61 protein-coding genes (2 of these 61 running past the window's edge) are annotated in these 56681 nt (G+C 52.5%); 10 read left to right on the forward strand and 51 right to left on the reverse strand.

The genetic code is table 11. From position 1 onward, the window contains the following. Both EVJ20_RS08445 and EVJ20_RS08450 read left to right on the forward strand, forming a co-directional pair. Positions 1 to 1486, forward strand: partial view of a sensor histidine kinase gene (locus EVJ20_RS08445; RefSeq protein WP_131507904.1) — the 3' portion only. Its footprint begins 323 nt before the window's first position; 1486 of the gene's 1809 nt are visible here — the last part of the coding sequence; its start codon lies beyond the left edge, outside the window; the stop codon is at positions 1484 to 1486. Beyond that, positions 1467 to 2231: a response regulator gene (locus EVJ20_RS08450; RefSeq protein ID WP_131459004.1), complete on the forward strand. Its 765-nt coding sequence runs from the start codon at positions 1467 to 1469 to the stop codon at positions 2229 to 2231. The genes EVJ20_RS08445 and EVJ20_RS08450 overlap by 20 nt, the downstream gene beginning before the upstream one ends. Positions 2232 to 2263: 32 nt before the next feature. Here the strand turns inward: EVJ20_RS08450 and EVJ20_RS08455 are convergent, their stop codons facing one another. The 16 genes from EVJ20_RS08455 to EVJ20_RS08530 form a co-directional block, all read right to left on the reverse strand. After that, positions 2264 to 3025, reverse strand: coding sequence for an SDR family oxidoreductase (locus tag EVJ20_RS08455; protein WP_131507906.1), 762 nt, complete (start codon positions 3023 to 3025; stop codon positions 2264 to 2266). A 4-nt stretch (positions 3026 to 3029) separates the two neighbouring features. Beyond that, positions 3030 to 3461 carry a DUF4275 family protein gene (locus EVJ20_RS08460; RefSeq protein ID WP_161568105.1) on the reverse strand — a complete coding sequence of 144 codons (432 nt, stop codon included), beginning with the start codon at positions 3459 to 3461 and terminating at the stop codon, positions 3030 to 3032. 170 nt (positions 3462 to 3631) lie between these two features. Continuing rightward, positions 3632 to 4618, reverse strand: a complete 987-nt coding sequence (mreB, locus tag EVJ20_RS08465) for a rod shape-determining protein MreB (protein WP_131464582.1) — start codon at positions 4616 to 4618, stop codon at positions 3632 to 3634. A gap of 75 nt (positions 4619 to 4693) precedes the next feature. Beyond that, positions 4694 to 5995 carry a UDP-N-acetylglucosamine 1-carboxyvinyltransferase gene (gene murA, locus EVJ20_RS08470; protein WP_131464584.1) on the reverse strand — a complete coding sequence of 434 codons (1302 nt, stop codon included), beginning with the start codon at positions 5993 to 5995 and terminating at the stop codon, positions 4694 to 4696. Between the two features lie 212 nt (positions 5996 to 6207). Then, the gene (locus EVJ20_RS08475) at positions 6208 to 6453 is read right to left on the reverse strand and encodes a DUF1146 family protein (protein WP_131459001.1); all 246 of its coding nucleotides are present in this window, start codon (positions 6451 to 6453) and stop codon (positions 6208 to 6210) included. 204 nt (positions 6454 to 6657) lie between these two features. Then, complete coding sequence (locus EVJ20_RS08480; protein WP_070328174.1) at positions 6658 to 7848, reverse strand: EAL and HDOD domain-containing protein; 1191 nt, start codon at positions 7846 to 7848, stop codon at positions 6658 to 6660. A 191-nt stretch (positions 7849 to 8039) separates the two neighbouring features. After that, on the reverse strand, positions 8040 to 8450 hold the full coding sequence (locus EVJ20_RS08485; RefSeq protein ID WP_016510237.1) for a F0F1 ATP synthase subunit epsilon: 411 nt from the start codon (positions 8448 to 8450) through the stop codon (positions 8040 to 8042). Positions 8451 to 8478: 28 nt separating this feature from the next. Next, complete coding sequence (gene atpD / locus EVJ20_RS08490; protein ID WP_131464586.1) at positions 8479 to 9897, reverse strand: F0F1 ATP synthase subunit beta; 1419 nt, start codon at positions 9895 to 9897, stop codon at positions 8479 to 8481. Positions 9898 to 9931: 34 nt separating this feature from the next. Continuing rightward, positions 9932 to 10789: an ATP synthase F1 subunit gamma gene (gene atpG / locus EVJ20_RS08495; protein ID WP_131504937.1), complete on the reverse strand. Its 858-nt coding sequence runs from the start codon at positions 10787 to 10789 to the stop codon at positions 9932 to 9934. A 36-nt stretch (positions 10790 to 10825) separates the two neighbouring features. Beyond that, the gene (gene atpA, locus EVJ20_RS08500; RefSeq protein ID WP_016510234.1) at positions 10826 to 12334 is read right to left on the reverse strand and encodes a F0F1 ATP synthase subunit alpha; all 1509 of its coding nucleotides are present in this window, start codon (positions 12332 to 12334) and stop codon (positions 10826 to 10828) included. An 18-nt stretch (positions 12335 to 12352) separates the two neighbouring features. Further along, the gene (locus EVJ20_RS08505) at positions 12353 to 12886 is read right to left on the reverse strand and encodes a F0F1 ATP synthase subunit delta (protein ID WP_131457707.1); all 534 of its coding nucleotides are present in this window, start codon (positions 12884 to 12886) and stop codon (positions 12353 to 12355) included. Continuing rightward, entirely contained in the window at positions 12886 to 13413 is a 528-nt protein-coding gene (gene atpF / locus EVJ20_RS08510; protein ID WP_016510248.1) for a F0F1 ATP synthase subunit B, read from the reverse strand. The genes EVJ20_RS08505 and atpF overlap by 1 nt, the downstream gene beginning before the upstream one ends. Before the next feature lie 71 nt (positions 13414 to 13484). Beyond that, entirely contained in the window at positions 13485 to 13697 is a 213-nt protein-coding gene (gene atpE, locus EVJ20_RS08515) for a F0F1 ATP synthase subunit C (RefSeq protein ID WP_035386543.1), read from the reverse strand. A gap of 81 nt (positions 13698 to 13778) precedes the next feature. Then, the gene (gene atpB, locus EVJ20_RS08520; protein WP_016510243.1) at positions 13779 to 14516 is read right to left on the reverse strand and encodes a F0F1 ATP synthase subunit A; all 738 of its coding nucleotides are present in this window, start codon (positions 14514 to 14516) and stop codon (positions 13779 to 13781) included. Continuing rightward, positions 14516 to 14944, reverse strand: a complete 429-nt coding sequence (locus EVJ20_RS08525; RefSeq protein WP_070328179.1) for an ATP synthase subunit I — start codon at positions 14942 to 14944, stop codon at positions 14516 to 14518. The genes atpB and EVJ20_RS08525 overlap by 1 nt, the downstream gene beginning before the upstream one ends. Then, positions 14941 to 15168, reverse strand: a complete 228-nt coding sequence (locus EVJ20_RS08530; RefSeq protein ID WP_071398354.1) for a hypothetical protein — start codon at positions 15166 to 15168, stop codon at positions 14941 to 14943. The genes EVJ20_RS08525 and EVJ20_RS08530 overlap by 4 nt, the downstream gene beginning before the upstream one ends. 756 nt (positions 15169 to 15924) lie before the next feature. Between EVJ20_RS08530 and EVJ20_RS08535 the strand changes: the two genes are divergently transcribed. Both EVJ20_RS08535 and EVJ20_RS08540 read left to right on the forward strand, forming a co-directional pair. Next, entirely contained in the window at positions 15925 to 17049 is a 1125-nt protein-coding gene (locus EVJ20_RS08535; protein ID WP_070328182.1) for an ABC transporter ATP-binding protein, read from the forward strand. Then, positions 17046 to 18632, forward strand: coding sequence for an ABC transporter permease/substrate-binding protein (locus tag EVJ20_RS08540; RefSeq protein WP_131464590.1), 1587 nt, complete (start codon positions 17046 to 17048; stop codon positions 18630 to 18632). The genes EVJ20_RS08535 and EVJ20_RS08540 overlap by 4 nt, the downstream gene beginning before the upstream one ends. A gap of 91 nt (positions 18633 to 18723) precedes the next feature. Here the strand turns inward: EVJ20_RS08540 and EVJ20_RS08545 are convergent, their stop codons facing one another. The 10 genes from EVJ20_RS08545 to glyA all read right to left on the reverse strand — a co-directional run bounded on the left by EVJ20_RS08545 (position 18724) and on the right by glyA (position 29360). Then, complete coding sequence (locus tag EVJ20_RS08545) at positions 18724 to 19875, reverse strand: diguanylate cyclase domain-containing protein (protein WP_236636334.1); 1152 nt, start codon at positions 19873 to 19875, stop codon at positions 18724 to 18726. 149 nt (positions 19876 to 20024) lie between these two features. Then, positions 20025 to 20654, reverse strand: a complete 630-nt coding sequence (gene upp, locus EVJ20_RS08550; RefSeq protein WP_035386536.1) for a uracil phosphoribosyltransferase — start codon at positions 20652 to 20654, stop codon at positions 20025 to 20027. A gap of 142 nt (positions 20655 to 20796) precedes the next feature. Next, the gene (locus tag EVJ20_RS08555) at positions 20797 to 22215 is read right to left on the reverse strand and encodes an endo alpha-1,4 polygalactosaminidase (protein ID WP_161568106.1); all 1419 of its coding nucleotides are present in this window, start codon (positions 22213 to 22215) and stop codon (positions 20797 to 20799) included. A gap of 357 nt (positions 22216 to 22572) precedes the next feature. Next, positions 22573 to 23814 (reverse strand): hypothetical protein, encoded by a 1242-nt coding sequence (locus EVJ20_RS08560; protein ID WP_131507912.1) that lies wholly within the window; start codon positions 23812 to 23814, stop codon positions 22573 to 22575. A 154-nt stretch (positions 23815 to 23968) separates the two neighbouring features. Next, a complete protein-coding gene (locus tag EVJ20_RS08565) occupies positions 23969 to 24685 on the reverse strand; it encodes a hypothetical protein (RefSeq protein WP_236636336.1) in 717 nt (238 codons plus the stop codon). A gap of 116 nt (positions 24686 to 24801) precedes the next feature. After that, complete coding sequence (locus tag EVJ20_RS08570; protein ID WP_131507916.1) at positions 24802 to 26040, reverse strand: sensor histidine kinase; 1239 nt, start codon at positions 26038 to 26040, stop codon at positions 24802 to 24804. 2 nt (positions 26041 to 26042) lie between these two features. Continuing rightward, positions 26043 to 26720: a response regulator transcription factor gene (locus tag EVJ20_RS08575; protein ID WP_070328189.1), complete on the reverse strand. Its 678-nt coding sequence runs from the start codon at positions 26718 to 26720 to the stop codon at positions 26043 to 26045. Positions 26721 to 26792: 72 nt separating this feature from the next. Continuing rightward, positions 26793 to 27062, reverse strand: a complete 270-nt coding sequence (locus EVJ20_RS08580) for a hypothetical protein (RefSeq protein WP_131464600.1) — start codon at positions 27060 to 27062, stop codon at positions 26793 to 26795. 108 nt (positions 27063 to 27170) lie between these two features. Beyond that, on the reverse strand, positions 27171 to 28103 hold the full coding sequence (locus EVJ20_RS08585; protein ID WP_131507918.1) for a hypothetical protein: 933 nt from the start codon (positions 28101 to 28103) through the stop codon (positions 27171 to 27173). A 3-nt stretch (positions 28104 to 28106) separates the two neighbouring features. Then, on the reverse strand, positions 28107 to 29360 hold the full coding sequence (glyA, locus tag EVJ20_RS08590; RefSeq protein ID WP_070328192.1) for a serine hydroxymethyltransferase: 1254 nt from the start codon (positions 29358 to 29360) through the stop codon (positions 28107 to 28109). A gap of 130 nt (positions 29361 to 29490) precedes the next feature. Here glyA and EVJ20_RS08595 point away from each other — a divergent pair, with 130 nt between their 5' ends. Beyond that, positions 29491 to 30276 carry an alpha/beta hydrolase gene (locus EVJ20_RS08595; protein ID WP_131464604.1) on the forward strand — a complete coding sequence of 262 codons (786 nt, stop codon included), beginning with the start codon at positions 29491 to 29493 and terminating at the stop codon, positions 30274 to 30276. Positions 30277 to 30314: 38 nt separating this feature from the next. Here the strand turns inward: EVJ20_RS08595 and EVJ20_RS08600 are convergent, their stop codons facing one another. The 10 genes from EVJ20_RS08600 to rho form a co-directional block, all read right to left on the reverse strand. Next, complete coding sequence (locus EVJ20_RS08600; protein WP_370252014.1) at positions 30315 to 30857, reverse strand: TIGR01440 family protein; 543 nt, start codon at positions 30855 to 30857, stop codon at positions 30315 to 30317. Continuing rightward, positions 30854 to 31294, reverse strand: coding sequence for a ribose 5-phosphate isomerase B (gene rpiB / locus EVJ20_RS08605; protein ID WP_070328195.1), 441 nt, complete (start codon positions 31292 to 31294; stop codon positions 30854 to 30856). Before rpiB ends, EVJ20_RS08600 begins: the two co-directional genes overlap by 4 nt. A gap of 4 nt (positions 31295 to 31298) precedes the next feature. After that, the gene (locus tag EVJ20_RS08610; RefSeq protein ID WP_083274052.1) at positions 31299 to 31799 is read right to left on the reverse strand and encodes a low molecular weight protein arginine phosphatase; all 501 of its coding nucleotides are present in this window, start codon (positions 31797 to 31799) and stop codon (positions 31299 to 31301) included. 21 nt (positions 31800 to 31820) lie between these two features. Next, entirely contained in the window at positions 31821 to 32831 is a 1011-nt protein-coding gene (locus EVJ20_RS08615; RefSeq protein WP_131464606.1) for an L-threonylcarbamoyladenylate synthase, read from the reverse strand. Next, positions 32797 to 33669 carry a peptide chain release factor N(5)-glutamine methyltransferase gene (prmC, locus tag EVJ20_RS08620; protein WP_131464953.1) on the reverse strand — a complete coding sequence of 291 codons (873 nt, stop codon included), beginning with the start codon at positions 33667 to 33669 and terminating at the stop codon, positions 32797 to 32799. The genes EVJ20_RS08615 and prmC overlap by 35 nt, the downstream gene beginning before the upstream one ends. Beyond that, positions 33669 to 34739, reverse strand: a complete 1071-nt coding sequence (gene prfA, locus EVJ20_RS08625; RefSeq protein ID WP_070328198.1) for a peptide chain release factor 1 — start codon at positions 34737 to 34739, stop codon at positions 33669 to 33671. The genes prmC and prfA overlap by 1 nt, the downstream gene beginning before the upstream one ends. A gap of 112 nt (positions 34740 to 34851) precedes the next feature. Next, positions 34852 to 35463 carry a thymidine kinase gene (locus EVJ20_RS08630; RefSeq protein WP_070328199.1) on the reverse strand — a complete coding sequence of 204 codons (612 nt, stop codon included), beginning with the start codon at positions 35461 to 35463 and terminating at the stop codon, positions 34852 to 34854. A gap of 116 nt (positions 35464 to 35579) precedes the next feature. After that, positions 35580 to 36806, reverse strand: a complete 1227-nt coding sequence (locus tag EVJ20_RS08635; protein WP_131464608.1) for a cation:proton antiporter — start codon at positions 36804 to 36806, stop codon at positions 35580 to 35582. Positions 36807 to 36905: 99 nt separating this feature from the next. Further along, positions 36906 to 37148: a type B 50S ribosomal protein L31 gene (locus EVJ20_RS08640; protein ID WP_021066109.1), complete on the reverse strand. Its 243-nt coding sequence runs from the start codon at positions 37146 to 37148 to the stop codon at positions 36906 to 36908. A gap of 82 nt (positions 37149 to 37230) precedes the next feature. Beyond that, complete coding sequence (gene rho, locus EVJ20_RS08645) at positions 37231 to 38571, reverse strand: transcription termination factor Rho (RefSeq protein WP_070328201.1); 1341 nt, start codon at positions 38569 to 38571, stop codon at positions 37231 to 37233. Between the two features lie 378 nt (positions 38572 to 38949). On the opposite strand from rho, the gene EVJ20_RS08650 reads away from it, so the two are divergent. Next, positions 38950 to 39645: a C40 family peptidase gene (locus EVJ20_RS08650; RefSeq protein WP_070328202.1), complete on the forward strand. Its 696-nt coding sequence runs from the start codon at positions 38950 to 38952 to the stop codon at positions 39643 to 39645. 47 nt (positions 39646 to 39692) lie between these two features. Here the strand turns inward: EVJ20_RS08650 and EVJ20_RS08655 are convergent, their stop codons facing one another. From EVJ20_RS08655 to EVJ20_RS08695, 9 genes are all read right to left on the reverse strand, one after another. Next, a complete protein-coding gene (locus EVJ20_RS08655; RefSeq protein ID WP_070328203.1) occupies positions 39693 to 40178 on the reverse strand; it encodes a DUF421 domain-containing protein in 486 nt (161 codons plus the stop codon). A 56-nt stretch (positions 40179 to 40234) separates the two neighbouring features. Continuing rightward, complete coding sequence (locus tag EVJ20_RS08660; RefSeq protein ID WP_070328204.1) at positions 40235 to 41005, reverse strand: ABC transporter permease; 771 nt, start codon at positions 41003 to 41005, stop codon at positions 40235 to 40237. Beyond that, complete coding sequence (locus tag EVJ20_RS08665; RefSeq protein ID WP_070328205.1) at positions 40995 to 41921, reverse strand: ATP-binding cassette domain-containing protein; 927 nt, start codon at positions 41919 to 41921, stop codon at positions 40995 to 40997. Before EVJ20_RS08665 ends, EVJ20_RS08660 begins: the two co-directional genes overlap by 11 nt. Before the next feature lie 100 nt (positions 41922 to 42021). Further along, positions 42022 to 42990 (reverse strand): class II fructose-bisphosphatase, encoded by a 969-nt coding sequence (gene glpX / locus EVJ20_RS08670; protein ID WP_070328206.1) that lies wholly within the window; start codon positions 42988 to 42990, stop codon positions 42022 to 42024. Between the two features lie 17 nt (positions 42991 to 43007). After that, complete coding sequence (gene murA / locus EVJ20_RS08675; protein ID WP_070328207.1) at positions 43008 to 44261, reverse strand: UDP-N-acetylglucosamine 1-carboxyvinyltransferase; 1254 nt, start codon at positions 44259 to 44261, stop codon at positions 43008 to 43010. Positions 44262 to 44287: 26 nt separating this feature from the next. Continuing rightward, positions 44288 to 44938 (reverse strand): fructose-6-phosphate aldolase, encoded by a 651-nt coding sequence (gene fsa, locus EVJ20_RS08680; protein WP_070328208.1) that lies wholly within the window; start codon positions 44936 to 44938, stop codon positions 44288 to 44290. Between the two features lie 218 nt (positions 44939 to 45156). Continuing rightward, the gene (fba, locus tag EVJ20_RS08685; RefSeq protein WP_131464610.1) at positions 45157 to 46011 is read right to left on the reverse strand and encodes a class II fructose-1,6-bisphosphate aldolase; all 855 of its coding nucleotides are present in this window, start codon (positions 46009 to 46011) and stop codon (positions 45157 to 45159) included. A gap of 155 nt (positions 46012 to 46166) precedes the next feature. After that, positions 46167 to 46529, reverse strand: coding sequence for a response regulator (locus tag EVJ20_RS08690; protein ID WP_070328210.1), 363 nt, complete (start codon positions 46527 to 46529; stop codon positions 46167 to 46169). Between the two features lie 107 nt (positions 46530 to 46636). After that, entirely contained in the window at positions 46637 to 46981 is a 345-nt protein-coding gene (locus EVJ20_RS08695; RefSeq protein ID WP_161567013.1) for a YxeA family protein, read from the reverse strand. A gap of 111 nt (positions 46982 to 47092) precedes the next feature. On the opposite strand from EVJ20_RS08695, the gene EVJ20_RS08700 reads away from it, so the two are divergent. Further along, complete coding sequence (locus tag EVJ20_RS08700) at positions 47093 to 47545, forward strand: hypothetical protein (RefSeq protein WP_131507920.1); 453 nt, start codon at positions 47093 to 47095, stop codon at positions 47543 to 47545. Between the two features lie 44 nt (positions 47546 to 47589). Here EVJ20_RS08700 and EVJ20_RS08705 read toward each other — a convergent pair whose 3' ends face one another. Next, a complete protein-coding gene (locus tag EVJ20_RS08705) occupies positions 47590 to 49245 on the reverse strand; it encodes a glycerol-3-phosphate dehydrogenase/oxidase (RefSeq protein WP_070328213.1) in 1656 nt (551 codons plus the stop codon). A 257-nt stretch (positions 49246 to 49502) separates the two neighbouring features. Between EVJ20_RS08705 and EVJ20_RS08710 the strand changes: the two genes are divergently transcribed. From EVJ20_RS08710 to EVJ20_RS08720, 3 genes are all read left to right on the forward strand, one after another. After that, complete coding sequence (locus tag EVJ20_RS08710; protein WP_070328214.1) at positions 49503 to 50618, forward strand: NADH-dependent flavin oxidoreductase; 1116 nt, start codon at positions 49503 to 49505, stop codon at positions 50616 to 50618. 264 nt (positions 50619 to 50882) lie between these two features. Then, positions 50883 to 51095 (forward strand): hypothetical protein, encoded by a 213-nt coding sequence (locus EVJ20_RS08715; RefSeq protein ID WP_070328215.1) that lies wholly within the window; start codon positions 50883 to 50885, stop codon positions 51093 to 51095. Between the two features lie 39 nt (positions 51096 to 51134). Continuing rightward, a complete protein-coding gene (locus tag EVJ20_RS08720; protein ID WP_070328216.1) occupies positions 51135 to 51902 on the forward strand; it encodes a helix-turn-helix transcriptional regulator in 768 nt (255 codons plus the stop codon). On the opposite strand, the gene EVJ20_RS08725 is transcribed toward EVJ20_RS08720, so the two are convergent. The 5 genes from EVJ20_RS08725 to EVJ20_RS08745 form a co-directional block, all read right to left on the reverse strand. After that, the gene (locus EVJ20_RS08725) at positions 51894 to 52448 is read right to left on the reverse strand and encodes a GNAT family N-acetyltransferase (protein WP_131464618.1); all 555 of its coding nucleotides are present in this window, start codon (positions 52446 to 52448) and stop codon (positions 51894 to 51896) included. The two genes, EVJ20_RS08720 and EVJ20_RS08725, sit on opposite strands and share 9 nt — an antisense overlap. Before the next feature lie 42 nt (positions 52449 to 52490). Continuing rightward, complete coding sequence (locus EVJ20_RS08730; RefSeq protein ID WP_236633442.1) at positions 52491 to 53306, reverse strand: TVP38/TMEM64 family protein; 816 nt, start codon at positions 53304 to 53306, stop codon at positions 52491 to 52493. Positions 53307 to 53457: 151 nt separating this feature from the next. Beyond that, positions 53458 to 55053, reverse strand: a complete 1596-nt coding sequence (locus tag EVJ20_RS08735) for a CTP synthase (protein ID WP_070328303.1) — start codon at positions 55051 to 55053, stop codon at positions 53458 to 53460. A gap of 235 nt (positions 55054 to 55288) precedes the next feature. Then, complete coding sequence (gene rpoE / locus EVJ20_RS08740; RefSeq protein WP_070328219.1) at positions 55289 to 55768, reverse strand: DNA-directed RNA polymerase subunit delta; 480 nt, start codon at positions 55766 to 55768, stop codon at positions 55289 to 55291. Between the two features lie 89 nt (positions 55769 to 55857). After that, positions 55858 to 56681 carry the 3' portion of a hypothetical protein gene (locus EVJ20_RS08745; RefSeq protein ID WP_131490245.1) on the reverse strand. The gene runs 487 nt beyond the window's last position, so the window shows 824 of its 1311 coding nt (coding positions 488-1311); its start codon lies beyond the right edge, outside the window; its stop codon occupies positions 55858 to 55860.

A 56681-nucleotide genomic window follows, 5' to 3' on the forward strand; every position in this document is an offset into this window, starting at 1 on the left:
TATCCGTCTCGCAATCGATGGTGAAGCGGTATCTCCCGTCTATTCGTCGACACCCGATTCACGGCATGCCTATCTCGTCTTACTCGATACGCACACGCCCGATTTTCGCTTGACGATGCAAGTGACCAGATCGGATGAACGCACAACCGGCATCCAAGACAGTCTGCTCATCGGTCCGACGAGCAGTATCATGGCCCTCCAAAATAAATTTTTCACCTACGATTTTATTATTATTTTGATTTCACTTTTAATTTTTTCATTCTATGCGATTGTCTTTATGTTCCACCGGAAAGAGTCACTCTATCTATATGGTGCCGCCTTCTTCTTCTTGATCGGCTTGTCGCTGTTGACACGTGATCAAATGATCATATTCGAATTCATCCCGGCCATGACCTACGTCGTTGCCCATAAGTTCAGTATGATCACAGGACTCCTTAGCTTGACCATGCTGATCGGATTCGCACTCCGGCTCGAGCAAGTCCCGTTCAGCCGTTTCCTCTCCATCGCATCTTACCCACTCTACGCGTTCAGCTTGATCGCACTCATCATTCCGTACAGTGTACACGCGACGTTTGATTATGTTGCCTGGGTTTATGTACTCGTAATCGCCTTGTTTTGGACAGGACTCAATATCCATTGGCTATTCGAACGAAAAGACGATAGGTATCCGTTTGAATTTCTAATCTTTACGCTCGCGTTGGTCATCGGCTATATCGGCCAACTCATCTACGTGTTCATCACGCATCCGAACCAAGTGTTGTATTCGAACGTCCTGTCGCTCATCTACTTTTTACTCATGTTCATGTTGCTACCGGTTCATTTATCGACCGACAAAAAACAGAAGCGGGAAGTGCAGACGTTCGCCACACAAAGCGAGATCTCATTCTTCAACTCTCAAATCAAACCGCACTTTTTGTATAACACGTTCGGGAACGTGATCGCACTCTGCTACACGGCACCGAATGAAGCCGCACGCCTCCTTGGTCACTTGAGCACGTATGTCCGCTTCATTTTCGAGAACGGACGCACAGAGACAGATATTTCACTCCGGCAAGAACTCGCGGTGATCGATTCTTATTTGATGATCGAGCAGACGCGGTTCGACGGCGCCTTCACCATCATCAAAGAGATTGACGAGACCGTTCTCGACGCCCTCATTCCTCCACTCTTGATCCAACCGCTCGTTGAGAACGCGGTCCAGCATGGGTTGATGAAACAAGACGGCGTCAAACGTCTCATGCTATCCGTCCAAGACGCCGGCGATATGATCGATATCCGTATCGCGGATAACGGAGTCGGCTTTGACCCGAAGACAGTGCTTCACGAATTGAGCGGTATCGGCATCCCGAACGTCAAGAGCCGAATCGGTTACCTTCCTGACGCCACGTTTAAATTGAATTCTGAACACGGGGTCGGCACGAACGTGCACATTCGGCTTCCGAAACGAGAGAGGATGACAGTAACACATGCGGACGATCCTAATTGAAGACGAGCCCCATATTTTGAGGATGATGGAACGATTCATCCAAGCAGAACCGAATTTGAAATGGATGGGCTCGTTCCACGACCCCGTCCAAGCACTCGAATTTTTAACGACGCAAGAAGTCGATCTCGTCTTTCTTGACGTCGAAATGCCAAAGATGAACGGAATCGACCTCGCCAAGCGCCTGCCTGAGACGACACAAGTCGTTTTCACGACGGCACACAGCCAATACGCGGTCGAGGCGTTCGGGTTACAGGCGACCCACTATCTCCTCAAACCGATCACCGAAGAAATGATTCACGACCTCGTCCCGCTCGTCTCGAAACGGTATACAGAAACGCTTCAGCCCAAGCATCATCGGACGTGTACGATCCAATGTTTCAACAATTTCTCCGTCAAGACGCATGAAGGCGACCTCGTCAAATGGCCGACCCAAAAGACCGAAGAACTTTTCGCCTACTTGATTTACCATCGCGACAAGGTCGTCAATAAATGGCTCATCGCCGAGACGCTCTATCCCGATATCGATGATCCGCAACGGGCACTCCATAACGTCTATAACCTCATCTATCGCTTAAAGAAGACGCTTGCTGATTTCGACTTGAACATAACGGTCCAAACAATCAACAATGGCTACTCGCTTCATTTAGAGGACGTTTGTTCATGTGACTACCACGACTGGTTGAACACTGGTCAGACGGAAGCAAACACTCGCCTGTTCGTCGACAAAGATTACAAGTGGCACTAAAAAACTTCTTCCCGCTCGCGGAAGAAGTTTTTTTATCGTCCGATGAATCCGCCATCGACATGCAGATGCTGACCGTTGACCCACATTCCGCCATGTCCCATGAGAAATGAGACGTAGCGAGCCGTGTCTTCCGGTGTGCCGACCCGACCGTGCGGGAACAACGGCAGGAGTTCGTCACGTAACGCGGCGTCGATCCAACCCGAGTCGGTCGGACCCGGGTCGAGCGCGTTGACCGAGATGCCGTACTGGCCGACCCCGTTCGCAAGTGCCGGCGTGATGGCGATGAGCGCCCCTTTCGACGCGATGTAGGCCAGGTTCGATTCATCCGCCCCACCAGACACTAAAAACAGGATGCGTCCGTCCGTATGTCCCGCTCTCCGATACCGTTCGACGAATTCGAACGTCAAACCGAGCGTCCCTTCGTTATTGACTTGATAGTGGCGCCTTAGCGTCTCTATCGTGAACGTATCGACGCTCACGTGTCGCTCATACGTCGCGTTGTTGATGAGACGGCTCGGTACGCCGAGTGCTCGTTCAACGCGATCGAGAAGACCCGCTTCGCCCCCTGAAGCCAAATCATACGCCTCGTGCGCGACACGGGCCCCGAGACGCGTCAATTCGTCGACAAAGCGTGCGATGAAGCCCTGGTCTTCCCCGACTCCTTCCGTGCCGTCAAACGGGCTCCAGTGCGTCAAATACAGATCATGGCCTGTCGTGGCAAGCTGTCGGGCGATTGCCGCACCGATCCCTTGGCCGCGGCTGACGCCGGTGATGAGCGTAAGTGGTCGTGTCATTCAGTTATCCCCGTTTCATTGTTGATTTGATTAGAAAATATGGTCCCCAGTCTGCTTCGTGCGGGATGACGTATGTCCATGTATAGGCCGGGTCGACGATATACACGTCCGCATAGTCACCTGCCGCGACCGTCAAATCTTTCCGCACGAACGTTTGTGCTTGACTCAACTCGAGCTCGAGCACATCGTTGGAGTGTTCAAAAAACAAGAGGCACTTCCATTTCGCGGTATGGCGCAAGGCGACATCTGCCTCTTTTCCAACGAGACAGCCATCCATCTCTTCGACGAGATACTCCCAAAGATACGGTCGGTATTGACTCCGCTCTTCAATCAATACGAAACAATTCTTCCATTCTTCTCGTGCTTGTTCCCCTCGATTTTCGTACTCTGTGACCACAACCCCCTTAGCGGTCAGTCGCTCAATCAATGGATTCATCTTCGTTCCCCCCGGTCTCCTCCTCAGTTTATCCATTTTAAGGACAAGAGACCAACTTCTCCTTGCAAATCGAAGCGATGCCCTCAGTAAAAAAAAGAGAGGTACGACGCCCTTAAAAGACGTCGTACCTCTCTATTTCTAGATTTTACAATTTGAACTGAGTGGTTCGCTTATTTCAATCGATCTAAGTTCTCGAGCATGATGCCCGTACCGTGCGCGACGCTGAGCGTCGGCTCGTCGGCGATCATGACTGGCAAACCGACTCGTTCAGCAACGAGCTGGTCGATGCCGTGAAGGAGCGATCCACCACCTGTCATGATGATGCCGCGGTCGATGATGTCGGCCGCGAGTTCTGGCGGCGTCTGCTCGAGGACGCGCTTCGTCGCTTCGACGATCTCGTTCGCCGACTCAGCCATCGCTTCACGGAGTTCTTCTGACGTGATCGTTACTGTACGCGGAAGCCCACGCACCATGTCTCGGCCTCGGATATCCATCGTCTCGTTGCGCCCACCCGGGAATACGGTCGCGATCTCTTTTTTGATCTGTTCGGCCGTACGCTCACCGATGATGAGCTTGTGCTTGTCTTTGATGGCACGGAGAATGTCCGTATCGAACCGGTCTCCGGCAATCTTGATCGTTTCACCGCAGACGATGTCGCCCATCGAGAGGATAGCGACGTCGGTCGTCCCGCCCCCGATATCGACGATCATATGTCCAGCTGGCTTCCAGATGTCCATGCCCGAGCCGACGGCCGCTGCTTTTGGTTCCACGGCGAGGAAGACTTCTTTGGCGCCAGCTTTCTCAGCGGCCTCACGAATGGCTTTCGCCTCGACCGGTGTCACGTTGGCCGGTGTACAGATCAGCATCCGGATGCCACCGAAGAAGCCACGGACTTGAATCTTCTCGACGAAGTGGCGAAGCATCGCTTCTGTCGTCGCGAAGTCGGCGATGACCCCGTCACGGAGTGGACGGATGGCAACGATGTCGCCAGGCGTACGCCCGACCATCTGATACGCTTCCGAACCAACGGCGAGTACTTTCCCTGTCGAACGCTTGATGGCCACGACTGAAGGCTCGTCGAGGACGATGCCTCGGCCTTTCACGTGGATGACGACGTTTGCTGTTCCTAAATCAATCCCGATATCTTTTGAAAACATGGTGTGTAGGTTCCTCCGTTCGTTACTTCATTGAAAAGAGCGAGAAGAATCTCCTCGCTCCTATGAGTCTATTAATTAGTTGTTGACCAGTTCTTCAGCGATTTCGACAGTTCCTTCAATTCGCTCGATGTCGGCACCGAGTGCTTTAAGTTTCTTGTGGAAATCGACGTATCCGCGGTCGATATGGTATAAGTCACCGACACGAGTCTCCTCGTCGGCGATGAGTCCTGCGAGGACGAGCGCTGCCCCGGCACGAAGGTCTGTCGAAACGACTTCGGCACCTTGGAGGCGGACGCCACCTTTAATGATTGCTGAACGACCTTCAATCTTAATATCCGCGTTCATGCGACGGAATTCTTCGACATGCATGAAGCGGTTTTCAAACACAGTCTCCGTAATAACTGACGTGCCACCCGCTTTTAAGACGAGGGCCATCATTTGTGCTTGCATATCTGTCGGGAAACCAGGGTGTGGCATCGTCTTCAAGTCGATTGGTTTCAATACTTCTGGTCCAATGACACGCATACCTTCCGTCGTTTCTTCGAACTTGACGCCCATCTCTTCCATCTTCGAGATAAGTGGACGTAGATGTTCGCGCTCAGCTCCGATGACTTCAATATCGCTGGCTGTGATCGCAGCAGCGACGAGGAACGTGCCGGCTTCGATACGGTCCGGGATGATCGAATGCTCAGCACCATGCAACTTGTCTACGCCTTCGATGCGGATCGTTTCCGTTCCAGCACCGCGGACGTGAGCGCCCATACCGTTCAAGAAGTTCGCGAGGTCGACGATTTCCGGTTCTTTCGCAACGTTCTCGATAACAGTCGTTCCTTCAGCGAGAACCGCCGCCATCATGATGTTTTCTGTCGCACCGACCGATGGGAAGTCAAGATAGATCTTCGCACCTTTCAAGCGACCTTCAACTGATGCTTCGACGAAACCGTTGCCGATCACTGTCTTCGCGCCCATTGCTTCAAATCCTTTTAAATGGAGGTCGATCGGACGTGATCCAATCGAACATCCGCCTGGCATTGCGACACGCGCATGGCCAAGACGAGCAAGGAGAGGACCCATGACAAGGATCGAGGCACGCATTTTGCGAACGTACTCAAGCGGTGCCTCGTCTTTGATTGTGCCCGAGGCATCGACAGTGACTTCGTTGTTTGCTTCATCGAACGCGACCTCTGCACCGAGATGGCGAAGCACTTTATTAATCGTGTAAACATCAGCAAGACGTGGCACGTTTTGAAGTACCGATTTTCCTTCGCCTGCTAAAAGAGTGGCAACCAATGTTTTCAGTACGGCGTTTTTAGCTCCTTCAACACGCACAATACCTGACAATTTACGTCCTCCACGGACTACAATCAAATCCTTCATATCTCTCTTTGTCCTCCAGCTTCGTTGTTTTTTTATTTTATGCGTCGATATCCGTTTCCGGATGTGGTTATGTCGATTACTATGATGTTTTTTTAACGTGACGCCTCATCAGAAAAAAATAAAAATAAAATCATAATCTGTCCTGATGATTGGTCGTCATGTCAGACGAGTTTATCCTACATGATATACATATAGGAGTCGTTACAACAGGATTACAGTTTGTTAATGATTTGGAAAATCGACTGTAATGGTACGAGCGCCTGAGCCAATCGGATATACTCCAAAAAGAACTGGGCGATCAGAGAACCGAAGACGACGGCCACGAGGACACGCAAGACAGCGGCTTGCGGACTTCTCACTTGGTTGAGCACGCTCTCCCACTTAACTGGCATGAGTGCCCACCAAGCGACGTAGATCGCTACGACATAGATGACGAGCGATAAGACGGTGTTTAACATCCTCGATTCCCCTCTTTTCGAAATTTTGTACCATTTTTAATCATAGCACGTTGCGACAGAGAAAAAAAGACTTAGCATGATGATGATCAATCGAATCGTCTCATCCTATCAGCTCACTCTCTTTACATAAACCGCATATAAAAGGGACGTCATCGGCGCATAGCCTTTACTACAGTAATTGACGTCCCACCAAATTTTCAAACATTATTCCTTTTTTTCGTCCTGTGCGAGCGCCCAGCGGATCGCTTCGATATAGTAACGAGACCAATCTAGAGCCGTCTCGTCGACTGGCACAGTTAACTGCTCATATGCCTTCACCGATTCGAGCAGTTCATGCAACTTGTTCGGCTTACCGAGAAGTGCCTCTTTGACAACCGGTTCGACTGGGAGCTCGGCGATCAGCGTTTGCATCGTCTCGTCCAAAATGACGTCGAGTGAAGAGAAAATCCCGGTGATGAACGCATCAAACGGAGCTACCCCCGGAATTGTCTCATCGGCAATCAACTCCATCATCTTCCCACGGATAACGCTTTGCTTGATCAATTCTTTCGATTCAGACGTCTGCATCTCCCGAAGCAACATCAAATACGACCAACGCCGCATCTCGTCAAGTCCGATGCGGGCAACGGCTTGTTCGATCGATTGAATCGTCGTACGGCCCTTTTGATAGACCGTGTTCACCGACCGGAGCATCTTGTAGGACAGATCGACACTTCGTTCAATTTGCCCGGCGATGCGGCGGAAGTTCGGTTCTGGTTTATCAAGCTCCTTCAGCACCTCGACGAGCGTATTACGGAGCGGATGGACTTCCGCCCCATGAATGACTGTCGGACGACTGAAGAAATAACCTTGGAACATTTTATAGCCAAGCTCTTTCGCGATATCATATTCAAGCTTCGTCTCTATCTTTTCCGCAAGAAATTCGATCCGGTGTCCGAGCGCATCGATCAAGCGTTTCTGTTGATCGACCGGTGTCGCCTGATAATCGATTTTAATAATATCCGCAAGCCCGATCAACGGGCGGTATTTCTCTTCGAAGACGAAATCGTCTAAGGCGATCGTATAACCTTTCCGCCGAAGTGATCGCAGGGCGGCAAGTACTTTCTCGGTCGGTTCGACGTGTTCAAGCACTTCGATGACGAGAGATTGCCGCGGCAATAATGAAGGCACTTCCCCTTCGATCAAGTTCTGTGGAAAGTTGATGAACGCCCGCGTCCCTTCGGTCAATTCTCGAAAATTAAAGACGAGGTAGGCGTTATGGATCACGTCGGCGGTCGCAAGCGCATCGTCGACGTGTTCGAACATATTTTTCTCGCTGCGGCGATACAACAGTTCGTAGCCGCAGACACGTAGTTTCTGGTCAAAGATCGGTTGACGCGCAACGTAAACTTTCATCCATTTATCTCCTTTTTGATAGTTCCCACCTATATTATCGGACGACCCGTTCCTGCATTCCACTATTTGGACACAAAAAAACATGGTTCTTTCCACCTACATATAATGAAGGAAGCTGGTTCAAACGTCTGGTTCAAAAAGGATAAGACCAGAAAAAATCCTCTCCCACTAAACGTGAGAGAGGATGCTCGTCATTCTTTAATATCGCGAATGCTCAAGCGGTTGACCGCTTTCTTGAGCGCTAACTCCGCACGTCGGAATTCAGTATCCGAAATCTTCGAATCTTGAAGGCGACGTTCAGCGCGGAATTTCGCCGCAGAGGCGCGGTCGTAGTCGATCTTATCCGCCATTTCGGCCGTTTCAGCTAAGATCGTCACCATATCGGGACGAACTTCCATGAAACCGCCGCTGAGTGCGATCAGCGTGCGTCCACCATCTTCGTGGCGCAGTTTAAGGACCGAGACGTCGAGTGGCGTCACCATCGGGATGTGTTTCGGTAAGATACCGAGTTCACCTGTCACCGATTTGGCGACGACCATTCGTGCCTCGCCCTCGTAAGCTGCACCATCCGGGGTGACGACGTTGACGTGAAGAGTATTCATCGTCTAGTTTCCCCCTTCCGTGTAGGTCTTAGACCAACGTCTTCGCTTTTTCGATGACGTCTTCGATTGGACCAACGAGACGGAATGCGTCTTCCGGGAGATCATCGTGTTTACCATCGAGGATCTCTTTAAAGCCACGGACTGTCTCTTTAACTGGTACGTACGAACCTTGTTGGCCAGTGAACTGCTCAGCCACGTGGAAGTTTTGTGACAAGAAGAACTGAATCCGACGGGCACGGTGAACCGTGAGCTTATCGTCTTCAGACAACTCGTCCATACCGAGGATCGCGATGATATCTTGAAGCTCTTTGTAACGCTGAAGCGTCTGCTGGACGTTACGCGCGATTTCATAGTGCTCAGGTCCGACGATGTCAGGCGAGAGGGCACGTGAAGTCGATGCGAGCGGGTCAACGGCTGGGTAGATACCCATCTCCGAGAGACGACGCTCAAGGTTGGTCGTTGCATCAAGGTGGGCGAACGTTGTCGCTGGAGCCGGGTCAGTATAGTCATCGGCTGGTACGTAAACCGCTTGGATCGATGTGACCGATCCTTTAGCTGTCGACGTGATCCGCTCTTGAAGCATACCCATTTCCGTCGCGAGTGTCGGTTGGTAACCTACGGCAGATGGCATCCGACCGAGAAGGGCCGATACTTCAGAACCTGCCTGTGTGAAACGGAAGATGTTATCGACGAAGAGAAGAACGTCTTGTCCTTGCTCATCGCGGAAGTATTCTGCCATCGTGAGACCCGTCAAGGCAACGCGTAGACGCGCGCCCGGCGGCTCGTTCATCTGACCGAATACCATCGCTGTCTGCTTGATAACGCCTGATTCCGTCATCTCGTGGAACAAGTCATTTCCTTCACGCGTACGCTCGCCGACTCCTGCGAATACAGAAATCCCGCTGTGCTCTTGCGCGATGTTGTTGATGAGTTCCTGGATGAGGACAGTTTTACCTACACCGGCACCACCGAAGAGGCCGATTTTACCACCTTTGATGTACGGTGCGAGAAGGTCGACGACTTTGATCCCTGTTTCCAAGATCTCAACATTTGTCGACAATTCATCAAACGTAGGTGCGAGACGGTGAATCGGTGCCCGACGTACAGTCGGTGAAACTTCTTTATCGTCGATTGGGTTACCGAGTACGTTGAAGACACGACCGAGCGTCTCTTCTCCGACTGGTACTGAAATCGGTGAACCTAAGTCAAGTACTTCCATGCCGCGGCGAACGCCGTCCGTTGAGTCCATCGCAATCGTACGGACCGTGTCATCCCCAAGGTGAATCGCCACCTCGAGCGTCAAGTCGACACTGACATCTTGCGCCGTCTCTGCCACGTACGTGACTTTGAGGGCGTTGTAGATGTTCGGTAAGTGGTTCTCGAACTTAACGTCGATAACTGGGCCCATGACTGCGACTACGCGGCCTTTTATGCCGTATTCGTTCATCGTGTTAGCCTCCTACAATCTAGAGGGCGTGCGCTTATTCAAGCGCAGCCGCACCTCCGACAATCTCTGTGATTTCTTGTGTGATCGCCGCTTGGCGCGCGCGGTTGAACTTGAGCTTGAGTCCGCGGATGAGATCATCCGCATTGTCTGTCGCGTTCGCCATCGCCGTCATCCGAGCCGCGTGCTCCGATACTTTCGCATCGAGAAGCGCGCCATAGATGAGCCCTTCCGCGTATCGCGGGAGGAGCGCTGCTAAGATCGTTTCTTCTTCTGGTTCGTATTCATACATCACATTAGATGCGGTCTGTTCGATATCCCCAAGCGGAAGCAATCGATCCATCTTCACTTCTTGGCTGATGACAGAGATGAACGAGTTGAAGCAGAGCTTCAATTCATCGATCTCGCCTTCACTGAACGCGCCGACCGTCTGTTTGACGATCTCCGCGACTTCAACGAATGTTGGCTGGTCGTTAAGTCCTGTCATCGCACTGTACACCGGAATGTTACGTGTCTTGAAGAACTGAACGCCGACCTTCCCGATCACGTACAGACGGTACTCGTCTGTCGAATCGTGTTTGGCTTTCAACTCGCGGTACACGTCGCGAAGGACGCTGGCGTTGTATCCACCAGCAAGTCCGCGGTCCGACGTGATGACGATGTAGCCGGTCCGTTTGACGGGACGGACTTGAAGCATCGGGTGTGTTGCGCCTGAAGTACCGCCGGCAATCGACGAGATGACTTCTTGCAACTTGGTCATGTACGGCTTGAAGTTGGCGTTGCTCCCTTGAGCGCGGTTCAACTTCGAGGCCGACACCATGTTCATCGCTTTCGTGATTTGCTTCGTGCTTTGGGTCGAGGTGATCCGCATCTGGATCTCACGTAATGATGCCATTTCGATTCACCACCTTAATAGACGCTCGTCACCGGATTAAACCGATGGCGAGAATGTCTTTTTGAATTCCGCAATTGCATCGACCATCGCCTCGTCAGCAGGAAGGTTTCCTGTTTGACGGATTTCACGGCAAAGGTCCGCACGGTTTTGGTCGAGCCATGCGTTCATGTCTTTTTCGAAACGACGGATGTCTTCGACTGGGACGTCATCGAGATGACCTTTCGTGAGAGCGTAGATGATGAACACTTGCTTGTCGACCGAGAGCGGTGCGTTCAATTCTTGCTTCAAGACTTCAACCGTCCGTTGTCCACGGTTCAACTTCGCTTGTGTCGCTTTATCGAGGTCTGACCCGAACTGGGCGAACGCCTCGAGCTCACGGTATGACGCGAGGTCAAGACGGAGCGTACCGGCAACTTTCTTCATCGCTTTCACTTGAGCCGCACCACCTACACGCGATACCGAGAGACCGGCGTTGATCGCGGGACGTACCCCTGAGAAGAAGAGGTCTGACTGAAGGAAGATTTGACCGTCTGTGATCGAGATAACGTTCGTCGGGATGTAAGCCGAGATATCCGACGCTTGTGTCTCGATGAACGGAAGAGCTGTCAGCGAGCCGCCACCGAGTTCGTCGTTCAACTTCGCCGCACGCTCAAGAAGGCGTGAGTGGAGGTAGAAGACGTCACCTGGGTAGGCTTCGCGGCCTGGAGGACGACGGAGAAGAAGCGAGAGCTCACGATAAGCTGCCGCTTGTTTCGAGAGATCATCATACACGACGAGGACGTGTTGTCCGCGGTCCATGAAGTACTCACCCATCGATACCCCTGCAAACGGCGCGAGGTAAAGAAGTGGGGCTGGCTGTGAAGCCGAAGCCGAAACGATGATTGTGTAATCGAGGGCACCATTTTTACGGAGCGTCTCAACTACGCCACGGACAGTTGATTCTTTCTGACCGATTGCGACGTAGATACAAACCATGTTTTCTTCTTTTTGGTTGATGATCGCATCGATTGCGACCGACGTCTTACCAGTTTGACGGTCACCGATGATGAGCTCACGCTGACCGCGACCGATTGGTACGAGGGCGTCAATCGCCTTGATCCCAGTTTGGAGCGGTTCGTGAACTGACTTACGGGCCATAACGCCGTAAGCTTTACGTTCGATCGGGTTGTATGTGTCCGTCACGATCGGTCCAAGACCGTCGATTGGTTGTCCGAGCGGGTTGACGACGCGTCCGAGGAGCGCATCACCGACTGGTACTTCCATGATGCGGCCCGTACGTTTAACCGAGTCGCCTTCTTTGATACCTTTGTAGTCGCCGAGGATGATAATCCCGACGTTGCCTTCTTCTAAGTTTTGCGCCAAGCCCATTATGCCGTTTGAGAACTCTACGAGTTCTCCTGCCATAACGTTATCGAGTCCGAATGCACGAGCGATACCGTCACCTACTTGAATGACTGTACCTGTCTCACTAACTTCGATTTCAGAACCGTACGAAGCGATTCGCTCTTTTAGCAGGGCGCTGATTTCTTCAGCTTTGATCGTCATTGAATTCACCCCTATTTCTTACGCATTCAACAATTCACGCTCAAGGCGTGTTAGTTTAGTTTCGATTGTGTCATCATACGTCGTGTAACCGATCTGGACACGAAGTCCACCGATAACCTGTTCATCGACGACGTTCTTCAATTGAAGCGTCTTGTTCATCTTCTGACCGAAGACGAGTTCGACTTCTTTCAACTCTGCTGCCGACAACGGGTAAGCACTTGTGACGAACCCTTCAGCGATGCCGCGGAAGTCGTTGATGTAATCTAAGACGTAACGCGGCAGCCCGCGAACTTCGCTCGCACGGTCGTTCTCGACCATGACGAGAAGTGTGTTAAGCACGATATCTGTCATATCACCAAAGCTGTGTGTTAAAAGCTGTACAAGCTCGCTGTCGCTGACTGCTGGATTCGTTAAAATGTCCATCAATTCAGGCGTCGCGTGGAGCACTTCATCGAGCAGACGCACTTCCGCTTCGACTTGGTCGAGCGTGCCTTGTTCCCGCGCTAAGTCGAAGAGCGCTTTGGCATAGCGTTTTGCTAACGATGTGTTCATCAGTTAGCACCTTTCGCTTTAGACAGGAAGTCTGTGACGAGGGCACGTTGTTTCACTTCGTCGCCCTTAAGGTCTGACTGAAGGACGTGGCGTGCTGCCGAGAGCGCCTGTGTGACGACTTCGGTTTGAAGCGACTGTTTCGCGAGCTCGCGCTCACGCTCGATCGCTTTTCCAGCCTCGATCTTGATTTTTTCGGCTTCCAAACGCGCCTGCTCCACCAAGCGTGCTTGTTCGGCTTCAGCTTGACGACGGCTTGAGTCAAGCATCTCTTTTGATTCTGTACGTGCGGCGCTTAAAGCGTCACGTTGTTCGACGACATATGTCTCCGCGTCTTTGCGGCTCTTTTCAGCAAGCTCGATTTCGTTCGCTACATACTCTTCACGCTGTCTCATCATTCCAAGGAGTGGTCCCCAAGCAAATTTCTTCAACAGGGCCAAGAGTACGAGGAATGTGAAAAGTGTAAAGATCATATCCAGGATGCGGAGGCCTTCGCCACCGGCACCAGCTGCAATCATCATCGTATCCATGCATACCCTCCTCTTGACTAAATAAGTGAGGGAGGCTTGCTCCCTCGTTTGTTGTTCTCGTTAACTCGTAATCAAGAGTTGAGGAGAAGGAAACCGACAGCCACACCGATGATCGGGAGGGCCTCAACCAAACCGATACCGATGAACATCGTTTGACGAAGTTCGTTTTTAAGTTCTGGCTGACGTGCTTGTCCTTGTACTGTTCCGTATACGATGAGACCGTTACCGATACCAGCCGCGAGTGCTCCGAGACCGATAACGATTGCTGTTGCGAGAAGATTCATTTGTTCCATTGTGTATGTTCCTCCTAAAAGTAAGTAAATAGTTTTTTTGTTCAACGCTTTGGCGAGGCCAGCTTATCCGAATCAATGCTCGGCTGAAGCTTTATGCCCGATGTACACCATTGCAAGCGTCAGGAAAATGTAGGATTGGATAACCCCGATAAAGATTGAGAAACCTTGCCATAAAATCATCGGCAGGATTGCGAACACAGCACCAAGCGGGTTAAGTGCCCCTTGTGCGGTAATTGCGAGTCCCAAGATGATGGTAATCATGATTTCACCGGCAAAGATGTTACCGTAAAGACGCAGACCGAGCGTCAAGGTGTTCGCGAACTCCTCGATAAGCTTGATCGGCAATAAGAACCAGACCGGCTTCACGAATTCCGCCGAATAGTGCTTGAAACCGTGTAGCTTCACGCCGTAATAGTGTGACATTGCAACGACGAGTGTCGACAACGCCAATGTGACGTAAGGATCGGCCGTCGGTGAGTTGAACCATAGATAGTGACCGGAAATGACGTTGAACGGCAGACCCATCAAGTTCGAAATCAGAATGAACAAAATCAACGTCATCCCAAACCCGATAAAGCGGCCTCCTGTCTTCCAATCCATCGCACTCGAGATGATCCCGCGTACGAATTCCGCGAAGAATTCCATCAAGTTCTGCTTACCTGTCGGCTTCATGGCCAAGCGTCGTGTTCCCCAAACGGCGAACGCAAAGACGAGCAGTGATGCGATTAGCACCGTAATGACGTTCGTCCAGCTCCCATATAACGTATAGTCTCCAAGTTGTAGAGAATATGTGGGAAACTCATGACCCATTAGTATTCACCTCTTTTCCTGCTGAGCTGGGCAAGTGTGAACTCGCCAAATTGTATGATGTGGCCGGCGATTAGACCAGTTACCACCGCAATCAGCGATACTCGATCCTCATAGAAGAGACCGACTATCACGGCTAACGCACCGACTGCCATTCTTGAAACAGTCCCGTGCGATTTCGGGCGTCGCCCATGTTCGATCACGTCAAACATCCGAATGACGCTGCGATTCTGCATATGTAGAATGATCAGACTGGCGACCCCACCCAGGAACAAGCCGAGAAATACCGGTTTGTACACAGGGACGATGAGCGCTCCGACGAGGAGAATGGCGAACCATCCGACAAACCACTTCGTATAGCGTTTCATCAACTCTTGTTGTGCTTTTCTGTCTGCTTGCACTTGTTGTAGTTCCGTTTGTTCTAGCTTCATTCGTCCTCTCCTGTCATTAAACTTCGAAGGGTGAGTACGAGCGCGGTGATCCCGATAAACATTCCGAGAAACACCGACACATTCCAACCAAACGTGCCCCAAAATTCACGTCTCGCCCCATATTGGCCGACGAGATAACCGATGACGATCGGTCCGGCGAGCGCGGTCGAGATTTGTGAGGCGAGCGAGGCGTAGGATAGGTAACGATTGTCTTTTTTCGTCATCCTAGTCCCCCTTTCTAACTGGCAGCCAGCACTTCATCTTCTTCGATTCACACTCGCGTGACCATCAAAAGTCACACAAGTTCAGAGTAATGGAAATAGCATAAGAAGTCAATTGATTTCACAATTATAAAAGCGCTTTAAACCAAGTCGTATCAAGGCTTTTACGCACTTCACAAACTAAATTAAAATCACTAAATTTTAAAGAAGTGTGAAGAAACGGTGAAATAAAAATGTTGACTTTATAATATTTCACAAACCGAATCAGATGAGGAATAGTTCAGTTATACATCCGCGTATTGGAAAATACAACGTAAACCGCCCCACGTTCACAAAAGGTTTTAAAACGGACGCTGATTTCGCATTGAAATCGTTTTCATTATCCTGTATCAGTATACCGATTATCTTTTTGCCGTGTCGAGCGATTCTGACAAATTTGTAGTGACGAATCTCACATCATCATTTCTAAGCATGAATCGGCTGAAAACCCAACGCCATCAAGCCGGAACCGATGCCAACCTTTGTGGGAAGTCTGCAATTAAGATGTAAGCGTCCTCTATATTTGTGTCTATTTTGTGACTTTAAAACTGATAATCGCGTCTCTCTTGCCATGAGCGGCTCTTCGCACTGTTTAAACAGCAAGTAATAATCCCCCCTTTTACAACCTGTTAAACACTTTTTTCGAAAATAATGTTTACAATCCTTCGACAACGGGCAAATAAGGTTATGTGAAAATAATTTTTGAAAAGAGTTGAGTCAATGATTGAGTTTAAAAATGTAGAGAAGACCTTCAAAAGTACGACTGTACTGAAGGAAATGAACTTGACGATTAACAAAGGCGAACTCGTCGTCTTTATCGGCCCGTCCGGCTGCGGTAAGACGACGTCGCTTAAAATGATCAACCGTTTGATCGAACCGACGTCCGGGACGATCATCGTCAACGGTCAAGACACACGTAAGATGGATCCAATCGAACTGAGACGCCAAATGGGTTACGTCATTCAACAGACTGGCCTCTTCCCTCATATGACGATCCGCGAGAATATCCAATTGATCGCCGGTCTCGAAGGACACGCCGAACAGGATATGGACGCCCGGACCGAGCACTTGCTCCGCATGGTCGGCCTCGATCCGGATCAATTCATCGATCGCTATCCGAGTGAACTGAGCGGCGGTCAACAGCAGCGCATCGGCTTCGCCCGCGCCCTCATGAACGACCCGGAAGTCATCTTGATGGACGAGCCGTTCAGCGCCCTTGATCCTGTGACACGGAACGACCTCCAAGAAGAACTGTTCAACCTGCAAGAGGAAGTCAAGAAAACGATTGTATTCGTCACCCACGATATGGATGAGGCGATCAAGCTGGCTGATCGTATTTGTATCATGCGTGACGGGGAAATCGTTCAGTTCGATACACCGGAACAGATTCTCCGTAACCCGCAGGACGAGTACGTCGAAGCGTTCATCGGTAAAAATCGAATTTGGAACAGCCCTGAATACATTAAAGCGAAAGATATCATGATCACGGACCCTGTCTCGATCAGCGGCAAACGCACGGTGTTGCAAGCGATTGAAATCATGCGTTCACGCAAAGTCGACAGTCTCCTGATCACGGACCGCGATCGCGTCCTTCAAGGACTCATCAAATTGAAAGACGTCCACGGGATCCAAGATAAGACGAGACGACTCGAGGAAGTCATGAACGTGAACTACGCTTTCGTCTCGAGCGAGGACTCGCTCCTCGATATTTTAGACGTCATGAACACGAGCGACCAAGGCTATCTGCCGGTCGTGACCGGACCTATCCTTAACGGACTCATCACACGCAGCAGTTTGCTTTCCGTCCTCAGTGAGCAATTCATGCAAGAGGAGGAAACAATATGAATACGATTCAATCTTTTTTCAATTACGTCGCGGGCAACACCGACCAAATCGGTACGCTCTTGCTTGAACACTTGCAACTGACCGTCTTCGCCGTCTCGCTCGCAGTACTGATCGGTGTCCCGCTCGGTATTTTGATTCTCCGGATGCCACGCCTCGCCAAACCGATCCTCGGTCTGACGAGCGTCGTTCAGGCTGTGCCAAGTCTTGCCTTGCTCGGTTTCCTCATCCCGTTCATCGGAATCGGTTCGACACCGGCCATCATCATGGTCGTCCTGTATTCACTGCTTCCGATCGTGAAGAACACGTACACGGGTCTGTCGAGCATTCCAGGTGACACGCTCGAATCCGCTAAAGGGATCGGCCTCACCGATCGCCAAATTTTAAGCAAGATCCAATTGCCGCTCGCCTTGCCGATCATCATGGCCGGGATTCGCATATCAGCCGTCACAGCTGTCGGTCTCATGACGATTTCAGCGTTCGTCGGAGCAGGTGGTCTCGGTTACCTCGTCTTCGCCGGTATCCAGACAGTCGACAACAACCAGATTTTAGCAGGTGCGATTCCGGCCGGTCTACTCGCACTCTTGATCGACTTCATCGTCAGCCGTATCGAGTATAAAGTCGCTCCGAACGGGATCGTCCTCGCTGACGGACGGATGAAGAAGAAAAAACACCGTCCCGCTAGAAAAGTGGCGAAACCGCTCATCGTGATCGCGACAGCGTTCGCCTTGCTCCTCGCCGGTTCGATCTACGCCTTTACCCGTGAAGACGATACGATCGTCATCGGTTCGAAAAACTATACGGAGCAAGCGATCCTCGGGAACATGGTTGCCGATTTGATCGAAGACAAGACCGACCTCGAGGTGAAGCGTCAACTTAACCTCGGCGGTACGCAAGTCGCGTTCAGCGCACTCCGGACCGGTGAAATCGATGCCTATGTCGAGTACACAGGCACACTCTTCGTCGACGTCTTGAAGCAAGAAGTCGATAACGACCCGGACGCTGTCTACGAACAAGTCCGGTCGCAAATGCAAGAGCGGTTCGATATCCGGACACTCGATCCGATTGGATTTAACAATACGTTCGCCATCGCCGTCAAACAAGAAGACGCCGACAAGTATAACTTGAAGACCGTCTCTGACCTTGCCGCGGTGAGTGATGAGCTCGTCTTCGGCCCGACAATCGAATTCTCGAACCGGGAAGACGGCTATCTCGGCTTGAAAGAAGTGTATCCGTTCAACTTCGCAGACGTGAAACCGGTCGATGGCGGCCTTCGTTACACGGCGCTCATGAACGGCGAGAGCCAGGCAATCGATGGTTTCTCAACCGATGGCCTATTGAAGCGGTTCGAACTCGTCGTCCTCGAAGACGATCAACAGTTCTTCCCGCCTTACTACGCCGTCCCGATCGTCAATGAAGAGACGCTCACCGAGCATCCTGAGCTCGCAGACGTGTTGAACTTGCTCAACGGCAAAATCACGGACGAAATCATGCAAGAGTTGAACTACCTCGCCGACGTCGAAAAACAACGTCCCGAGAAAGTGGCTCACGACTTCCTCGTCTCTGAAGGTTTGATCGAAGAATAAAGACAGAAATCCCGCCCCTTGAAAAGGGCGGGATTTTGTCTGTCCGTTTGTTGACCACGTTGGTCGTTTTCGGCGCCTCGAATCGAACGACCTACATCGCTTTCCCCATCGAAACGCGGTTGCGTCCGCTTTGCTTCGCCTGATAGAGCGCTCGGTCAGCCGCTTCGATCAAATCAGACTTCTCGACGTCTAGTCCGGGGATGTGTTCTGCGACACCGATGCTGACGCTCACTTTGCGGAGCGGCTGATACGCTTCATGCAAAATGTTCAGCTTAAGAACCGCTTGGCGAATCCGTTCAGCGACTTCTTTTGACTGACGGGCATGGTGCGGCCGAAGTAACACCGCGAACTCCTCGCCGCCATAGCGGGCGACCATGCCATCTTCCCCGACCGCTTTATAAACGGCGTGTGCGACCCGTTCGAGACAGGCGTCCCCCGCCAAATGACCGTACGTATCGTTATACAGTTTGAACGCATCGATGTCGAGCAGGAGGAGCGCGACATCCGTACTTGATTCTTCCGTCTCATCCCAAAGTCGCTCGAGCTTTTCATCGAAGGCACGGCGATTCCAAACGCCGGTCAAAGCGTCATGAAGCGACCGATGGATCAGCGCCTGCTTGCTGCGCTCGAGCCGGAACGTGTGCACGAATGCGAGCAACAAGAGGATGGCGATCGCGACGACGATGACGATCACCCACGTCGCCGAATTCGAGGCACTGACACTTCGCTGTGACGCCTCTTGAATGATTTTGTCGATGTCCTCCCGGATGTCGGCGTCAACGTCTCGAAATTGATTGATGTAATCAATCCCACTATAGCGCCGCGCATTCGCTTCCACAATTTTGCCCGCATCGACGAGGGCAAGCTGTGACTCATAAAACATCTCCATCTCATTGATGAGCGGAAGCGCCTCTCCTTGAATGATTTCCTGCATAATCGGATGACGATGGTCAAGCTCGTGGATGACTTGGATCGTCTCAGCAAGAGCATACTTCGTCTCATTATATTGTCGGAGCGACAACATATCTTGATTATATGTATAGCCACGGACCGATAACTCTTGATCGAGCAGGAGCGCGAACAGTTCAGACGCCGCGTTCGCGATCGGAATCGCCTCTTCGACGATACGCTCGTTCTGCCGTTCGATGTTTTGGAAGGCGCTGTAGCTCCATAGACTCGTCAAAAACAGCGCTAATAACGCAATCAACAGATAGGCTTGCAAAAGTGACAGTTTTGGCCTCATGGTCGTTCTCTTCCTCATTTCAACAGATGACATTCGCTTCTGTCTTCACTATCGGTTGTTGCTTCGGTTTTCTCAACTATTATGGATTGGTTTTGACAGATTGAGTGCACAAAAAAGGAGGATCCGACTGGAGCCTCCTTTCGTTTTGCTTATTTTGTTCCGAACAAACGGTCACCTGCGTCACCGAGTCCTGGCACGATGTAGCCATGTTCGTTCAACTTCTCGTCGAGTGCGGCGAGATAGATTTCAACGTCTGGGTGCTCGGCTTGAACGCGTTCGACGCCTTCTGGCGCTGCGCAGAGACAAGCAAGCTTGATCGACTTCGCGCCGTGTTTTTTAAGGGCTGCGATCGCATCAGCTGCAGATCCGCCGGTCGCAAGCATCGGGTCGACGACGATGAAGTCACGCTCGGTAATATCTGTCGGCAACTTGAGATAGTATTCGTGCGGCTCGAGCGTCTCCGGGTCACGGTAAAGACCGATGTGACCGACTTTGACGTTCGGCATCATTTTGAGGAAGCCATCCACCATGCCGAGGCCTGCCCGTAAAATTGGGACGATTCCCAATTTCTTGCCGGCAATCATCTTTTGTGTCGATACCGAGACCGGTGTCTCAATCTCCACATCAGTAAGCGGAAGGTCGCGTGTAATTTCATATGCCATGAGTGAAGAAACCTCTTCTACGAGTTCGCGGAACTGCTTCGTCCCCGTCTCTACTTTGCGCATAATCGTCATCTTGTGCTGAATCAATGGGTGATCATAAACGTGTACTTTTCCCATTTTGCTTCACTCCTCTCTAAATCTCTCTCGAGCATTGTACCCCAACTTCTCGTAGAAAGGTAGGGTCAACTTCCGTTTTTGAAGAGGTCAGACGAAACCCCAAGGGCCAGTTTGACACCTTGGGGTTGATCTACCTTCTAGATTAGAATTTGAAGAAGTTTAAAAAGCCGGCTGTCTTGTGCTTGGCTTTTGCACACATGTTGCCTTTGGCTTTTTCGTGCTCCACGAACTTGGCATGCTTAGCAGCATGTTTTTTCGCGTGCTTCTTCGCTTTCTTTTTGTCTTTTTTCAGTTCTTTTTCTGTTTTCTGCTTCGGCTCAGCTTGCTTCGAATCTTTTTGCTCGACTGGCTTCGTTGTCGTGCTCGTCGATGCAGTAGGCTTCGTCGGCGCTGTTGTCGGTTTTGACGCAGTCGACGTCTCTGTCGCCGGTTTTGTTGCTACCGGTTTTGGCGCAGTCGATGTTTCCGTCGTCGGTTTCGTCGCTACCGGCTTTGTTGCTGTTGACGTTTCCGTCGCTGGTTTCGTCGCTTCCGGCTTTGGTGCAGTCGATGTTTCCGTCGCTGGCTTCGTTGCTTCCGGTTTTGGTGCAGTCGATGTTTCCGTCGCTGGTTTCGTCGCTTCCGGCTTTGGTGCAGTCGATGTTTCCGTCGCTGGCTTCGTTGCTTCCGGTTTTGGTGCAGTCGATGTTTCCGTCGCTGGCTTCGTCGCTTCCGGTTTTGTTGCTGTTGACGTCTCTGTCGTTGGTGCTACCACGACAGGTGCCGGAGTCGGTGCCATATCTTTCGTCCGTGTCACAAGACCTGCGTTCCAGTTCACATAAGCGTCTGCTTCGTGGAAGTGGATAAACTTCGAGTCAGCGGCAAGCTTGTGGCTCTCCGCACTTTGACGCGTCGAGATCGTGAGCGTTTTGACCGAATGTTTCGTGTCGACTGCTTGAAGTTTTTTGATCATGTTTTGTGACCAGGCGTCGCTTTTGATCGTGTCGGCGTTGAAGCTCTCCCACATGATGCCATCGACGTAAGGTGCTGTCGACGTTTCGAGTGTGTCAAAGCCCCAGTTTTGGACCATAGCGATGTTGCCGTAACGGGCACGCGCTTCTTTCAAGAAGTTGACGAGACCGTCACGTTGCTGCTTGAGCACGGTCGGGTTGTTCAAATGTTCGTTGTCGATATCGCCGACCGTATCCATGAACACGCCATCGATCCCTTTAGCGATGACTTGGTTTTGGATTTCCGTGAGCAAGAGCCCTTGGAAGTGCGGTGAAGCGATGTTCGTCAAGTAAGAATCCCATTCCGGGTAGTGGACACGTTGTCCGTTGCGCGTGAAGAAATCACCTGACTGAAGTTTTGACATGAGACCGGTGTTCCACGTCGCGACTTCCATAACACTAATATAACCGAGTACTTTCGTACCGCGTGACTTGATCTGTTCAACTTGAGCTTTTGTATAATGAAGCGGCTCGATGATGACGAGATCATAGTTTTGCATATCTTTGATGATCGTTTCGGTCGGATGACCATAATACACTTGATAGTTCTTCACACCGTCGAGTGGGTTCATCGTTTGCGCTCCCGTTTTTGACATGTTCAGACTAACAATTAACAACACTACCGTTAGAGACATAATAATCTTTTTCAATTTCAATACCTATTCCTCTCCTGATGACTGACAAAACTTGGTGACGGACAATGATGGTTGAATTGAGATGTGTCTCTCCGTTCCCCCTTTTCTTCATAAAATTGATGACGAGAAGGTTAGTGCTGTGTGTTTTATAGATGTATCGGATTCATGTATGTAATGTTGAACCTTCGCAAAAAAAATTATAGGATAGTTTTCCAGCAAAATATAGTGTCAATTTAACGACAAAAAAACCGCTTCATGACATAGTCTTGTCATAAAGCGGGTAGTATATCTAGTTCAGCTATTATATCGAATCGATCGATTCAACAATTCCTCGAGCCGCATCAGGTCGATTGCGTACGTTTGTTTCGTCGTCAGGTCGACGAGGTAGATCCGTTGATCCCCAGGTTCGACCCAAACCTCGAAATGTTGCTCTTGTAAGTGTTCGTACAAGGAGAGTATCCCGTGTTGGACGGCTGCTTCTGACTTGTTTCCGCCTGTCACATGCGTCAGGAGTTTGAACAGCTCTTGCGTATTCGGTCCATCTAGATATGACGTCTTCCCCTTCGTCTCGTACGTGGCGAGCTTCGTCTTCACCGAACGAGCGGACGAACTCATCAGCTTCGTGGTCATCGGCCGTCTGACACTGCCCCAAACTTCGATGACCGCATCATATCGTTTAGACAATGTGAGCGAGGTGGCGTCGCTTACGTCTCCAATCGGCTGTTCAGCAAGCACGACTCGTTTCAACAGTTGGCGTTTTGAATGATCGAGCGTGAACACATCAGTTGTCGAATCGGTATATACATACTTTCCGGTGAAGGCGCTTGGAAGAACGGTGCGTTCCCATGACGATTCCGTACCCATCTGTAGCGCTACCCTGCCATCCGCTAACTTCGTGAGGAAAGCGTATCCGTCATTCTTTCCGCTCTTGAATACGAACAGCCCCGGTTCAATCGTCCGGTCGAGCGTCCGGCCGTTCCGCATCACCTCATACGTCACGTACAACGAACCGCTGTCCGGCGTCTGGTAGCGGAATGTCGATCCCGGGACGATTGTTTCATGCGCTTGATTCACCCGGAACAAGTTGACGATTTTTGCGACATCGGGTTCCGGATAAAACGAGACCGCCTCTCCGACGTCGGTCTCGACTAGTTCACTCGAGATGAGCGACTCGAATTCGTTGACGGGGTCAATCCGGAACGTCCGCTCGATTTGTTCGTGGCTGTTCGCACAAGACAAATAACGGTCGTCACCGCTCACCCAATACTTAATCGTCTGACTGCCGAGCTCTGCATACAGCGGATGGCGAAACGTCACTTCAGCCACCTCGCCCCGGCGTGACGGGAGCCGTTCCGTCGTTTGTTGTCGACAATAAGCGAGCAGTCGCTTCTCTGTTTCCGGTAAAATATGTTCCTGCTCATCCTGATTCGTCACGTACGCTTCGAGCGGGCGTAACGCGAGGGCGTTAATCTCTTCTTTCGAACCACAACCGCTGAGGCAACAGAGGGCGAGCAGGGCAGTCCAACTCAGTCTCATCACTCGTCTCCCCTCTCCCTACATCGTCGTTATATGTATTATGTTATGTTGGCATAAATTCCCTCTCCATCATATCATAAGATACGAATCGATTATGTTTGCAGAAATATTACGAATCAAAAACGGGTGCCTCCAGCGGGCACCCGTTCGTTCATCAATTGTCATCATCTTGGTCGTCATCTTGATCATCTTGATTGTCATCCCGACCGTCATCACTATCATCGCTAGCGTCATCGCGATCATCTGCGCTGCTAGGGTCATCATCACGTTCGATCTCTTTGACTTGCTCTTGCATGTTCAATTCAAGTTTGACGCGATCACCGGCTGTTGGCATCTCATCATCGATTTCATAGCGAGCGGCGAGTGGGTACGTCACTTGCTTCCCGTCACGCTCAATGACGACGTCTCGATCCGAGAGGCTGACGAAACTACCGTAAATGTCGAAGTCGTCGCTCTCCCGGTCGACTTCTTTCACTTCATTGTTTTGATTGAACTCGAGTTTGACACGGTCACCGGCTTTCGGGGTGTCGTCATCGATCTCGTGGCGGGAAGCAAGTGGGTACGTCGATTCTTTTCCGCTAAAGCTGATCGTCACGTCCTGATCTGACAAGCTGACGAGCGTCCCGTATAGTTCATAGTCGTCATCGTCGACCGAACGGACGGGCACGTCACTTGAAGATGCGTTCGATTCGGAAGTAGCGGCAGCTTCCTTCGCAGCGTCGTCTTTCGCGTCGTCGGTTCCACTATTGGCACTATCGATGGCGCGTGGGATGATGACCGTATCCGTCTTGTCGTTCGCGACATACAATCCGATCCCTGCGACAGCGAGTACGGCCAGGCCGACCCCTAAAATCCACCCAAGTAATTTCATGATGTTTCCTCCTCGTTCCATGTGCTGTTCCTTCTCTACACCTTCATCATAGAACGTTGACGTTAGAGCACCACGAGGATTTCATTAGAAAATGATGAGTGCCTGAGAAACTTTCCTCATTTGGTGACGAAGAATATGCTCCCGTCCGGCGCGTTCGCGTAACTCCCAACCTTCCAACCGTTCAAGTCGGCGACTTCTTTGGCGATGGCAAGCCCGAGACCGCTGCCGCTCCGGTCGCGCGCTTCATCAAGCCGATAGAACCGGTCGAACAACCGCGCACGCGCCTCCTCGGTCAGAGTTGTCCCATGGTCACGCACCTCAATCCGATTTGATGTCATCGTTACGCTCGTGTCGGTCGCGTACTTCAAGCTGTTATCGATGAAGATGACAATCAATCGCTGCAACGAGTCACGATGTCCAGCCCAACTCCCTGCCGCGTCGATCGGGACGTGTTTTCCGTGCGACCGTTCGAACCGTTCTTCAAGTTGGAGCGCGAGATCGCTCAAATCGATCTGTTCGACTTCGATGTCCTCTAAAGCGGCGAAGCGACTCAGTTCAAGCATCGGTTCAATCAAGTCCTCCCGCATCTGTCTCGACTCGGTCAAAATATGATCAATCGCCTCGTCGCGTACGACGGGGTCATGTTGACCCCAACGTCTGAGCAACTTGGCGTACCCTTCAATAACGGTGAGCGGGGTTTTGAGTTCATGTGAAACATCCGCGACGAAACGGCGTTGTTGCTCCATCGACCCTTCGACACGGGCAATCATCTGATTGAACCCTGTCGCGAGCGTCGACACCTCATCTTGATTCGGACCGACGTCAATCGTCTCGAGGGTCCCTGATTCCGTGATCCGGCCCATCGTCGACTCGAGCCGCCGGAGCGGATCGAGTCCTTGGCGCACAATCCATAAACTTCCGACGAACGTCATCGCCACCGCGATCAAGAAAATGACGAGGAAGATCGTCGCGAGCGTCTGTAACGTCTCACTTACCGCCGCGTCTTGAAAGGCAAAACCGAGACCGTTCGACGTGGCGATGACGAACCAGTCATCAATCAGTGCCGGCTCTCCAAAATTGACGGGAAAACTCAAACCGTCTGCCGCCTGTCCGCCGATGATGCCCCAATCGCCATTGCTCTGCCGCTCGAGGACGACACTGTCCTCATGCAGTGACAGCACGGCCTGACGGTTCCGCTCATCCTCTTCGAGCAGACTGAGCGCTTGACGGAGCACGTCATAGCGAGCGTCGACGATTTGCTGGCGCGAGACGATCCAGGCGACCCCGAACGACGTGATGAGTAAAAACAGCATGAACCCGGCCATCGCGAGGGCGATTTTCGTCCGTAATTTCATACTCACTCACCACGCTTCAGCATATAGCCGACGCCTCGTACCGTCTGAATCCAAGAACCTCCGAGTTTCTTCCGTAAGTAACGCACGTATACGTCGACGACGTTCGTGTCCCCATAATAGTCGAAACCCCAGACGTGCTCGACGAGTTGGTCGCGCGTGAGCACGCGTTCCGGATGCTCGAGCAAATAGACGATCAAATCGAATTCACGACGAGTCAACTCGACTTTCTGTCCCTCGCACGTCACCTCATGCCGGTTAACGTCGACCGTGAGTCCCTCATAGGACAAAACACGTTCAGTCGCATCGACATGGACGTGCTGGCGCATCCGCAAAAATGCACGGATCCGGGCAAGCAGTTCCTCCATCTCGAACGGCTTTGTGATGTAATCATCCGCCCCAAGGTCGAGCCCGCTCACTTTATCGTACCGGTCGCCCCGCGCCGTCACCATCAAGACCGGGAGCAACGGTTGTTCTTCCTTCACCCGACGGACGACCTCGAGCCCGCTCATTTGTGGAAGCATCACGTCTAAAAGCATCAAGTCGATCCCCCCGGCGAGCGCTCGTTCAAGCCCGCTACGTCCGTCGTGGGTGACCTCGACTTGATAGCCGGCGTGCATCAGTTCAAGTTCAAGCAGTCTGGCAATTTTGGCATCGTCTTCTACGACGAGGATTGTCGGCATATAGTTCATCCTTTCTTGAAAAAAAGCGCCGAGCAGTCCGCCCGACGCATCCTTATTCTGTTCCCGGATTCATCAGTCGAAAAACGGACGAACCGCTTCTGGAATCGCCTGTTCGACGCGAAGCTCTATCGAGTCGCTGAAGCGTTCAAACGAGGATTCGATTCCCTCCGCTTGGAACGACACGTCAGTCCCGAATTGAACGATTTGATCGAGCCAGGCGTTCCCGGTCAGCGTGAAAATCAAAAATCCTGCCACTCCGGCTGCCATCAATGTGAGCGCGAGCGCCCCGATGATTGCGCCTTTCATGAATCGGGCGACTTTACCTGTTGTACTGCGTTGCATGTGCCTCTCCCCCTACTTCTTTTTCTTTACTGTACGGGAGCGGGTTGAGAAACGTTGGTGAACCAGATTAGAATTTGATGAGAAAAAGGTTGCGGCATGGCCGCAACCTCATTCGTCTTCTAGTACCGATTTCGCAATCGGTGCCCAATATGTGCCTTCCATCGCGGCGACTTCGGCGAGCGTCGTCCGGTACGCTTCGTCCCCGGCCTTCTTCTCAGCGATACCCTTCATCCACAGGACGTCTGTCTTGTAGCCCGATTCCGGGTACGTTTCGACGTACGCCGCATAGTCCGACACTTCTGCTTCTCCGAGCTTGTTGTCGACGAGGAGGCGATAGAAGCCGACGGCCTGTTCTTGCCCGGCTTTCGGCGTACCTTCGAGGAGGGCGTCCGCCTCTTTATAGCGCTTGTCTTGAACGAGCGTCTCGACATCCGCAAGCGGAATGACTTGTTGTGTCGCCGACGCTTCCTCTTCGACCGGCGCTTCTTCCGTCTGCAACGCCTCGTTCGCTTCCTCGAGACGGGCGACTTCTTGCTCGAGCTCTTCTAGCCGTTTGGCGAGCGCCTCGTCCTCGGTCACCGTCTCGACCCGTGGCGCGTCTTCAGTCACCGGTACGGCGGGTGGAGTCGCTTCAGGCCAAAATGCGAGGGCGACAAGCGCCAACGCGACGACAGCCGGTAGTCCGAGCCACTTCTTGTCCCATTTAAAGGCGGTACGCCATGGCGAGAGGTCCGCATGCTGCATGACGGCTGGCGACAACGAACGAAAGCGGCGCTTGGCCGCCTTCTTTCCGTTCGCTTTCATTTCGAGAGCGAGTCCGAGCCGATGGAACGCCGCCGGCACTTTCATCCCGAGAAGCGGCACAATCCGTTCACTCGCCTCGACGTAATAGCCGTGGTCAAGGAGGGTCATCACGACGCCAAACTCGTTCGCAACGAGACGGAACGTCGGGTCATGCTCTCCTTTTCGGATGAGCCATTCCGTCATATCGATGAGCGGCAGTTCTGCAAGTTCCCGTTCTGCTAGTGTCCGTGCGTCCATTCGTCAGCCTCGTTCAGGATAGAGCGAGAATTTCGCCGTCAAGGCACGTACGTCTTCGTGTGCCTCGGCGAGCACTGCTTCATCTTCATGGTTTGTCAGGACACGACCGATCAGGCGGGCGACTTCACGCATGTCGTCTTCTTTCAAACCGCGTGTCGTCATCGCTGCCGTCCCGAGACGGATTCCGCTCGTGACGAACGGTGATGCCGGGTCGAACGGGATCGTGTTCTTGTTGACCGTGATACCGGCCGCATCGAGCGCATGCTCGGCCGCTTTACCGGTAATGTCGATGCCACGGAGGTCGACGAGGAGGAGATGGTTGTCCGTACCGCCCGATACGATGCGGAGCCCTTCTTCTTCTAAACCTTGCGCGAGCACTTGCGCGTTTTTGATGACTTGCGCCTGATAGTCTTTAAACTCCGGTTGGAGCGCCTCTCCGAACGCCACCGCTTTCGCGGCGATGACGTGCATGAGCGGGCCGCCTTGAATACCAGGGAAAATCGACTTATCGATCGCTTTGGCGAACTCTTCTTTACAAAGAATCATCCCGCCGCGCGGGCCGCGAAGCGTCTTGTGCGTCGTCGTCGTCACGAAGTGCGCGTGCTCGACCGGGTTCGGATGGAGTCCGGCCGCGACGAGTCCGGCGATGTGGGCCATATCGACCATGAGATAGGCGTCGACGCTGTCGGCGATTTCACGGAACTTGGCGAAATCGATCGTCCGCGGGTATGCTGACGCTCCGGCGACGATCAGTTTTGGTTTATGTTCTTTCGCGAGGGCTGCGACGACGTCATAGTCGATGTGTTCTGTGTCTTTGTCCACACCGTACTCGACGAAGTTGTACTGGACGCCCGAGAAGTTGACCGGACTTCCGTGCGTCAAATGGCCACCGTGCGACAAGTTCATGCCGAGCACCGTGTCGCCCGCTTCAAGCACCGTGAAGTAGACGGCCATGTTCGCTTGCGCACCCGAATGCGGCTGGACGTTGGCGTGTTCTGCACCGAACAGTTCCTTCGCCCGGTCGCGTGCCAAGTTTTCGGCCACGTCGACGAACTCACAACCACCGTAGTAACGGCGACCTGGGTAACCTTCGGCGTATTTGTTCGTGAGAACCCCGCCTTGCGCTTCCATGACCGCTTCTGAGACAAAGTTCTCCGAGGCGATTAGTTCGATGTTCTCCCGTTGACGGGCGAGCTCGTGTTGCATCGCTTCAAACAATTCCGCATCCTGCACTTTCAACTTCGTCGTGTTTACCATGTTGAAACCCCCTCTGAATGTCTAAAAATCAACAACCCCATCGTACCATATGCTCGTTTTTTTGGGTATCGTCATAATCGGGCTCAAAGTTGGGTATGGTATTGAAGAAGAACATTAGAGGAGGATAATTATGATTGAGACGAGACAAGTGACGATTACCCCGTTCGAGCGCGAGCGGACGGTCCGGATTTATACACCTAACGACTACGAGCTGACGGACAAGCGCTACCCGGTGCTCTACATGCACGACGGACAGAACGCGTTCGACGACGCGGACGCGAGCTACAATATGAGCTGGCGCGTCGGAGAGTATTTGGACGCCTCAAAGCGCGACTTGATCGTCGTCGCCATCGATAGCGCACCGGGTGAAATGCGCCTCGACGAATACGGCCCTTGGGAAAATCCGTTCGTCGGGGAAGCGCTCTATGGTCGAGAATTGACACTAGGCGGCCAAGGCTCGGCCTACATCGAATATATCGCCCAAGAGCTGAAGCCGATGATTGACGACGCGTATCGGACGAAACCAGACGAGACCGGGATGATTGGCAGTTCGATGGGCGGCCTCATCTCGGTGTATGCCGCCTCCGTCTATCCGGACATCTTCAAACGCGTCGCTTCCTTGTCGTCAGCGTTCTGGTTCAACCAGACCGAACTCGAGCAGTTGATCGAGTCGAGTGATTTGAAAGGTATCGAGCGACTATATATGGACGTCGGCCGTAAAGAAGTCGAACAGCCGTCAGAGGATGGGCCGACGAACGAGATGTATCTCGAGTCGAGCGAGCGCGTCTACGCCTTACTACGCGACAAAGTCGATCACTTGCGTTTCGAAGTCATCGAAGAAGGTGTGCACAACGAACTCGCCTGGCGCGAACGTTTCCCGATGGTCGTATCGTATCTGTTCAGTGAAGACGTATAACGCAAAAGACAGCCGGTCGCTATGACCGGCTGTCTTTGTTATTTCGCTGGATAGTGCGCCCGAGGGCCACCGATTAGTTTCGGTCTTGTGACGGCGAACGTGACGTACGCCTCGCCGAGCTGTTTCGCCGATAACCGGACCGGGATCGCGACCGGCTTCAAGTGCATGCCGATCAACGTCGATCCGATGTCGATCCCAGCGTCCGCTTGAATCGATTCGACGACGCACGGCGCGTTGAGGCGCTCATACGCTTTCTCCGCCATCGCCCCACCCGCTGAGCGGACCGGGACGACGGTCACTTCGGTCAGACCGAACTGCTTCTGCGTCCGACGCTCGACGGTGAGGGCACGGTTAATGTGCTCGCACCCTTGAAACGCCAGATGGACGCCCGTCTTGTCACGAAACGCGAGAAACGCTTCGATGAATTCCGACGCCACATCGATCGATCCGGCTTTCCCAATCGTCTTGCCGATGACTTCGCTCGTCGAACAGCCGATGATGAGGATCTTGTCCTCATCGAGCGGAAAGCGTTCGTGCAGCTCCAACAGCAGGTTCGAAAGTTCAGCTTTCATCACGGTCACTTCGTTTCGTAAGCGCTCATTTTGTCGACACGGTTCGAGTGACGTCCGCCCTCGAAATCTGTATCGAGCCACGTCGCCACCAAGTCAATCGCGAGCCCCGGTCCGACGACACGCTCGCCCATCGTCATGATGTTTGAGTCGTTGTGTTGACGTGTCGCCTTGGCGCTGAACGAGTCGTGAACGAGTGCTGCGCGGATCCCTTTAACTTTGTTCGCCGCAATGCCGATACCGATCCCTGTGCCGCAAATCAAGATGCCGCGGTCGAACTCGCCGGCAGCGACAGCCTCAGCGACCGGGATGGCTACGTCTGGATAATCGATCGACTCGGCCGAGTGTGTCCCGAAATCTTTATACTCGTGGCCAAGCTCTTCTAGTAATCCAATGATGTCTTTTTTTAAGTTGAATCCGCCGTGGTCGGCGCCGATTGCAATTTTCATGTGTTCATTCCCCCGTCTTCTTTGGTAGGCGTCTCGGTGGTTTCGTCACCTTTGACCCGTCATTCGTCAATTTTAGCACAAGTCGATTGACGAGTGGTTCGAGTTCGTTTCGGACTTGGCGATAGACGTTCATCGAGCCTCCGAACGGGTCGTTAATGTCACGTTCGAGCCCGGTCACGAACTCATATAATGTGAACGTACGATCGGCCAAATCCGGATACGTATCCCGAATCTGTTCGCGGTGTGCCCGCGTCATCGTCAAAATGATGTCTGCCCAACGTCCGAGTACGTCGTCGAACGTCTGCGTCACGTGTTCGAGTTCAATCCCTCGTTCACGTAATACTTGAAGAGCGTTTTCTGAGGCATCAAACCCTTGCATCGTCCGAACTCCAGCCGAACGAATATCAAATTCGTCGCCTGTCACTTTCGAGCGGAGCAGGGCCATCGCCATCGGGCTTCGGCATGTGTTCCCACTACATATGAATAATACGCGTTTCATTGACATCGCGTGATCCTCCTCATGTCCTTAAGCCTCTTCCTCTAGACGGATGATCTTCCCGCCTGCCGCTTTATACAAGCGATTATATACGGCAAGAGCGACTCCCGTCGGTTCAATCCGATTCACGTAAATCTCTTCTACATCTGTCTCATCGAATTTGCGCAACGCCTCGTAAAGTCGCTGGGCCGCTATCTCCATCGTGTCACCGAGAGAAAGCGTGACGTCAGCCGGGGTCGTTGCTTCATCAAATACGAGCGCGCCGATCCGTTTGCCCGCCGCCTGCCGCATCGTGATGGCACGGACGAGATCATCGCGTCCGCCATCGACTAAATACAAAGGTGCAGTCGGGGCATAGTGGGTGTACTTCATTCCTGGTGATCTGGGCGCGGCCGCTTCATCGCTCAAATTCGCATCGAGCGCAACTGGCCCGATGACGGCCTCGATCGCTTCTTTCGTCACGCCACCGGGACGCAAAATCGTCACCGGTTCCGTCGTACAGTCGATCACAGTCGACTCGACGCCGATGCCTGTCGGTCCCCCATCCATAATACCCGCGATCCGACCGGTCAAATCATCGGCTACGTGCTGTGCCGATGTCGGTGACGGTCGTCCTGAACGGTTCGCACTCGGCGCCGCGAGACCGAGACCGGACGTGCGGATGAGTTCGAGTGCGGCCGGATGGTCCGGCATGCGGAGGCCGATCGAGTCGAGCCCGGCCGTCACGAGTGACGACGCTCGACCGTTCGACGGTAAGATGATCGTCAAGGCACCGGGCCAAAACGCTTCCATCAAGCGTTTGGCTACCGGCGGGATGGTTTGCGCGAAATGTTCGGCCTGTTCGACCGTAGCCACGTGGACGATGAGCGGGTTGTCCGATGGTCTTCCTTTCGCCTCGAAAATCTTACGGATGGCGATATCGTTCGTCGCATCCCCGGCGAGGCCGTACACCGTCTCTGTCGGAATCGCGATCACCTCGCCCATCTTCAAGAGACGAACCCCTTCCTCAACTTCTGTTGGCTTGATCCATTTCGTTTCCATGCGCAATCCCTTCCCTCACGGCGTAGACAATTCGGTCTTTACCGTTTATATCTTTTAAAATACCCGTTTCTGCTTCAGGATAACGTTCGGACAGGTACGATTTCACAACTTGTCCTTGATTATACCCGATTTCAAACGCAATCAATTGCCAATCGGCACGTAGCACGCGTGTTGAGTCCGCGATGATTTTCCGGTAGAACTCGAGACCGTCCGCCCCCCCGAATAATGCGAGATGCGGTTCGTACCCTGCGACCGTCTCATCGAGCAGTTCATCAGCTTCGATGTAAGGCGGATTTGAGACGAGCACCCGAATCGAGTCGTCCGCGACCGGACCGAGGCAATCCCCTTCATGAAACGTCACATCGGCACGAAGCACTTCCGCGTTACGTTTTGCCACCGCAATCGCTTCCCGGGAAATATCGACCGTTTGGACGCGGACACCGAGCTCGAGACTGAGCGTGATGGCGATGGCGCCACTGCCCGTGCCGACGTCGACGATCGCGTCGTCTTCAATCGGTCCGACGTGCTCAACGACCCATTCGATCAACTCTTCGGTCTCCGGTCGCGGGATAAGTACATCCCGGTTCACAGCGAATGACCGACCGTAGAACGGGGCCTGACCAATCAAATGTTGGACCGGCTCACCGGCAAGCAGTCGCTCGAGCCCGGACTCGAACGCAGTTGTTTCGTCGTCCGAGAGTTCTTCGGATAACCGAACGATCAGACCCGTCCGGTCGACGCCGAGCACGTGCATGAGCCACCATTCGGCAGTCGACGGGTCACGACCCGCGTCAACGAGCATGCGTTCCGCTTGTTTCAACCTTGCGGCAATCCGCATCACTCCATACCCTCCATCAAGCCGGCCTGATCTTCCATGACGAGCGCATCAATGATGTCTTCAAGCTCCCCGGCGAGCACCCGGTCGAGTTTTTGAAGCGTGAGGCCGATACGGTGGTCGGTCACGCGGCTTTGCGGGAAGTTATACGTCCGGATCCGCTCCGAACGGTCGCCCGTCCCGACGGCCGACTTCCGCTGCGCCGACAGTTCTTCGAGGTGTTCGCGCTGCATCTTGTCGTACAGGCGGGCCCGCAAGACTTTCATCGCCCGATCTTTATTTTTATGCTGTGATTTCTCGTCTTGGCATGACACGACGAGTCCTGACGGGATGTGTGTCAACCGCACGGCCGACTGGGTCGTGTTGACCGATTGACCACCCGGCCCTGACGACGTGAACGTGTCGACGCGGACGTCTTTCATGTCGATGTGCACTTCGACGTCTTCGGCTTCCGGCAAGACCGCGACGGTGGCTGTCGACGTGTGTATCCGTCCACCCGACTCCGTCGACGGGACGCGTTGCACACGGTGTGCCCCATTCTCGAATTTCAGTTTCGAGTAGGCACCGGCACCGTTGATCAAAAACGTCACTTCTTTAAAGCCGCCGAGTTCCGTATAGTTGGCGTCGATCAGCTCGGCTTTCCAGTTTTGACGCTCGGCGAATCGGGTGTACATCTTATACAAGTCGACCGCAAACAGTGCCGCCTCGTCACCACCGGCCGCCCCGCGAATCTCGACGATGACGTTCTTGTCGTCGTTCGGGTCTTTTGGGATGAGCAGGACGCGCAGCTTCGCTTCGAGCGCTTTCACAACTGGTTCGAGCAGCGCCATCTCTTCTTTCGCGAGTTCGCGCATATCGGATTCGAGCGTTCGGTCTTCTAACATCGCTTTTGCTTCTTTGTAGGCCGTACTCGTCTCTTTATAGCGTCGATACGCTTGTACCGTCTCCTCGAGTTGAGACTGTTCTTTTGAATATTGACGCAGTTTATTCGAGTCGCTGAGCACTTCCGGGTCAGCGAGCATCTCATTCAATTGCATATATCGTTCTTCTAAAACGCTTAAACGGTCAAACATCATGATCCGTCCTTTCTGTTCACCAAATCGTTCTCTTCATTATACCAAAAAACGAACCGAGCTAGCTCGGTTCGTCGACAAATTGAATACTTAGAGCGAACCGACAAAATCCTCAATCCGCTACTGTATGACGGATCGGGCGTGGTTTGTTCGGGACGTCATGACAATGGCGGCAACGCGGTTCGTACGACTCAGCGGCACCGACTAAGATGACCGGGTCCTCAAAGCGAGCCGGTTCTCCGTTGATCAAGCGCTGCGTCCGAGACGCCGGGGCGCCGCACGACAGACAGATCGCCTGCAGCTTCGTGACGAACTCGGCACGCGACAAGAGCTCCGGCATCATCGTGAACGGTTCGCCACGGAAGTCCATATCGAGTCCGGCGCAGATGACACGTTTGTCTTCTGACGCCAACTGCTCGATGACGTCGACGATCCCCTCGTCAAAGAACTGCACCTCGTCGATGGCGATGACTTGCGTCTCTTCGCGCACCGCATCGTATACATCTTGACTCGTTCGAGTCGGGACGGCCACGACCGAGTTGCCGCTATGGGAGACGACGTTCTCTTCGTGGTAGCGGTCATCGATGGCCGGCTTGAACACTTGGACCGGGATCTTACCGTAGTGCGCCCGACGGACACGGCGGATCAATTCCTCCGACTTCCCAGAAAACATACTGCCACAAATCACTTCTATCCAACCGTAACGGTTCGTCACATGCATCATTCTACTTCGCCCTCTCCATCGTTAATCGCTTTCCGATTATAACCATCTTTCAGTCATAGGAAAAGGGTTGACTTCTAACAAAAATCGGCACGGCATCATCCCGTCCCGATTTCTCTTCACTCTTCCGCTTCTTCTTCTTCTTTTTTATAATCGATCAAGTTCAATTTGCGCGCGAGCGGTCGAATCGTCAGCCCGTGCAACGTCACCGAGGTAAAGACGAGTCCGATCGTGAGCGGTAGCATCTGTGACGCATCCTCAATCCCGAGACCAGCCACTTCCTCCGCGAAAAAACCTGCGACCGTCATCGCGACGATGCCGCGTGGCGCGATCCAGCCGATGAACCCACGCTCCTTGAGCGGAAGCCCCACACCAAGCGTCGATACATAGATTGCCAGTGGTCGAACGAGAAACAAGATGCCGGCAATCGTCAACAGCAATGGCCACTGGAAGATATTCAATAGTTCTTCACGCGACAGCGACGCCGTCAGCAAGATGAATACGGATGAGATCAGCAAAATCGAGATGTCTTCCTTGAACGACTGCAGTTCCTCGATGATCTGTTCATCGCGAAGTTTCGTGTTCGCCATCGTCATCCCCATCGCCGTCACGGCAAGGAGACCGACTTCATGCATCATAAACTCGCTCAAAGAGAATAAGATCAAGACGGCCGTAAGCGTCACCGAAGCGCGTAAGTACCGCGGAATCTTCTCACCTACGAACCAGCCCATCAAGACGTGACCGAACACGTAACCGAGACCGATACCGACGAGACAAGCTCCCGCAAAGAGCAATTGTACCCACAAGTCCATGCCTTCATAGACGATGTAGCCGATTCGAATCACGAACAGGCCGAGCAACGCACCGACCGGGTCGACAATGATCCCTTCCCACTTTAAGATGGCACCGACCCGATCTTTCAGATGGGCTTGCCTGAGCAACGGGATGACGACCGTCGGGCCGGTGACGACGAATAGCGCTCCCATCGTCCAAGCGACGACCCAATGGAGACCGCCGACGTATTGAATCAACAGCGAAGCCCCAACGAACGACAACGTCACACCCGCTGTCACGATGCGGACGATCGAACGCCGGAATTGGTTGATCTCGCTTAAATGAAGCCCTAAACTACCTTCAAATAATATGATCGCGACCGCAAACGAGATGATCGGGCTGTACAAATTACCGAGCAACTCTCGCGGTTCAAACAAACCAAAGATCGGACCGGCCAACACGCCGGCAACCGTCATGATGATAATCGCCGGAATTTGGTAGCGCCACGCCAACCATTGCGAGACGATCCCGACGCCAACCAACAAGCTGATGCTAATCAATATATACTCCATGGAAGCCCCCTCATGTCAGTCTTCCGTCTCTTTACCCTCGCTTGGACAACAAAAAACCGCCAAGGGCAATCCCTAGGCGGTGTGCATACAACTTGACGATTAACGTTGGTACTTCTTGTTGAAGCGCTCGATACGACCGTCCGCAGATGCGAATTTCTGGCGACCTGTGTAGAACGGGTGCGAATCAGAAGATACATCGACACGGATGAGTGGGTATTCGTTACCATCTTCCATCGTGATCGTTTCGTTAGAGTAACGAGTCGAACCACTGATGAATTTAAACTCAGTCGTTGAGTCCATGAATACGACTTTACGGTATTCTGGGTGGATTCCTTGTTTCATTGCTTTTCAACTCCTTCTGCCCTAAGTATTCTTTCAACCTAGAGAAAGTTCACTAGAATATAATAGCACCCGGTTCACGGATTTACAAGTCCGTTTTCGTTTTTTTCACCGGGCGGCGACTCTTTTTCTTATCGGCCTCGAGCGCCGCAAAAAAGTCGAGATTTGTTTGCGTCTCACGCACACGACGCAAGAACTGATCGACGAAGTCCGGCGACTCGTTCATCGTGCGACGAATCGTCCAAAGCGAGTCGAGCTCGTCCTTGCCGAGGAGGAGTTCTTCTTTCCGCGTACCCGAACGACGGATATCGATGGCCGGGAAGATACGGCGTTCCGCGAGCTTCCGGTCGAGATGGAGCTCCATGTTGCCCGTCCCTTTGAACTCTTCATAGATGACGTCATCCATCCGCGAACCGGTATCGATGAGCGCTGTCCCGAGAATCGTCAAACTGCCGCCGTCCTCGATGTTCCGGGCCGCCCCGAAGAATTTCTTCGGTTTGTGGAACGCTGCCGGGTCGATCCCGCCCGAGAGCGTACGACCGCTCGGTGGGACGGACAGGTTATAGGCACGCGTCAACCGAGTGATCGAGTCGAGCAAGATGACGACGTCTTTCTTATGTTCGACGAGGCGCATCGCCCGCTCTAGCACGAGCTCCGAGATGCGAGTGTGATTCTCCGGTGTCTCGTCAAACGTCGAATAGGCGACGTCTGCACCCGGCACCGAACGTTGGATGTCCGTCACTTCTTCCGGACGTTCGTCGATCAATAGGATGATCAGTTCAACGTTCGGATGGTTCGTCGTGATGGAATTGGCGACTTCTTTCAATAGAGATGTCTTCCCGGCTTTCGGTGGGGCGACGATCAAACCACGTTGCCCGAAGCCGACCGGTGCGATCATATCCATGACACGGACCGATAGATGGTTCGGCTCCGTCTCGAGCACCATTTGCTTTTCCGGATAGATCGGCGTGAGCGCAGGGAAATAGTCGCGGTTCCGGGTCGAATCGGTCGTTTCCCCGTTGACCGCCTCGACGCTCAAGAGCCCTTGGAAACGTTCATTTTCTTTCGGTTTCCGGACTTTCCCGGTGACGAGATCCCCGTTCCGCAAACTAAAGCGGCGGATCTGTGAAGCGGCGATATAGATGTCTTCGGACGATTGGGAGTAGTTGATTGGTCGGAGGAAACCGAAGCCACCTTCATTTTGTGACTGCGGGTTCGGAGGGATGATCTCAAGGACACCTTCGAGGAAATAAAGGTCCTTCGATTCGGCTTGCGATTTTAAGATTCGGAACATGAGTTCACGTTTCCGTGCTTCCCGATATTGAGGCACATTCACTTCTTTTGCGATTTCATACAATTCTTTCAACGTCTTCGTCTCGAGTTCACGAAGCGTATAGTTTTTAGCTGGTTCTGTACTTTGCGTCATAAACGTCACCTGTCTTTCTTGTGATTCTATATTTGAAAAGTAATTGTAAAGTTCTTATTCATCTAATCACAATTCAATCATGCCGTCACTTTATATAAACGGCTACATATCAGTCTATTCCCTTGATTTTTAAAAGTTAACGTCCGGTACTCTTCCTTATGTAACAAAAAGGTCTCTATGCCTCCATATTGTTTCAAATATGTTACAAGAAAACTATTTTTGACTTGTGATTGAAAAATGCCATCGGTCTTACGCATGATATAGTTTATTTGCAGAGGAAACCGGGTAACAAACTCGACTTTTGCTCAACTATCGTAAACACACATCGATCATATACACTCACAGGGTTTTATTTTAAAAAACGGAGGGAATTATACTATGTTAAAGCGTTTCGCATCTATCATCGTCGCCGCCACTATCGCTTTCTCGGGTCTTGCATTCACAACAGGTGAACAAGCAGAAGCAGCTACTGGAACATTCGCTTACTCGAAAGTCAACGGCTTGAACATTCGGACATCAGCATCACTCAGCTCGTCAGTCGTTACGAAGATGAATAAAGGTCAACGCTATACATACCTCGGTAAAGTTGGCTCGTTCTACAAGATCAACTACAAAGGGACTCACCGTTACATCTCAGCGTCATCGACTTACACGTACTTGAAAGCAAACACAGCAACGGCTACTAAAGTGACAACGACTTCTTCTTCAAGCGCTCGTACGAAACTTGTCGCCGAGTCGAAGAAATACCTTGGCACACCGTACCGTTACGGCGGAACGACAACAGCTGGATTTGACTGCTCTGGTTACACAGGACATGTTTACAAGAAAGCGATCAACAAGTCAATCCCACGTGATTCACGCTCACAATACTCAAGCTCGAAAAAATTGTCGAAGTCAGCGATTCAAGCAGGCGACCTCGTATTCTTCTCACATAACGGCGGCACGATCCAACACGTCGGTATGGCAATCAGCAAGACACAAATGATCAACTCAGAAACAGGCGGCGTTAAATACGCGAGCTTCACATCAGGTTACTGGGCACCACGTTACGTCGGTGCTGGAACGTACCTCTAATTCAATAAAACCTCAAACGACTCGGTTCAGCGGAACCGAGTCGTTTTTTATTTACGAACATTTTGCAAAACGGCTTCCGTGCTCGTCAACACCGAGAACGTCCCGTCTGTCTCAAGGACGACCGCCTCGACTTTATCGTGAGCGGTCCCGCTCGAGCGGATGGCTTGGAGCACTTCGATCTCGAGCACGCGTTCTTTACGCATCTCCGCTTCTAAGTAACTCCCCCGATAATATAGCATCGTCGGTGTCGATTTGATCAGCTCGTTCACTCGTTTTGACCGATTGGCCAGCTTCGCCATGACGTATTGCAACGCGACGAGCGTGGCAAAAGCGACGAGCCCATTCAGTAGCGGTGTCTGTCGGCTCGTGAGCGTCGTCGCTAAGATCGAACCGAGCGCAACGGTCACGATAAAATCGAATGCGTTCATTTTCGAGAGCGTCCGTTTTCCTGATACACGTAATATGAAAATGATCGAGAAGTAAGCCCCGATCCCTGTCAAGATGATTTGCACCATCGTTTTGAGTTGATCCATCGTCTCCCCCCTTTTCTGTTTTTGAACAATCACTTCGAAAGCGTACTCGTCGTTCATCATTTTTGTTTCAAGGCACCCCGCGCGTTTGTCGCCGCGAAGACGACCATGATGACACTCATCCCTCCAGCCACGGCAAGGCCGGCCGACAAAGCGCCCCAGTCAATCGTCGGTTGGGTCAACACGGCCCGCATCCCTTCAAAGATATACGTCGTCGGATTGAACGTCGCCGCCACTTTGAGCCATTCCGCCTCGATCAACTCTTTCGGGACGAACGTCGTCGACAAGAAGATGAGCGGGAAGAAGAGAAGTGTCCCGGCCTGTGCGGCTTGGGCGTTCCGTGTCTTCAAGGCGACCCCGACCGAATATCCGGCAAAAGCGAGTCCGAATCCGAGAGCGAGCAAAACCGTGAACAAGAAGCCGACCACACCGACCGGAATCGATAACCCGAGTAAGAACGCGACGGCAAAGATAAGCAACGTTTGAACGAACAGTTGCAACATCCCGGCAATCATCGGTCCGAGCACGATGGCAGTCCGCGTCGAAGGTGTGAGCAGCAACCGGGCGAAATAGCCGCTCTCGATGTCACGCACTAACGCTTGGCCGGCACCCCCGGCCCCGCCGACAGCACCTGAGACGATCGATACCGGCAAGATGAAATTCAAGTAGTCGCCGCCGCCGAACTGCGGCAATGCGGCCACACTCGACAGCCCGCTCGTATAGACGAGCAAGAAAAAGACAGAAATCATCAAGTTCGGGATAAATGAAAATGGGTTGCGGATCGTCGTCATTAGACTCCGCTTTGTAAACAACCACGTTTCAGTCCACACTCGGCACACCTCCTTCGTACGATTCGCCCGTCACTTTCAAGAATACGTCGTCAAGTGACGGCTGTTTCACCGTGAGCCGCTCCGGCTGTAACGCCTGCTCATCGAGTTTCCGGACGACGTCGGTCAACGTGTAGTCGCGAAGTTCGAAGACGAGGCTCGGTCCGGTCGCGGCTTGTCCGAACAGCTCAGCGGCGGCTCGTGCTTCTGCATCGGTATGAAACACTAGAGAAATCGACTCGCCTCCGACGGTCTGCTTCAATTCTTCTGCTGTCCCTTCGACGACAATCTTACCGTGATGGATGATGGCGATGCGATCGGCCAGCTCGTCCGCCTCCTCTAAATATTGGGTCGTCAAAAAGATGGTCGTCCCGAACTCTTGATTGAGACGCCGTACCTCTTTCCAAATCTCGATTCGACTCGCCGGGTCGAGCCCGGTCGTCGGTTCATCTAAAAACAGTACGATCGGACGATGGACGAGCGTGAGCGCCAAATCAAGCCGACGCCGCATCCCGCCGGAATACGTGCCACTCTTTCGGTCAGCCGCATCCGCGAGTGAGACGACCGACAGCAGTTCCTCGGCCCGTGCTTCTGCTTCACGTTTCGTCATTTTGAACAGCCGACCTTGAAGGACGAGCAATTCCCGGCCGGTCAACACTTTATCGATGCCCGTCTCCTGGAGGGCGACACCGATGGATAACCGGACGTCCTTCTCCCGCTTGACGACATCAAACCCGTTCACGCGCGCCGACCCGCTCGTCGGTCGAATGAGTGTCGTCAACATCTGTATAGCCGTCGATTTCCCGGCCCCGTTCGGACCAAGGAACGCAAAGATTTCTCCTTGTTTTACTGAAAACGATATTCCGTCGACGGCCGGAACATCCCCGAACGTCTTGACGAGTGACTCTACTTCGATCATCGACCCCACCTCCTGCCTTACTCATTCCCGTTCTATTCATATTTTAAATATGAAAGAACGCATCAAAAAAGCTGCAGAGAGAATCTGCAGCTCGAGAGAATTAAGGTTTCATGACCATTTTCGGTTTTTTCTTCAATGAATGAATCCCTTCGACGAAACGGACCGTACCCGATTTGGCGCGCATGACGACCGAGTGTGTCTGACCGCCCTGACCCGTGAATTGGACACCACGGAGCAGTTCACCGTCTGTCACACCCGTCGCCGCGAAGATACAATCCTCGCCTTTGACGAGATCGTCAAGAAGCAGGATGCGTCCCGTGTCAGCGATGCCCATATCTTGGCATCGTTTTTCCTGGGCCGCGTCTTCCGGCAACAACCGTCCCTGGAAGTCACCACCGAGGCACTTCATGGCGACGGCTGCGATGACGCCTTCCGGCGCCCCGCCCGAGCCTAGCAAGAGATCGACACCGGTTTTCGGGAACGCCGTGTTGATGGCCGCCGCGACATCGCCGTCCGGAATCAACTTGATACGAGCTCCCGTTGCCCGGACTCGTTGAATCATCTCTTCATGACGGTCACGGTGCAAAATCGTGACGACGACGTCTTCGACGTTCTTGCCCTTCGCCTTGGCGACGATCGCGATGTTTTCTTCGATCGAGTTGTCGAGGCTGATCAGTCCCGCCGCTTCTGGACCGACCGCAATCTTATCCATATACATGTCTGGCGCGTGAAGGAGATCACCTGCGTCCGCGACCGCGAGCACCGCGAGTGCGCCCCATGTTCCCGTCGCGACGATGCTCGTCCCTTCGAGCGGATCGACGGCAACGTCGAGGCGTGAGCCGTAACCGTTCCCGACTTTCTCGCCGATGTAGAGCATCGGTGCCTCGTCCATCTCACCTTCCCCGATGACGACGATCCCTTTCATCGGAATCGTATCGAACACTTCGCGCATCGCTGTTGTGGCTGCGTCGTCCGCTTGTTCTTTCAAGCCTTTCCCCATCCAGCGGGCCGAAGACAGCGCTGCCGCTTCTGTGACCCGGACCAATTCCATTGATAAACTACGTTCCACCCGAATTCTCCCCTTTGTTACTCGGACATCTCATCGACCCAGACGAGGGCGCCGAGTTGTTTTAGTTTGCCGACGAAGTCGACGTACGAGTCGTTCAGACGTTCCGCATAGAGAACCGTCGACTCTCCCGTTGCCTGCAAACCGGCCAAGACGAGTGCCGCGGCGCTCCGCGCATCGGCAGACTCCATCTCAGCGTTCGCAAGCGTCGTCCCGCCACGAATGACGGCCGACGAATCTTCAAGCGTGATTTGCGCGTTCATCCGCCGCATTTCGGCGATATGACGGAAACGTTGGACGTATAGCTTATCCGTCACGACGCTCGTCCCGTTCGCTTTCAACAAAGCGGCTGACATGATCGGTTGCAAATCGGTCGGATAACCCGAGTAGTGGAAGACGCGAATATCAATCGGCTCAAAAGCTTTCGCCCGAACCGTGATCGCTTCTTCCCCGACCTCGACTTCAGCACCGTAATCAACTAATTTTTGGATGACCCCTTCTAAATGGGTCGGAATAACGTTTCGAACCGTCACTTCCCCTGCAACCGCACCGTAAATCATAAACGTTCCGGCTTCAAGGCGGTCTGGGATCAGCGTATGTGTACAGCCGTGCAAGCGTTCGACCCCTTTAATTCGAATCTCATCGGTCCCGGCACCGATGACGTATGCACCCATCGATGTCAGCATCGTCGCGACGTCGACGACTTCCGGATCAGTCGCGGCATTTTCAATGACGGTCGTCCCTTCGGCAAGGACCGCGGCGAGCATCGCGCTCACCGTCGCCCCGAATGAGCGAAGGTCGAGGTAGATCCGATTGCCGGCCAACTTGTCGGCGTTGACGTGATAGAGACCCGACTCGTTCTCGACTTTGATGCCGAGACGTTCTAGCGCTTTTAAATGTAAATCGATCGGTCGTGGACCAATCGCATATCCCCCTGGTAATCCAACGGCCCCTTTCCCAAAACGAGCTGCGAACACACCAAGTAAGTAGACAGCGGCCCGGACTTTCCGAGTTTCTGAGCCGAGCAGCGGCATGGCGACGGCATCTTTTGCATGAAGCGTCATCCGCTCCCCGTCCCGCTCGATTGTCACCCCGAGTTCTTGTAATAGGCTGAGCATCACTTCGACATCTTCGATGACGGGGACGTTCTCGATTGTCACCGGTTCTTCGGTAAGAAGTGCTGCGACGAGACAAGGCAAGGCACTCTGTTTGGCGCCACTAATGTCAACTGTTCCTTCAAGTTTCTGCTGTCCAACGATATGGAGAATTTCCACGATGATCAAACCTTTCTACGACGAACTTATTTGGATTGAGCGTTATTCCAATCCGCTAAGAACTGCTCAATCCCTTTGTCAGTGAGCGGATGATTCATCATCTGTTCGATGACTTTGTACGGTACCGTGGCGATATTAGCACCAAGTAGAGCTGCTTTCGTCACGTGGACCGGATGGCGAACGGACGCGGCGATGATTTCCGTATCGATGCCATGGATGGCAAAGATATTCGCAATCGTCTCGACGAGGTCGAGACCGTCGTGGCCGATATCATCAAGGCGACCGATGAACGGCGAGACGTATGACGCACCCGCCCGAGCTGCTAAGAGCGCTTGGTTGGCGTTAAAGATGAGCGTCACGTTCGTCTTAATGCCGAGCTTCGAAAGCTCATTGACAGCAATCATACCGGCTGCTGTCATTGGTACCTTAACTGTAATATTCGGCGCGATCGCCGCGAGTTCCTTTCCTTCTTTGACCATACCCTCTGCGTCGAGTGCAATAACTTCCGCACTGACTGAAAGGTCCCCGACGACCTCACAAATCTCACGGAGCCGCGTATGGAAATCGACGCCTTCTTTCGCGACGAGCGACGGATTCGTCGTCACGCCCCCGATGACGCCCATTTGGTGGGCTTTCTTGATGTCTTCCACATTTGCCGTGTCAATGAAAAAACGCATGTACATGTCCTCCTCGAATCGGATTGTAATCGCTTACTCTCTTATTATGAGGAAATCGACACGGAATTGCTATACCCTTTACGTCAGCGCGGCGATGCCGAGCATCGAAGCGGCAAGCAAGATCATCCCGGCGAGCGTCCCGACGGCCCATGACTTCCTATAATTTTTTTCAACAAAAAAGCCAGTTCTCACGAGGAGAACCGACTGATGTGACAAGATTACGCTTGGTTGCTTGAACCAAACTCACGCATTTTACCAGAAACGACGTTGTAGATCGCTTCGATACCAGGTCCGATGACTTTACGTGGGTCATATACTTTCGAGTCAGTGTTAAGCTTCTCACGTACCGCACGAGTCCATTCTTGTTGGCACTCTGTGTTGACGTTGATTTTGCTGTGACCGAGCTCGATTGCTTTTTTGATTTGGTGCTCAGGGATTCCTGAACCGCCGTGAAGAACGAGTGGCGTTTTCGTCGCTGCTGCGATTTCTTCCATCTCTTTGAAGCCGAGGTTTGGCTCGCCTGCGTATTCTCCGTGTACAGAACCGAGTGCCGCTGCAAGAGCGTCAACTTTCGCTTCTTTAACAACACGGACACACTCGTCGAGGTCAGCGTATTGTACGCCGCCAACGACGCCGTCTTCTTCGCCGCCGACTGTGCCAACTTCCGCTTCAACTGAAGCGCCTTTAGCGTGTGCGTATTCAACGACTTGTTTCGTCATTTCGATGTTTTCTTCGATCGGGTGGTGTGAACCGTCGATCATAACAGACGTGAAACCAGCGTCGATCGCTGCTTTACACTTGTCGAATGAAGAACCGTGGTCGAGGTGGATTGCAACTGGAACAGTGATGTTGTAGTCGTGCATGAGACCTTCAGTCATTTTAACAACTGTTGTGAAGCCCCCCATGTATTTTGCTGCACCTTCTGATACACCGAGGATAACTGGTGATTTCTCGTCTTCCGCAGCGCGAAGAATCGCTTGCGTCCACTCGAGGTTGTTGATGTTGAATTGGCCGACTGCATACTTGCCTTCGAATGCTTTGTTAAGCATTTCTGTCATTGATACTAATGGCATAATGATGTCCTCCTCTGTTCGCTGTTGTGCACTGTGGGAAAAGTGACCCTGTGCAATTCGTTCCCATTATAACACACGTCAAAACTTGTGCCTATGCTATTCGCATATAGAAATGGCCCCGCGCAAGCGTTTACATATGTCATCTTCGTGACGATTCACTGAATGCCGAGCACTTCTTTCACTTTCTCGATCATGCCGTAAATATCGAACGGCTTCTCGAACTGAGCCGTGATCCCAAGGCGGCGCACTTCTTCGATTGTCGATTTTTCCCCAAATGCGGTCATGATCATGACCGGTGTGTCGATGTCGTTGTTCCGCATGTTCCGTAACACTTCATGCCCGAACATGCGCGGCATGTTCATATCGAGCAGCACCAAATCGTAAGTACTTTGTTCTAGCTGTTCCCAAGCGCTCAAGCCGTCCTGGGCCGTGTCGACCTCGATACCCAGATTTTTAAACACTTGGGCGAGCATCAAGCGAATTCCATCTTGGTCGTCTGCGATTAGCATGCGTGACATCTAGTTACCTTCTTTCCGTAGCTTCTATAACTTTGTGCGATAATATAACCATACCAAAATCGTTTTCGTTTGGCGACGCGTCATTTTCTAAAAGAAGGAAACGAGGCTCACGTCCCCGCCTCCCCCGCTTGCTCCATTTTCAATTCAAAGGGAACGTCTCGTTCGTCGGCGATTTCATACGACGTCACCGTCCCTTCATCCTTCACGTACAATTGCAAAAAATCACCTTCTGCGAGCCGTGAGTCAGACGTGAATGTGAGCGAACGCTTTTTTCGTTCCTCATCATAGCCGATTGTCGTATACACATAGTCCGTCCCATCTCGCTCCGCCGTCTCCACCTTCGGGATTTTCACATAATATGTATCCGCGAACAGACGGTCCAAATCGATGACCAACCATCCGGCAAAGACCGCGAGACAGACTGTGACGATGAGTACTCGGTTCCGTTGCATGTGCATCCCTCACTTCTATTGATCGCTATCTTCCAATACCATATATGAACGATTCCTAAACGCAACGCTTCTTGTTATACTCGACGTACAAGACATGATGGGAGACACGACATGAAGCATTTATTCGGATTTTTACTTTTTTTAGTGACGCTTGCCGGAGGTGTCGCCATCACGGCTGGGACGTTCGGAGAAGAGCCGTCCGCCGACGCGTATGAAGATGTTTATGAAGACGATATACCGCTCGCTACTTCAATAGATGCGGAATTAGAAGACGTGCCCGAGACGTTCAAACTCATCTCCGAGGTTTTCGACGAACCGATTTCAGCAGAAGACGTCGAGCGCATGCATCTACTCGTCTCCAATCCAGATTTAGACGAGGCGACCGTGCATCCGCTCGGTGAACTTGAAGTCACGTATGACGGACAGCCGACAACGCTCATCGTCGAAGCGGAAGTGTATCGCGAGGACGGAACGTATATTGCCTTCTATTTTTCGGGCGACGAGGAGATGGTCTTCGCAATCGATGATCGGATCACAGCGTACTATGAAGAATTAGGCATATGAAAAGGAACTTCGCTCGCTTGAGCGAAGTTCCTTTTGGTTTACGTTTAGTCGATCGTGACCGGGACGACGGCGAGGTCGATCTCTTTCTCGACTTCTTCCCGCTCCTCGGCGAGACGTGCATCCGACCATTTGAAGACATCGGCCATACAGCGCAAGACACCGTCTTTATAGTCTCTGACGAAGTCGATGTCGAAGAACATCGCCCCTGTCCGACGGACGAGGAAGTCGATGGCACGGACGACCGACTCTTCTTCGATGCCGTACATCAACTGCGCGTAGACGATCTCGGGCAGGTCATAAGCGTTCGTATCCATCCGCTCGACGACGCGATCGATGTTCGATCCGTAGAGACGGACTAACTGCTCCGCTTTCACGTCATCGAAACCAAGGTTTTTCAGCTCGTCTTTCTTCTTCGTCAAGAAGTCGTCAAAGCCGTTCGAACCGCCCACATGTCCACCCGACATCGGCATATGTTTCGTCCGTGAAGCGAGGAAGACGATGCCCTCTTCTTGTTTGAGTAGCTTCGCGACGAGATCGACGACCGTCTCAGACATCTTCCGGTAGCCTGTCAACTTACCACCGGCGATTGTGATCAGGCCGCTTTCCGATTGCCAAATCTCATCTTTCCGTGAGATCTCGGACGGGTCTTTGCCTTCCTCATAGATGAGCGGACGGATGCCGGCCCAGCTTGACTCGACGTCATCTTCCGTCAACGACACATCCGGGAACATATAGTGGATCGCGCCCAAGATATAGTCGCGGTCTTCTGTCGTCATGCGCGGATGCGCCTTATCCTTATCGAAGAACGTGTCGGTCGTCCCGACGTACGCTTTGCCGTCACGCGGGATGGCGAACACCATTCGGCCATCTGGTGTATCGAAGTAAGTCGCTTGTTTGAGCGGGAACTTCGATTGATCGATGACGAGATGAATACCTTTCGTCAGACGAAGCATCTTGCCTTTATTCGAGCCGTCCTGCTCACGGAGCACGTCGACCCATGGGCCGGTCGCGTTGATGACTTTTTTCGCATAAATTTCATACGTCTTCCCGTCGATTTGATCTTCGACGTTCACGCCGACGACTTTGCCTTGCTCGTAAATGAGACCGGTCACTTTCGAGTAGTTTAAGAGGAGTGCGCCATGGTTCGCCGCTTCTTTCGCGACTTCGATCGTCATGCGCGCATCGTCCGTCCGATACTCGACGTAATAACCGCCACCGACGAGCCCGTCTTTTTTGACGAGCGGTGACTTCTCGATCACCTCTTCCGGCGTCAACATCAAACGGCGCTCCGCTCGTTTGACGCCGGCCAACAAGTCATACACCATCAGCCCGAGCGCTGTCGAGAGCGGTCCGAACGTGCCGCCTTTGTGCATCGGTAGAAGCATGCGCTCTGGCGTCGTGACGTGCGGTCCGTTCTCATAGACGATGGCGCGTTCTTTCCCGACCTCGGCGACGAGTGCGACTTCGAACTGTTTCAAATAGCGCAAGCCACCATGGACAAGTTTCGTCGAGCGGCTCGATGTTCCAGCCGCGAAGTCTTGCATTTCAAGAACCGCCGTCTTCATTCCCCTTGAAGCGGCGTCGAGGGCAATCCCGGCACCGGTGATGCCCCCACCGACGACGAGGATGTCATGACGCTCACTCGTCAATTGTTCGTATCGCTTGGCACGTTCTTTTGCTGAGAAGTTTCTGATTTCCATCTTATTCCCTCCTATAATGAATCCGGTTCGTATAAACAAAGAGACCACAACAAAACAAGGCTTCGCCCTCTATGTCGTGGTCTCTCTGTAATCTCCAACCGGTTATCAACTTTTCTCCTGTATTATACCCTATTCTCCATTCTTCAACCATCGACCGGCTCACTAGACACGCAACCTGCCCGACCGAAAGCGTCACGCTCGCAATTTGAAATTCAGAAGACTAGACTTCAAAGTATCACTACGAAGGAGGAGTTTTCATGAAACGCATGTTACAATCTTTTCAATTTAAAAACGGCGTCGAGCTTCATAACCGGCTCGTCCTTGCGCCGATGACCCATTATTCGTCCGAGCCGACAGGTGAGGTTTCGGAGCACGAACTCGCCTACTATCGGAAGCGAGCGAAAAATGTCGGTCTCGCCATCACGGCGTGTGCCTATGTGACAGAAGACGGTAAAGGATTCCCGAACGCGTTTGGCGCGAGCGACGATCACTTCATCACCGGTCTCCGTCAACTCGCTGAAAGTTTGAAGGCGGAAGGTGCCAAAGCCATTCTGCAAATCTTCCACGCTGGGCGCATGTCTCCTCCAGAGCTCGTCCCGAACGAACAACCCGTGAGCGCAAGTGCGGTCGCACCCGTCCGTGAAGGTGCCGCCACACCGCGTGCCCTCGAGACAGAAGAAGTCGAGGCAATCATCGAAGCATTCGGTGAAGCGACACGCCGTGCCATCGAAGCCGGATTTGACGGCGTCGAGATTCACGGAGCGAACACGTACTTGATCCAGCAGTTCTTCTCACCGCACTCAAACCGCCGAGACGACCGCTTCGGAGGCGACGTACAGGCGCGTCTCACGTTCCCGCGTGAAGTCATCCGTTCTGTGAAAGCCGCGGCGAAAGACGCTGACGATTTCTTGATCGGCTATCGCTTCTCACCAGAAGAAGTCGAAGAGCCAGGTATCACGCTCGACGACACGGACGTATTGATCGACATGTTGCTCGAGGAAGGACTCGACTACCTCCACGCCTCGCTTTGGAACTTCAATATCGGTTCGATGCGCAACGAGAACGTGATGGAGCGCTCGATCGACCGGATCGCGAAACGCATCAACGGTGCCGTCCCGCTCATCGGAGTCGGACAACTTCAGCGCCCTGGTCAAGTCGAAGACGCTTTGAACGTCATCGACCTGGCCGCGCTCGGCCGCGAACTCATCATCGACCCTGACTGGCTTGAAAAAGTGCAAACGGATCGTGAAGATGAAATCGAAACGGCGCTTGACTTGAACAAGCAAGCCGAACTCGCTGTCCCGGCCCCACTTTGGAACGCCATCACGACACGTGCCGGCTGGTTCCCAATCAAAGACGAAGCAGTCAAATAAGCAAGCTGTCCGCAGACATAAGTCTGCGGATTTTTTATTGCGTTCGGAGACGAGACCGGAATGTGACACAAATAAGTCTCTTCAGACACAATTCCGTCACATTTATCATCTTTTTCACCACTCCTTTCGTGTTGACCTAACTTTCCAAGCATTCGCCCCATTCGTAAGCTAAGGACAGGAAGCGTTTCCTCATTGAGACCGCGGCTCGAGACCAATCATTCGTTCCGTCTGTCTGTTTGACCTTGTTTTGAAAGGGGCATATATATGACAAAAAAGCCGTTTGATCTCGATGTACACAACAAACAGCTTAATCAACATCACCAGCGCACAAAACAAGCGGCTGAAACGTATCGCAACAAAAGCAAAGAACTCGAACACCACCTCGAATCATCCACACGTTCCCGAGAAGAAGCACTCGCCAAAGAAATCGCCGAGCTGAAGCAGGCGACGATGCGAAACGCTCAACGAGACAAATGAACGATTCCCGATGGTACGATGAAAGAAGTGACTTGACCGGTGGAAAACAAAATCGAACGCCAATTTATGAACCACTTGCAGCGCGACAAAAACTTATTTGCTGACTTTCAGCTGCTCGATAACTTTTATGCGCTCGACCAACAGATTGTGAGTGCGCTCCGGAGCGCCCATCCGGTCCGGGCCGAGCAATTGCTTGAAACGTTGACGTTCGACCTTTTGAAACTTCCGGTCACGGATGAATATAGGAGTGTCCGCTTCTACTATCGCGGACTCGTCTATCACGTCATCCGCATGATCCCGGTCGACAACCCGAACGTCCAGACCGCGCTCACTTATACGAGTGCGCTCCTCATCTTGATCGACGAACTGACGACGACGCTCGACTTCATCTATGCCGTCCCGGTCATCGTCGATTCCTTGACGAAGATGATGGCTTTCTTGTCTCCACCCGTATCGACCAATCCGAACGTGACGACGATCATCCACTTGATCGAGGACCATCTGCAAGAACCGGCGTTATCGCTCCCTTGGATCGCCCAACGAATCGGTATGTCGAACAACTATCTGTCGGCCCTGTTCAAACAAGAAGTCGGGGAAAGTGTGCCAGAACGGATTCGCAGGCGACGGATCGATGCGTCGATAGCCGACCTGCTCGGTACGAATCTGCCGATTTGTGCCATCGGCGAAAAATACTGTTTTACCTCTTGCACGGCGTATATTACCACGTTCAAGACGTACAAGCAGATGACCCCGCTCCAATACCGCCAATTGTTTCTCACGTCTAAAAAGCGCGACGCCTCAACTTGAGACGTCGCGCTTTTGTTCGTCTTCCCATTCTTCCCGAAGCATGCCCATCCGAATCGAATCGTAACGCTCACCACGGACGACGCGGACGCGCCGCATCCGACCTTCGAGCTGCATGCCGATCTTTTCAGCGACGCGCACCATGCGCTCGTTCCCTGACCACGTCGTCAATCCGACCCGGACCGTCGAGAGCGTGTTAAACAGATGGTCGATCCAAAGTTTGAGCGCCCTCGTCCCGACACCTTGATTCCAGCGGTCTGACTGATGAAGGATGATCCCGACTTCGAGCCATTCCTTCCCGGCGTCCTCATAATAGTAGGACACCGTACCGAATACCGTCCCATCGACTTCGACGACCCACATGTCGTCACGTCCGACGTGGCGGTCCGCCTCCTCCTGATACGCATCATAACTTTGCGCGCGATGTTCAAAATACGGTGCGTCCCACCGTTTCCATTCGGGCGCCGCTTCTTTGTAAATCAATTCCCATAACCGTCCCAAGTCGCGCGCCTCGATCGGTCGAATGATCAGGTTCTCATCTCGATACATAATCTCTTCCTCTCCGTATATGCTCTTCACTCATTCGAGACGTCAGTTCGAATTCCCTTTTCTACGTTTGCGCCAGACGAGCGCCAAGATGACGAGGATCAAGCTCGCCGTCACCGAGACGACCGCGAACGGGCTCGTACCGGTCACGAACAATTCACCGAGCGTGACCGAATAAGCTAATCCGAACGACGTGACGAGCTTCGCTCCGGCTGCGATCATCACGAAACGTCCGAACGGTACGCGGCTGAATCCGGCCGCCAAACAAATGACTTCGTCCGGTAAGATCGGGATGATGAACAAAACGAGCAAGACACCGAGACCGTACTTGCCGACATAACGGTCATACGTCGCGAGCTTATCCGCATCAATCAAGTGCATGACCCGCTCCCGTCCGAACCGCGCGAGCCCGTACATGACGAGGATGCCGAGCGTCGTCGCGACACTGCCGATCATGGCCGCGCGCAACGGACCGAGGGCGACACTGCCGATCGGGACGCTGATCGCTTCCGGGACCGGCAACGCGATCGGCTGCAGGAAACTGAAGGCGGCGAACACCCAGACCGCATGAGCCTCATAACGTTCGAGCAGACGATCGAGCCCATACGTATCGTATAAGATGAGACCGAATGAGACGTAATAGATCAAGACAAATAATAAAAACAACGTGAATGTCACTTTCAACATCTGCTTCAAATAGACGCTCGACCCTTCACGGATCGACCGCAACAGACCGATCGATAGAGCCAACAGGACAACCCCGGTCCATCCGAGTTGATACGGCAATAAGAGTGTCGGCAAGACGACGAACGGCAATATGCTCAACGCGACTAATGCGACCCCATACCCCCAGTAAATCATGTTTCGTTCCCCCATGTGACATCGCCCTCTCCCCGTTCTACTCTTAGTTTACCCGGATTTAGGTGAACATGTATCCATCCTAAGCTGTTGAAGCGGTCAGTCTTTTGCCCTAGAAAAAAGGCCACGACCGAAAACGGTCGTGACCTCTCCCTCACTCTGCGAGTGCTGCTTGGATGAAATCGTGGAACAAGCGCTGCGGGCGCTCAGGACGCGAAATCAATTCTGGGTGGAACTGTGACGCGACGAACCACTTGTGTTCTGGAATCTCGATGATCTCGACGAGACGGCCGTCCGGGCTCGTCCCCGAGAACTTGAATCCTTCCGCTTCGAACGCTTCACGGTACTCGTTGTTGAACTCGTAGCGATGGCGATGACGCTCATAGACGAGCTCTTGGTTGTAAGCGGCGTGCGCTTTCGTGCCCGGCTCAAGTTTACAAGGGTAAAGGCCGAGGCGGAGCGTACCGCCGAGGTCCTCGATATCTTTTTGCTCAGGAAGAAGGTCGATAATCGGGTAGTTCGTCGTCGGATCGATCTCCGCCGAGTGGGCGCCGTCTAACTTCAAGACGTTACGGGCAAACTCAACCGTCGCGAGTTGCATCCCGAGACAGATCCCGAAGAACGGGACGTTGTTCTCACGCGCATAACGCGTCGCTTCAATCTTCCCTTCAATCCCACGCTCGCCGAAGCCGCCCGGGACGAGAATACCGTCGGCGTCGCCGAGAAGCGCATCGACGTTTTCAGCCGTCACCTCTTCTGCGTTGACCCAGTCGATGTCGATGTCGGCGTTGAACGCGTAACCGGCATGTTTGAGCGATTCGGCGACCGAGATATAGGCGTCGCGGAGTTCGACGTATTTTCCGACGAGCGCGATCTTCACTTTCTTCTCGAGGTGCGTGACCGTATGGACAAGGTTTTTCCAAGCCGTCATGTCAGCCGGTGGCGTGTTGAAGCCGAAGTAGTCGTTGACGAGCTGGTCCATGCCTTGTTTTTGAAGGTTGAGCGGCACTTCATACAACGTCGACGCGTCTTGTGCCTCGATGACCGCTTCTTTGCGTGTGTCGCAGAAGAGGGCGATCTTTTCACGCATCTCTTCCGGGATATCATACTCGGTACGGAGCACGATGATGTCCGGCTGGATTCCGTAACTGCGGAGCTCTTTGACGCTGTGTTGTGTCGGTTTCGTCTTCATCTCGCCAGCTGCGCGAAGGTATGGGACGAGCGTACAGTGAACATACATGACGTTTTCTTTGCCGATGTCGTTCTTCACTTGTCGAATGGCCTCAATGAACGGAAGCGACTCGATGTCCCCGACTGTTCCACCAATCTCTGTGATGACGACGTCCGCGTTCGTCTCGCGGCCGGCACGGAAGACGCGGTCTTTAATCTCGTTCGTGATATGCGGGATGACTTGGACCGTCCCCCCGTTATAGTCACCGCGACGTTCTTTTTTCAATACCGTCGAGTAGATGCGCCCCGACGTCACGTTCGCGTTTTGCGACAAGTTGATGTCGATGAAACGCTCGTAATGTCCGAGGTCAAGATCGGTCTCGGCGCCGTCGTCCGTGACGAACACCTCACCGTGCTGGTATGGGCTCATCGTCCCTGGGTCGATATTGATATATGGGTCAAACTTTTGAATCGTTACGTTCAAACCTCGGTTTTTAAGCAGACGTGCGAGTGAAGCGGCTGTGATCCCTTTACCGAGTGAAGATACTACCCCACCTGTTACGAAAATATACTTTGTCATCATCATTCTCCTCTCTTGAATGCCCACATCGGGAAACGAAAAACAAAAAAAGCAAAAGTGCCCCCACTGACATGGGGGACACTTTTGCTGCATCGTACGTGCTAAACTAGCCCATGACTAATTTACGTCAGAGACGATGCAGTCGTCAAGTTATTATTTTTTTCTTGGTTACGTGTGCCAAAAAAGAAAAAGAGACACGCCTAGCCGGGACAAATGCCCGGCTTTTTGCGGTCTCTTATAAGTCGTCCTCGTCTTCAAGGTCGAGGTCGTCGTCTAAGTCGTCGTCCTTGAACTCGTCAAGGTCTGGTACTTTTTCAGTTTCATCATCCGCATCAAATTCAGATGCATCGAAATCTTCACCTTTAGCAAAGACGTCAAGGTCGTCTTCGATGTCGACGATGCCTTCGTCCGTCTCATCGAGATCTTCCTCAAACTCGTCGAGCTCGCCGCGTTGGCGTGCCTCGATGACGAGATCTTCGTCTGACTTATCGAACGGATACCAAACACGAAGCGCCCAACGGTTAGCTCCCAAGTTGACGAATAGTCCGTCGATGTTCATGTCCGTGTAGAGTTGCGCGATTTTCTCGAGCTCTTCCTCTTCACTTGTGAACGTATAGTTTTGTCTGATCTGCTCGCGGATTTCATCAAATGAAACTGGTTGCTCCCCAGTCTTTTGAAGAATTTCGTAAACAAAATCGATCAACGATTTATTCATTAAAGGACACTCCTTTTCCGTCACTAGTTAAACATCACTCCTCATTATAAACAAAACCGATATAAAAAAGCTAGAGGAAATTATTTCGGTTACGCTTGATTTTTATTGACGCGTTGCCAATAGATTGTAATCAATCCAACGTTAAACAACCAAGTCAGACCGAGTACCCCCATCATCCAGCCGCGAGGAATTTGAAACGACAGCTCGGCATTGACTGTCTGTCCAACGTAGAGACCATAGCTTAATATTCCGACCATCAAAGCGGAATAGGCGACGACCATGCCAAATCGTTTCCATAGTTGAAGCAGTAACGAAGCAAACTCTTTGTTGTCTCCATAGTATTCATATAAGTAGACGTGCCCGGCACTTGAGTACATCGTTTGAACGTAACCGCTCACGAACAGGACGGGAATGAACACGAGCGGTTCGATGAAACCTAAGAAAAACACCAGAGATGAGACGAACAGGACGAGATAAGGACGGCGAGCCAACTCGAAAACGCGACTAATCAATACCCAACCGATAACCCCTGCCAAAAATGGGACAAATACATAGAAGAGGAGTACTTGAAACGAATATAGGGCGAGACTGACGAATACGGCACCGATCAATGTCCATCCCCCGAACAAGCCGACGACGAACGCAAGCAATTGGACTTGTCGCGTCCTAGTCGCGCTGACGTATGTTCTCGTCCGTTCTTGGAACAGAACCCAGCCCACATATCCTAGTAAAATGACCATCAACAAAAATATTTCAATGTAGCCTCTCGTTCCTTCTAACAAACTAAGAAGACGGCTCACTAACGTAAATAATGTGACGGCGATGAAGGCGCCCACAAACTTTACCGTCGTCAATGTCCAAGTTGCCGTTTTTTGGAGTGGCAATTTTCTCACGAATAACCATGGCAGGACGA

Origin of the sequence: Exiguobacterium sp. SH0S1 (assembly GCF_004337165.1) — a bacterium.
In the GTDB taxonomy this organism is placed as follows: Bacteria; Bacillota; Bacilli; order Exiguobacteriales; family Exiguobacteriaceae; genus Exiguobacterium; species Exiguobacterium aurantiacum_A.

What these genes read in the sequence shown, in the direction of transcription:
- EVJ20_RS08450 (WP_131459004.1), top strand. Translation starts at nt 1,467, where the DNA reads ATGCGGACGATCCTAATTGAAGACGAGCCCCATATTTTGAGGATGATG.
- EVJ20_RS08455 (WP_131507906.1), bottom strand. Translation starts at nt 3,025, where the DNA reads ATGACACGACCACTTACGCTCATCACCGGCGTCAGCCGCGGCCAAGGG.
- EVJ20_RS08460 (WP_161568105.1), bottom strand. Translation starts at nt 3,461, where the DNA reads ATGAATCCATTGATTGAGCGACTGACCGCTAAGGGGGTTGTGGTCACA.
- mreB (WP_131464582.1), bottom strand. Translation starts at nt 4,618, where the DNA reads ATGTTTTCAAAAGATATCGGGATTGATTTAGGAACAGCAAACGTCGTC.
- murA (WP_131464584.1), bottom strand. Translation starts at nt 5,995, where the DNA reads ATGAAGGATTTGATTGTAGTCCGTGGAGGACGTAAATTGTCAGGTATT.
- EVJ20_RS08475 (WP_131459001.1), bottom strand. Translation starts at nt 6,453, where the DNA reads ATGTTAAACACCGTCTTATCGCTCGTCATCTATGTCGTAGCGATCTAC.
- EVJ20_RS08480 (WP_070328174.1), bottom strand. Translation starts at nt 7,848, where the DNA reads ATGAAAGTTTACGTTGCGCGTCAACCGATCTTTGACCAGAAACTACGT.
- EVJ20_RS08485 (WP_016510237.1), bottom strand. Translation starts at nt 8,450, where the DNA reads ATGAATACTCTTCACGTCAACGTCGTCACCCCGGATGGTGCAGCTTAC.
- atpD (WP_131464586.1), bottom strand. Translation starts at nt 9,897, where the DNA reads ATGAACGAATACGGCATAAAAGGCCGCGTAGTCGCAGTCATGGGCCCA.
- atpG (WP_131504937.1), bottom strand. Translation starts at nt 10,789, where the DNA reads ATGGCATCATTACGTGAGATCCAGATGCGGATCACCTCGACCCAAAGC.
- atpA (WP_016510234.1), bottom strand. Translation starts at nt 12,334, where the DNA reads ATGACGATCAAAGCTGAAGAAATCAGCGCCCTGCTAAAAGAGCGAATC.
- EVJ20_RS08505 (WP_131457707.1), bottom strand. Translation starts at nt 12,886, where the DNA reads ATGAACACATCGTTAGCAAAACGCTATGCCAAAGCGCTCTTCGACTTA.
- atpF (WP_016510248.1), bottom strand. Translation starts at nt 13,413, where the DNA reads ATGGATACGATGATGATTGCAGCTGGTGCCGGTGGCGAAGGCCTCCGC.
- atpE (WP_035386543.1), bottom strand. Translation starts at nt 13,697, where the DNA reads ATGAATCTTCTCGCAACAGCAATCGTTATCGGTCTCGGAGCACTCGCG.
- atpB (WP_016510243.1), bottom strand. Translation starts at nt 14,516, where the DNA reads ATGGGTCATGAGTTTCCCACATATTCTCTACAACTTGGAGACTATACG.
- EVJ20_RS08525 (WP_070328179.1), bottom strand. Translation starts at nt 14,944, where the DNA reads ATGAAGCTAGAACAAACGGAACTACAACAAGTGCAAGCAGACAGAAAA.
- EVJ20_RS08530 (WP_071398354.1), bottom strand. Translation starts at nt 15,168, where the DNA reads ATGACGAAAAAAGACAATCGTTACCTATCCTACGCCTCGCTCGCCTCA.
- EVJ20_RS08535 (WP_070328182.1), top strand. Translation starts at nt 15,925, where the DNA reads ATGATTGAGTTTAAAAATGTAGAGAAGACCTTCAAAAGTACGACTGTA.
- EVJ20_RS08540 (WP_131464590.1), top strand. Translation starts at nt 17,046, where the DNA reads ATGAATACGATTCAATCTTTTTTCAATTACGTCGCGGGCAACACCGAC.
- EVJ20_RS08545 (WP_236636334.1), bottom strand. Translation starts at nt 19,875, where the DNA reads ATGAGGCCAAAACTGTCACTTTTGCAAGCCTATCTGTTGATTGCGTTA.
- upp (WP_035386536.1), bottom strand. Translation starts at nt 20,654, where the DNA reads ATGGGAAAAGTACACGTTTATGATCACCCATTGATTCAGCACAAGATG.
- EVJ20_RS08555 (WP_161568106.1), bottom strand. Translation starts at nt 22,215, where the DNA reads ATGAACCCACTCGACGGTGTGAAGAACTATCAAGTGTATTATGGTCAT.
- EVJ20_RS08560 (WP_131507912.1), bottom strand. Translation starts at nt 23,814, where the DNA reads ATGAGACTGAGTTGGACTGCCCTGCTCGCCCTCTGTTGCCTCAGCGGT.
- EVJ20_RS08565 (WP_236636336.1), bottom strand. Translation starts at nt 24,685, where the DNA reads ATGAAATTACTTGGGTGGATTTTAGGGGTCGGCCTGGCCGTACTCGCT.
- EVJ20_RS08570 (WP_131507916.1), bottom strand. Translation starts at nt 26,040, where the DNA reads ATGAAATTACGGACGAAAATCGCCCTCGCGATGGCCGGGTTCATGCTG.
- EVJ20_RS08575 (WP_070328189.1), bottom strand. Translation starts at nt 26,720, where the DNA reads ATGCCGACAATCCTCGTCGTAGAAGACGATGCCAAAATTGCCAGACTG.
- EVJ20_RS08580 (WP_131464600.1), bottom strand. Translation starts at nt 27,062, where the DNA reads ATGCAACGCAGTACAACAGGTAAAGTCGCCCGATTCATGAAAGGCGCA.
- EVJ20_RS08585 (WP_131507918.1), bottom strand. Translation starts at nt 28,103, where the DNA reads ATGGACGCACGGACACTAGCAGAACGGGAACTTGCAGAACTGCCGCTC.
- glyA (WP_070328192.1), bottom strand. Translation starts at nt 29,360, where the DNA reads ATGGTAAACACGACGAAGTTGAAAGTGCAGGATGCGGAATTGTTTGAA.
- EVJ20_RS08595 (WP_131464604.1), top strand. Translation starts at nt 29,491, where the DNA reads ATGATTGAGACGAGACAAGTGACGATTACCCCGTTCGAGCGCGAGCGG.
- rpiB (WP_070328195.1), bottom strand. Translation starts at nt 31,294, where the DNA reads ATGAAAATTGCAATCGGCGCCGACCACGGCGGATTCAACTTAAAAAAA.
- EVJ20_RS08610 (WP_083274052.1), bottom strand. Translation starts at nt 31,799, where the DNA reads ATGTCAATGAAACGCGTATTATTCATATGTAGTGGGAACACATGCCGA.
- EVJ20_RS08615 (WP_131464606.1), bottom strand. Translation starts at nt 32,831, where the DNA reads ATGGAAACGAAATGGATCAAGCCAACAGAAGTTGAGGAAGGGGTTCGT.
- prmC (WP_131464953.1), bottom strand. Translation starts at nt 33,669, where the DNA reads ATGCGGATTGCCGCAAGGTTGAAACAAGCGGAACGCATGCTCGTTGAC.
- prfA (WP_070328198.1), bottom strand. Translation starts at nt 34,739, where the DNA reads ATGTTTGACCGTTTAAGCGTTTTAGAAGAACGATATATGCAATTGAAT.
- EVJ20_RS08630 (WP_070328199.1), bottom strand. Translation starts at nt 35,463, where the DNA reads ATGATGCATGTGACGAACCGTTACGGTTGGATAGAAGTGATTTGTGGC.
- EVJ20_RS08635 (WP_131464608.1), bottom strand. Translation starts at nt 36,806, where the DNA reads ATGGAGTATATATTGATTAGCATCAGCTTGTTGGTTGGCGTCGGGATC.
- EVJ20_RS08640 (WP_021066109.1), bottom strand. Translation starts at nt 37,148, where the DNA reads ATGAAACAAGGAATCCACCCAGAATACCGTAAAGTCGTATTCATGGAC.
- rho (WP_070328201.1), bottom strand. Translation starts at nt 38,571, where the DNA reads ATGACGCAAAGTACAGAACCAGCTAAAAACTATACGCTTCGTGAACTC.
- EVJ20_RS08650 (WP_070328202.1), top strand. Translation starts at nt 38,950, where the DNA reads ATGTTAAAGCGTTTCGCATCTATCATCGTCGCCGCCACTATCGCTTTC.
- EVJ20_RS08655 (WP_070328203.1), bottom strand. Translation starts at nt 40,178, where the DNA reads ATGGATCAACTCAAAACGATGGTGCAAATCATCTTGACAGGGATCGGG.
- EVJ20_RS08665 (WP_070328205.1), bottom strand. Translation starts at nt 41,921, where the DNA reads ATGATCGAAGTAGAGTCACTCGTCAAGACGTTCGGGGATGTTCCGGCC.
- fsa (WP_070328208.1), bottom strand. Translation starts at nt 44,938, where the DNA reads ATGCGTTTTTTCATTGACACGGCAAATGTGGAAGACATCAAGAAAGCC.
- fba (WP_131464610.1), bottom strand. Translation starts at nt 46,011, where the DNA reads ATGCCATTAGTATCAATGACAGAAATGCTTAACAAAGCATTCGAAGGC.
- EVJ20_RS08690 (WP_070328210.1), bottom strand. Translation starts at nt 46,529, where the DNA reads ATGTCACGCATGCTAATCGCAGACGACCAAGATGGAATTCGCTTGATG.
- EVJ20_RS08695 (WP_161567013.1), bottom strand. Translation starts at nt 46,981, where the DNA reads ATGCAACGGAACCGAGTACTCATCGTCACAGTCTGTCTCGCGGTCTTT.
- EVJ20_RS08700 (WP_131507920.1), top strand. Translation starts at nt 47,093, where the DNA reads ATGAAGCATTTATTCGGATTTTTACTTTTTTTAGTGACGCTTGCCGGA.
- EVJ20_RS08705 (WP_070328213.1), bottom strand. Translation starts at nt 49,245, where the DNA reads ATGGAAATCAGAAACTTCTCAGCAAAAGAACGTGCCAAGCGATACGAA.
- EVJ20_RS08710 (WP_070328214.1), top strand. Translation starts at nt 49,503, where the DNA reads ATGAAACGCATGTTACAATCTTTTCAATTTAAAAACGGCGTCGAGCTT.
- EVJ20_RS08715 (WP_070328215.1), top strand. Translation starts at nt 50,883, where the DNA reads ATGACAAAAAAGCCGTTTGATCTCGATGTACACAACAAACAGCTTAAT.
- EVJ20_RS08725 (WP_131464618.1), bottom strand. Translation starts at nt 52,448, where the DNA reads ATGTATCGAGATGAGAACCTGATCATTCGACCGATCGAGGCGCGCGAC.
- EVJ20_RS08730 (WP_236633442.1), bottom strand. Translation starts at nt 53,306, where the DNA reads ATGATTTACTGGGGGTATGGGGTCGCATTAGTCGCGTTGAGCATATTG.
- EVJ20_RS08735 (WP_070328303.1), bottom strand. Translation starts at nt 55,053, where the DNA reads ATGACAAAGTATATTTTCGTAACAGGTGGGGTAGTATCTTCACTCGGT.
- rpoE (WP_070328219.1), bottom strand. Translation starts at nt 55,768, where the DNA reads ATGAATAAATCGTTGATCGATTTTGTTTACGAAATTCTTCAAAAGACT.